Raw genomic sequence first — 44,417 nt, 5'->3', positions numbered from 1 at the left:
CGCGGTACCTCGTCCCACCGATGACCATCGGCACAGTCGGTACCTCCGCGCCAGTCGCGGCAGATCCGCGCACTGATCTTGGCGTGTGCCGGGTAGGCACAGATGCGCGACCTGTACGGAACGGTAGGCACCCCTGTTACTCGTTGACCCAGCCGCCGGGGTGCGAATGGCGGAACGCGTCGAGCGCTTCCGGCGTGCGGGCTGCGACGGCGATCCAGCCAGGGTCGTGGCGAAGGATGATGTCGGCGCTGACGTACCACTGACTGCCGAACTCGTCGGGATAGCGGGGGAACGGCACCGCGGTCAGGTCATCGGCGAGCGCGGCCTGGTCGTCGTTGGTCTCATCGCGTGCGTCGCTGTGCGGCCCGGCCTCCACCATCTCCCACAGCACCATGTCGACGCAGGCCAGCGAAAACCGGTCCAAGAACGGCTGCCAAGACTCCTGCGTCTTGTCCTGATACGTGGTGTACAGCAAGACCTGCGGGTCCGGAGCCGCCTTGTCAGCGAGGGATACGCCGAAGAACGCGACTGCTTGGTGCGCCGCTCGGAAGACCAGCACGTCGGCAGCCGCGTCATAGCGCAGTTGATCGGGTGAGTACAGGTCACCGTTGCCGCTCGTCAGATCCCGACGCCGCCCGAACAGCCGATAGGCGTCCCGAACGGCCGCTGGCATGCACACCCCGAGGGCCGCCTCGGCCACGTCGAGCGCCTCGTCAGCGAACCCGTCCGCATCGGTGACCGGCGCGGCCCAATCGGCCGCGAACGCCCGAACGAACCGCCAGGCATCGACCCGGGTCTCCAACCCGCCGAGAACGCGCGCCATGTCCAGCCCCTGATCCACCCTCGGACTGTACGGCACGAGTCGCCATCAGCTGCGGCGCTTCGAGGCAGCAGCAAAATCGGCAGAGCGGGCCCCGGCGAGCGCTCATCGGCTACGAGCGGATGCCTGGAACGCAAGCTGGCCGAGAGGCTCGTCACGGAACGTAGCGAGCGCTATGCGGCATGAGCGGACGTGGAATCGGCCGTCGATCAGGAGGTACCCCGGTTGCCGTCAGCAACCCACATCCGGAACTGGTGGATGGCTTCGCTGAGATTGAGCGGACCGCAGAGGACCTCGAAATGGTTGTCGACCAGGCGAGCGATGAACCAGTCGTGCTTGCTTCGGTGAACTTCCTGCTTGGGGAACGCAAGGCCGTCCATCGCGGTTGCCTGCAGGTCCACCCTCAGAGACCAACCGGGGTTGTCGAGCGTTTCGATGGACACGCCGTACTCGTGTTCCCAATCCCCATCGCACTGGGTGGCGTACCAGCCCTGAAGCCACGTCAACGCGTCAGGCCCATCAACGTAGGAAACAAGATCTTGCCCGCTCATATGGTCATCATGCCGTAGGTACCTGAGCCTGACATCCGCTCATCGGCAGTTGCGGGAACTGGGCGACCGGCAGGCGCGTGACGTTCCGCAGCGAGCCTCATCGCGGCATGACCGTGCACCTGATCAAGCGGCCTGTTCGATCGCTCGCGCACCTGGTCGATCACGACGGCTGCGACGATTTCATTCGAGAAGGTTCCACCCCATCGGCGGATCGTGTCCTCTTGAGCCACGCGGCTCCGGTGATCACAAGCGCAGTTGTCGATTGCGGTGCTACGGGCCTATGCGAGTTCCCGTGCTATCTGTTGAAGGAACCGATCGACCTGGTGCCGCGCGTATCCACGGAACTTGACCGCGAAGACTGCTTGTCGCACGGCGATCGCCGCCTCGGCGCGGGCAGTGGCGCTCTCGGATGTCAGTGCTCGGCCGACCTGCTCGACCAGCCGGTCCACGGCAGCCACGTCGTAGCCACGCAGTGCCACGTCGAACTCCGCCACGTGCACCGACCGACCGTCCGGCAAGTCTGGGTCCGGATCTGATCTGGGTGCACCCTCAAGCTGAGCGGTCAGACTCGCGATCGCGCTGTCGACCTGCGCCCGGTCGAACCCGCGCATTACCACGGGCGGGTTCGCGCGGCGCAATGCGGCGACCGCGTCTGCCCGCGCACTCTCGTCAGCGGTCGTGAGGGCGGCGACGGCCGAGGCCAGGAGCGCATCCACAGCTCGCGGGTCGTATCCGCGCAGCACCACGGAGAACTCGTACGAGGGCATCAACCCAGTGTGGTGACCCCTGTCAAACTCGACACAGCTATCTGGCGCGGAGTGCGCCGCGCACAATGCGGCAGATCCGCGCACGTGATCAAGCGGTCGACGGGCCGGAACGAGTCAGAGCGGGGGCGGCGAGAGCTCGGCAATGGCGCCGTTGCCGCTCGATCCGGTCTGATCGGCCACTCGGTCTCGGGACCGGGCCCTCGCCCAACATCATCGATATGAAACGGCGTCAGGACCAGCTCAGCGCATAGTGGAAGGAGGGGCAACAGCCGTGATGGCGCTCGGCACCAGTTGGAAGTGCCAGATGATCTGACTCGGTGTTCCGTCCCAGGCAGCGCCGAATGCCGCCGGGACGATGCCCAGCAGCGACCAAGGCCATACGTCCCACGGTCCCGTCACGATTTCCCCGGGCATGTCCCCGCTGGCATCGCCGAACATCCGAGGTTCCTCGCAACGCCGTACCTGCAGGCCCAACGGCAAGGCGACGCGGAGATAGTCACTGGCCCGATGGCGGAACGCCGGGAGCAGGCCAGGATCACCGTCGGCAGCACGAACGCGCGGCACGGAGCCCAATGCCACGAGCTCCTGGTGGACGTCCGTGATCACCAGATGGCCGCCAGGACGCAGGACTCGGGCAAACTCGGTGATCGCCGGCCCGACATCAGGAAGGTGCGTCAGCGCCAGAGCACATACGACGACGTCTACGTGGTCGTTGGGCAGGGGAAGATTGCGCAGGTCGCCCTGCCGCAATTCCGCGTTCGGAACGCGCGTACGAGCGTGAGCGAGCATGTCCGGGGAACTGTCGACGCCGATGACGTGGTGGCCCTGCTCGGCCAGGTACCCGGTGTATCTGCCGGTGCCGCAAGCCGCGTCCAAGGCCACGCCCGGAGGCAGGGCGCCGAGGATCTCGTGCACGATGGGTTCTTCGACAGCGAACAGCCCGTTACCTGGCTGATCATAGGTCGCGGACCACACCTCGTAGCCGTTTAGGGTGTCGACCTGCGCCGCGGTGACTCCGGCACCGTTCAGTGCAGGGCTGTCCAGAAGGCGCCGGACCTCGCTGATCCGCGCTTCGATGAAGTCCTGGTCGTAGTCGCCGGCGAAGGCACGCAGCAACGACACGCCCTCGAGCCCCAAGGTGTAAGCGAGCGGATGCTGGTAGGCCACCACGCGACCGTAGCGACGACGTGCGGATCGGACTACCCAATTCCGACACGGCTCAGCTCTGCCTGGTTTACGCCGGCACGTGACTGATCACCGCACGGTGACGAACGATGACCGATTCACCGCACAGGTGGAAGCCGTGTCGATCATCGGCCCTGCCATCAAGATCACGTGAACCCTCATCGGCATGACCGCGCGCCGCTGCTGCGGTTCGACGCGCCGGTGTCGCCACGAAGCGTAATGATTTCCGAGTCGGCAGCCGCGCGAGACCAGCCTGGCTGCTGCGCTGGTGGCACGCAAACCAAGCTGTCGCTCCCCCCGCCTCCGAGCCTGCGGCGTGGACCGCACGGACGGCGTGGGCGGTCATCGTGTTCGCTGGCATCGCGGGTGGACTTGTCGCCGCGCTGCCCGCACCCGCTGGTGAAGGACTACTCCGGATTGTCTTCCTCGCCGGCACGGGCGCCGCCGGGGGCGGCCTGATCGCCGCGATGCTGTACGCAGGTTGTTGGACCGTCCTGTCCAGGCAACGCTGAAAGACCGAACCCGATTAGCCCCGGGACTACTGCATCGGTTGGCGCCCAACGTCCGCACATCGGCTTCGAGAGCGCGCCAGAAGCTCAGACACGCAGGGCGCAGCGGCGTACACAGCGTGACGACCGCTCGGCGAGCCACAGCGCGCGAGGTCTGCGGCAGATGCGGGCGGCTGGTTGACGGCTCAGCTACAGGTCACGACGGCCAACTCGAGGTTAGGCCGTTCTCGATGAGACGGTCCGCGCGGTGGACGTCGAGGGTGACCTCGTTGTGCAGTTTCGCGGGCTCCAAGGTGGTGGCCAGGTGACGGCGCAGGCTTTGGAACTGGACACGCCAGAGGCCGAGCAGGGCGGCGCCGGCGGCTGCCGCCGGACGACGCTCGCGGGCGGCACCTCCCACCGCAACCGGGCGACGCCGACCGAGACGGCGACCAGCGCCAGTGGCAGCATCGCCCGCCAGCCAAGCTGGGAGTCGTCGGCCCGGTCGGCGACCGGCCACAGCACAGCGCACAGCACGGCTGCGCAGACGGCTGCCCACCGGTGCAGGTAGGACATCACCGCGGTCGCAGCGGCCACGCCCACCGCGACGGACGTGACCGGCTCCGGACCGCACCCGCCGGCCGTGCAGGGAACGTCGGGCACGGTGTAGACGGTCAGCAGCAGCATTGCTGCCGCGGTACCGGCGACGAAATGATTGGCCTTGGGATACGGACGCATCCGGTGATCATGCCCGATCACCGCTACGGCTCCGCGGTGTCCGCTGGCCGGGTTTCAGCGAGGCTACCCAGTGACGATGCCTGTCGCGTGCCCCTTGCCCAGCGCGATCTGGCTGAACTTGTGGCCTCCGGCGACAAGCTGCGGCAACGTCACCTCCGCCGACCCGCCCGCCGCGAGCGGGCCACCTGATCCGAGATTGCCGTCGTGGTCGATGCCGAGTTGTCGTAGAAGAACCGGCGCACCGACAACACGATCCGGATCGGCCGGCCAGCGACCGGAGCATCCGCCAACGTACGGCGATACCGCGAATGCACCCGAGACGACGGCACCGCACACGCCTGACAACCGGCCTGACGGCTGCGGACCCGAGCCGCAACGACCAGCTCGGCCCCGACGTCTACCGCCTCATCGATCTCGACGCCGTCCAGATGAGGAAGCAACTGTCCGACGGCATCGCGCACCTGCGCAACGTTTCATCGTCCAACATCCATCACACAGTTCGCGCAGAGCCCCAACCTCGCGTACGAAGCCAGCCCGGTTCAGCAGCGTCGCGAGTTTGATCTCTTGGGCGCCGATCGTCTTGCCGACGGACGGAACCTGTGGGCTCGCAAACTCGGATCAAGGCTGTGACGTGTGACTTTGTCCGACGTCCACCCCGGCCGGCAACGCAACGATCGAGGTCATGACGGCTTCGCTGGTGTACCTGCTGCTACGCCAGGTCCTGCAGATACTCACTCAACTCGCCCGCGACGGCGGCCGCAAGGAACCGAGGCGGCCTTCCGCAGGTGCCAGAGCGGCCGCGGCGAAAGCCTGTCATGTGCCTGCGCTCACGACAGCGGGTTCGGGGTCGGACTTGCCCGCGGGCGGCCGGGGGTCGTGGTGCTTGAAGAGCTTGCTGGGCCACCACATCCATCGACCCACGTCCAGGGTGAGCGCGGTGACCAGCACCGAGCGGACGATCATGGTGTCAAGCAGCACGCCGAACGCCACCGCGAACCCTAGCTGCGCCGCGAACACCAACGGCAGCGATCCCAGCGCCGCGAAGGTGCCGGCCAGGACCAGACCCGCCGACGTGATCACGCCGCCGGTGGCGGACAGCCCGGTCCGCGCGCCGCGCCGGGTGCCGTGCAGCAGGGCCTCTTCCCGCACCCGGGTCACCAGGAAGATGTTGTAGTCGATGCCCAGGGCGACAAGGAACACGAACACCAGGAGCGGGAAGTTCGCGTCCGCCCCGGCGAAGTCGAACACGTGATTGAACATCAGCGCGCTCACGCCGAGGGCCGCTCCGAATGACAGCACCACCGTCGCCATGAGCAGCAGCGGGGCGACGATCGCCCGCAGCAGCAGCGCGAGGATGCAAAAGACCACGATCAGCACGACGGGGATGATCACCTTGGTGTCGCGGGCGGCTGACTGTTGCGTATCGAATGCGATCGCCGTGCTGCCGCCGAGCCGGGCATCCGCGCCCTCGATCTTGTGGATCGCGGTTCTGGCCTGCTCGACGGTGCGCATCGCGGCCTCGCTGCCGGGAGCGTCCTTGAGCGTCCCGAGAACGAGGGCCTCACCATCCTTGATCATCGGCGCCGCGACGTCGGCGATCCCTGGAACGCCTGACAGCACGCTCTTGACCTGCTCCGCCGAGGCGGCCTTGGCCACGACGTAGACAGGGTCGCCCGACCCGGCCGGGAAGTGCCTGGACTGGATCTCCTCGCCGACGACCGCCTGTGGCTCGCTGGTGAACTGGCCATTGCCCGGAATCCCATCGGCCTGGAGTCCCGTCACCCCGAGTGTCAGGACGCCGAGAGCGAGCGCGGTGCCGACCCACACGATCCGCGGCCGGCTGGCGATGACGGTGCCGACCCGCGTCCAGATGCTGTCCTTGACTGTGCCCACCGAGCCGTACGACGGCTTCGCGGGCCAGAAAATCCAGCGGCCGCAAATGACCAGCAGGGCCGGCATCAGCGTGACCATGGCGAGCAGCCCGACGAGAATGCCGATGGCACAGGCCGGCCCGAGCCCTTTGGTGGAGTTGAGCGTGGCCAGCAGCAGCACCAACAGGCTGACAGCGACGGTCGCGGCGCTGGCGATGATCGCTGGGCTGGAGCGGTACAAGGCCTCCGCCATCGCCTCGTGCCGGTCCTCGTGGCGCCGCAGCTCCTCCCGGTACCGCGAGATGAGCAGGAGTGCATAGTCGGTGGCGGCGCCGAACACCAGGACGGTCAGAACGAGGCTGGTCTGCGTGTTGACGGTGAGCCCGGCATGCTTCGCCAGCACGTAGATCACCGCTTCCGCCATGACCAGGGCGCCACCCGCGGACAGCAGCGGCAGTAACGGCAGCAGCGGGCTGCGGTAGGTGAACAGCAGGATGACGACCACCACCAATGCGGTGATCATCCCGAGGGCACCACCTCCTCCGAAGGCCGTGATCGAGTCGGATGCATAGCCGGCCGGTCCAGTGACGTGGAACCCGAGACCGTCGGCGTTCTGTTCGCCGATCTTGGTCATCGCGTCAACGACCTTGTGAGCCCCGGCCCAGCCCTCGTTACCGTCGTCGACCTGGACCACGGTCTGGATGGCCTTGCCGTCCTGGGCCTGCAACGGGCCCTGCGGCTGCCCCACGACGTTGTCGATGCCCTTGAAGGCTTCGACGTCAGCCTGCGCCTTGGCCATGTCGGCAGGTGTGACACCCTCTGGTCGGTCGTAGATCACGATCGCTGGCAGGGTCTCGGCGGGCTGGAACTTCTTGGCCTGGTCGATGACCTTGGTCGCCTCCGCGTTGCTGGGCAGCCAGGCCGAATTGTCGTTCTTCTCGACATCGCCCAGCTTGCCGGCCAGCATGAGAGCCGGCACCATCAGGATGATCCAGACGGCCAAGATGGCCCATTTCGCAATCCTGCCACTAGGCAAGGTCATGACTTTTCGCAACATGGAGATTCCTCTGTGTCCAGTCGACGTGGGAAAGCTTGCCGGGATTGATGACGGCGTAGATCCGCACACCTGGCTGCCACCCGAATTGCGGGCGAGAACGACGACGGATGCCGTCGACGGCGCCAGGACCTGCAGGCCCTTATCGGCTGATCTGACGCCGGACCGTCATCGCGACGAGTTTGTCTGGATTGCGGACGACGTAGAAGTTGGTGATCTTCCCGTCGATGATCTCGATCAGGAGGACACCTTCGGGACGATCGCCGATGTGCGCGACCATCGCGGGACCGTTGTTGCAGTTGACCATCTGGATCCGCATACCCGGCATCCGCCCGCCTGTGCGGAAGAGGTCAATGAGGAGGCCGGCCACCTTCTGCGCGCCCACCACCGGCGAACGCGCCGCAGTGGCCTTGCCACCGCTGTCGGCGGTCCAGGTGACGTTCGGCGCGAGCAGGGACAGCAGCCCGGCCATGTCCCCGGTGACCGACGCGGTCCTGAACTGCTCGGTGATCTGCATGGTCTCCGCGGCGTCGACGGGCTGGAACCGCCTGCGTCGCGCCTGCACGTGCTCGCGGGAGCGGTGCGCCACCTGATGCACCGTCGCCACGGATTTGCCCACCGCTGCGGCGATCTCGTCGTAGCCGAAGCCGAACACCTCGCGCAGCACGAACACCGCACGCTCATCGGGGGTGAGCGTTTCGAGCAGCACGAGCATCGCCATCGACACCGACTCGGCGAGCACCACATCGGCCGAGGGGTCGGTGTCATCGAGCAGCAGCGGTTCGGGCAGCCACGGGCCTACGTAGTCCTCGCGACGGCGCGCACTTGCCCGCAATGCGTTGAGCGTCTGACGGGTCACCAGCCGTGCCAGATACGATCTGGTGTCCCGCACCGTCGCAAGGTCCACCTCGGCCCACCGCAGATAGCTGTCCTGCAGCACGTCGTCGGATTCGGTGGCCGAGCCGAGTATCTCGTAGACGATCGTGAACAGTAACGGCCGCAACAGGGTGAATCGCTCGGCATGCTCGTCCGTGGTCATTGCGACGTGCCCACCGACGCAACGGAGGCCGGCTGCTGCAGCCGGCGACCGCCCTTGACCCAGCCGATGGAACCCGGCTTGCGGGCCTCGCGACGGATCCTCGACACCGCGACCTTGCAGGTCAGCTCCTTGATCGCGGCACCCAGGCGGCCGCCGATGTAGATGTTCACCGCGGTGTCGTCCCTGCGGGCGAGCTGGCGCATGGCGGTGTGCCGGCCGAGGCTGACGCACGATCCCGTGAGCGCCTGGTTGATCACCGCCGGTTCGGTCCCCGCAATGCGGCTCAGCACAGTGTTGGCGGCCTGAGCCCCCAACGGCCCTGCGGCCTGACAGCTCATCCGCAGCGGCTGGCCGGACGGCGCTGCGGCGTCCCCGGCAGCGACCACCCGGTCATCGTCGATGCTGGTCAACGTCTCATCCGTGAGCAGCCGCCCGAGCGTGTCAGTCCGCAGCCCGCTCGCGGCCGCCAACTCCGGCACACCGAAACCGGTCGCCCAGACGGTCACTGCGCTCGAACGCGTCGTACCGTCGGCAAGAACGATCGCATCCGGCCGAACCTCGGTTACCACGTCAGTTTCGAGCACGGTGACACCGTGCCGCGACAGCCACTTGACGGCGTATCGGCGACCCGACGCACTCCATGACGACACCAGGGTGCCGCCACACACCAGGGTGACCGTCCGTCCTTGCTCGGCCAGTTCGGCGGCCGTCTCGACGCCGGTCAGCCCGCCGCCGACCACGGTGACCGGAGCCCCGACGGGCAACTCCTCCAGCCTGGCGCGCAGCCGCCGCGCGGACTCGAACTCGGCGATGGGGTGCGCGAACTCGGCCGCGCCACGCACCGATGACGGTATCGCCGCGGTGCTACCGACCGCGTAGAGGACATAGTCATACTCCAGCGTCCGGCCCGACGCTAGCAGCACTACGCGCGCGGCGGTATCGATGCGCGTGGCGCTGTCCACAACCAGCTGGATGCCGTCGCCGAGCAGCCCGCCGTAGCCGACCGTGGCGTCGGCGGTGCCTGCCACAAACTGGTGTAGCCGCACTCGTTCGACGAAGTCCGGCCGGGGATTGACCAGGGTGACGCCGACGCCGGCCCGCATCCGCAGATGATTGGCCGCGAGCGTTCCGGCGTAACCACCGCCGATGACGACGACCCTGTGGCGTGTGTCGTTGTGCTCAGTCATGCCCCCAAGACACCGGGGAGCGCCGAGACCTGACACGACGTGACGCGCATCACCCCGCAGTGGTACGCCGGACACGCCGACCGGGCGAGCGGCACTTGATTGGAATGTGCCCGCTCCGGTCGCCGCCCCTCAGCTGGTGGCCCGGGCTACCGCGCCGGCTGATACGTGAGCACGGTAACGCCCGGCGCGATGACGGTGTTGTCGACGAGGTCGAGGCGGACCGCCGGCGCACCGTCAGGCAGCAGGGTCCGACCCTTCCCGAGCAGGACCGGGTGCACCAGGAACCGGTACTCGTCGATGAGATCATGCTGCTGCAGCGTCTGCATGAGGTCGCGGCAGCCGTACACGACGAGGTTCTGCCCGGGTTGGCGCTTGAGCTTGTCGACACCTTCGGCGACGTCGCCCTCGATCAGGTGGGAGTTCTGCCACCCGACCGCGGCGAGCGTCCTCGAGGCGACGTGCTTGGCCATGCTGTTGATCTTGTCGACGTAGGCCAGCTCCCCCGCTCTCGGCGGCCAGATGGCGGCGAAGATCTCATACGTGCTGCGCCCCAGGAGCAGCCCGTCGGCGTCCTTCAGCAGGTCGGAGTGGTACGCGACGGCCGCGTCGCTGTTGTACGGGATCGTCCAGTCCTGCAGCTCCTCGACCCTGCCGTCGAGCGTCACGTAGGTCGAAACGATGACTCTTCGCATCTCAAACTCCCTCTCGTAGGACGTACCGACGATGCAGACGCCGCGACGTGCGCCAACTGGGCGTCCGGTGACCGCCCAGTTCGGACCGCCCCGGGCGTCAACACTGGGTGGGGCCGTGGGTGGCGCGGCGCGCACGGGACGGAGGGAACAGGTTTGGCAACCGATCTGATGGCGAAGGCACGGGCCGGCGACGGTGACGCGTTCCGGGATCTGACCGAGCCGTACCGCCGGGAGCTGCACGTGCACTGCTACCGGATGCTCGGTTCCTTCCAGGACGCCGAGGACGCCCTGCAGGACACGCTGCTGGCGGCGTGGCAGGCGCTCGGCGGGTTCCAGCGGCGCGCATCGGTGCGCACGTGGCTCTACCGGATCGCCACGAACCGCTGCCTGAGCGCGTTGCGCACCGCCGGCCGGCGGGCCGCGAAGGAATGGAGCGTCCCCGGCACGACCGCACCCGAGCCGACGCGGCTCGGCGAGGTCGTCTGGCTCCAGCCGTACCCGGACGTTCTGCTCGACGGCGCCGTCAGCGCGCCGGGCCCCGAGGCCCGCTACGAGCAGACCGAAGCCATCTCCCTGGCCTTCGTGACCGCGTTGCAGCTGCTGCCACCCCGCCAGCTCGCCGTCCTCGTCCTGCGCGACGTGCTTGGATTCCACGCCGACGAGGTCGCCGAGATGCTCGACGCGACCCTCGACTCGGTCAACAGCGCCCTCAAACGGGCCCGCGCCGGCCTCCAGCAGCGCGTGCCGGCACGCGCCGAACGCGAACAGGCACCGGTCGCGGGGTCACCCGCGGAACAGGCGATCGTGGCGGGGTTCGTCCGCGCCTACGAATCCGCCGACCTCGACGCGCTGATCGCCCTGCTCACCGACGACGTCTTCGTCACGATGCCGCCGATGCCGTTCGAATACCACGGCCGCGAGGACGCCGCCAGGTTCTACGCCAGCATCGTCCGCCCGGGCAGGGCGGTCGACCTGGTGCCGACGCGGGCCAACGGGCAGCCGGCGTTCGGCATCTACCCGAACACCTCGACCGGCGCCCGCCACGCCGCCGGCCTGCTCGTGCTCACCCTCGCCGGCGATCAGATCCGCGGTTACACCCGCTTCGAGAACACCGTCCTGCCGGCGTTCGGGCTCCCCCGGTCGCTGCCGGCCTGACCACCGGCGGCGAGCCGCGCGCCGCCGCTGGTCATCACTTCCGTTCGTCGGCGAGGAGGGCGTAGGTGAGGGTGTTCAGCCACTCGCCGTCGCGGTGGAGGCACAGGTCGTCCTCATGCGGCCGGCGCCGGTCCCGCACGGCGGGACGGGCGGCGCCGGATGAGGCATTCGGCGACGGCAAGGTTGATGACCCAGCCGGCGCCTTTGGCGAGATCGCCGACAAGCTCGCCGTCGCCGAAGGCAGCTACCGCGATCCCCTCGGTGAATGCCTGCGTGCCGGCGGCCAGGCCGATGGCGTAGGCGCGGATCATCCAGGCGCGATGGCGGGCGATGTCGCGGCGGCGGACGGCGGCGAAGCCGAGCACCAGGCTGCCGGCCATCGCGGCGGCGAACACCAGCCGCAGGACGTAGAGCAGGTCGCCGGTGCCGGGTTTCTGGCTGTACAGCAGCGTCATCCACAACGCCGATCCGGCGACGAGCAGCCCGGCGACGGCCACGACGCGCCCCGCCCGGCGGTGCCAGTTCGGGTGGTTCCGCCGGATCCGGGGGACGAACTGGAAGGCGCCGACGAGTGCGTACAGGGCGGCGCCGGCGATGTGCACGACCAGCGGTGCCGGGAAGGTGAACCGGTCGTCGGCCGGTATCGTCGCCGGCCCGCCGGCGAGCTGGACCAGGCGGAACGCTCCGGCAATGAGCGGGATGGCGCTCAAGGCGATCAGCGTGGCCGGGACCGGCCAGCCGGAGCCGCGACCGGTGGCGCGGCTGGGGACACCGGCGGGCCGGCGCGCGGCAGGGGCAGGGTTGTTCATGCCACCGCGACCACAGACGCCGCGCTCTGGCCTTCCCGGGTCGCCATGCGGTCCATTGCAGCGCCGATTGCCGGAAATGGCAACAACCGTTGTCACCACGCCGATACCCGGCGGACGCTTCGGGCATTGCACGAGGTCACTACCCTGCGCACGTGAGCGACCTCTTCATCGCGGCTGTGATCGAAGCAGGCTGGATCGCCGCGTATGCGGCAACGCTGTTGCCCTGACCCGCGCCGGTGCGGCAGCCGCCGGGCCGGCCGGCCAGGTGCACGACAGCCCGCTGACCGCCCTGCGGGACAACAGCACCGGCTGGGTCCACGACGACCGGGGTGGCTGGCGGCAGTGGCGGATCCAGGAGCCGCCGATCATCCGGTTCAGCGCCTGGCCGGCCTGGATCGTCTACGGCGCCGCGATCCTGTGGACGGCCGGCCTGCTCAGCCTCGTGTCCACCTCCGACAGGTGGGATCTGGGCGACCTCGCCATGCCCCTGCTCTCCGTGTACTTCGGCGCCCTCGCGCTGCGGCTGCTCGTGGGAGTCTCCCGCGCCGTGCTGATGCGGCGACGGCGGCGCGACTTCGAGCGGGCTCGCACGCACATCGAAGGGGTCGCCGTGCGCAAGTTCACCCACACCTACTCGGTCCCCGACGCCGACGGCAGCCACCAGCAGACGGACCATCACGTCGTCGTCTACAGCGGTTCCGGTGACGTGGCCCGGGATTTCATCGTCGGCGAGCGCGTCTACGACACCGTCGAAGAGGGGCGGACCCGGGTCCGGGCACTGCCCGGGTGGCAGACACGCACCCCGGACCAGTTCGCGGTGCTGCCCCAACTCCTGCACCCCTGAGACATGACCGTGGTCAGCCCGCCCGGTCGGCGTCGCTGTGCCAGGCCGTTGCTCGTGCGTCGCCTGGATCCAGGGCTGGTACAACACCCGGCGCCGACACTCCACATTCAAACCGGGTCAACCCCAGTTCCGGGGGTCCGGTCTGCGCGGTTCGGTGGGTTCAGCAGCCCAGCTGCGAGCGCCGCCGCCGCGATCCGGCGGTACAGCTCGTCGTCCGGCGCGCCGCCGGCCCGCAAGCGAGCGGCCAGCGACCGGAACGCGTCGTCCAGTTCCCACAGTGCCGGGTCGGCGTCGTCCGCGGCGACGGCGTCGATCAGGACTCGGGCGCTGCGGTCCAGTTCTCGCCGGTACACCTCGACGATGCCGGGCCAGCCCCTCAGCACCCAGTCCGGCCAGGCGTCACGCAACTGCTCGGTGTCGACGCACATCCGCAACCGGTAGAACATCACGCCAAGGTCGTAGTAGCGGCGGCGCTCCGGGCGCACATGGCTGCCGGCGACCTGCAGCAGCAGCTCGAACGTGTCCCGGATCGACCGGCGGCGGCGGTTGAGCGACGGATCGGCGACGATCCGTCGCTGGGTCCACGTGGTCAGGTCCCGGACGGCGTAGTCCGCGGCGTCGATCAGCATGCCGGAAACGCGCAGTTGTCGCAGCTGATACACGGTCCATCGGCGGACCGTCCCGAGTTCCTCGACCGTCTCGGGCGGCAGGGTGAAGGCCACGAAGTACAGCTCACCGAAGATCTCGTAGAACTGCTCCAGGTCGTACCCCAGCCACAGCTCCCATGGCAGCTCCGGCGACACGGCGGTGGGCGGGTTCAGGTCCCGCTCGACGGACTCGGTCACGGTGCACCGAACAGCTGAAACGCGGTCACGGTGGCTGTGGTGCCCATCGCCGTGCCGGCGTGCCGCAGCGACTCGGCCGGCCGGCCGGTCTCGGCATAGTGGCGGTGGAAGTGGCCCATCAGGTCCGTGGTGAGCGCATCGTCAACCTGCCACAGTGGTGCGATGACTGTGCGCGCCCCGGCGGCGAGCAGAGCGCCGGGCAGCCCGACGTACTCGGCGCCGGCGAGGATCTCACCGGTCCCGGCGTGGCAGGCGCCGAGCACGACCAGCGCGGCCGACAGCGGGGTTCGACGGACGTCTGCATACCAGAGCAGCGCGCCATCGGCCAGCCGCAGGCCGGAGTAGTCGGGGTTCTCCGGCAGGTAGAAGCCGTGGCACGCCAGATGCACGACGTCCGCCCCGCCGGCCTCCGCACGGTAGCGGTCCGGGGTGGCATCGGCGCCGGTGTACACCGTGGACTCGGCGTAGTGGCGAGCGACCGCCATGCCCTCGCGGCGCGCGTACGGCAGTGAGCCGTCCGGGTCGGCGAAGGCAAGGAGCATGGATGCCGGCCGGGCCGGGGTCTGCAGGATCCGCGCCAGGATGCTCAGATTCGGCACCCGGCCGACCCGGTAGCGTGCGGTCAGGTCGGCCTCGACGGGCGCCGCCCATGCCTCGGCCTCCGGGACCACGAACAGCCGCGCGCCCGGCGCCACCCGCCCGTCTACCTCGCCCTCGGTGATCCCGTCCCGATCGATCAGCCACCTGCCCCGGACCAGCACCGCGTCGCTTTCGTCGAGCAACGCACGCAGACGGGCGACGGTCACCGGCGACGGAACCTCCCCGGTCGCCCGGATCCGCTGCGCCGCCATGCGTTCCCGGTCACGCTGCCGCCGCAGGCCGACGGTCAGCAGGTGCCGGCTCGCGTCGGTCGGCCGCGCCACGTAGTTGCGGACGAGGTCGTCGAGCGTGTCGTCGCCCGCCGCAGCGGTGGCGGCCAGCAGGGACCGGCTGGCATTGCGCTCCAGGACGTCGACGGCATCCGCACCGCTCACGCAGCGCACCAGCGCCTCGTAGACCGGCGTATACACAGTGGACAGTCCACGGTGGATCGCCCCGGACCGGGTCGTCGCCCGTATTCGCTCCGCTCGCGCGGCCAGCACCTCCAGGCGCTCGCGCAGGGCCGGGGACGGCGGCTCCGCGGCGAGGGCGGCTGGCAGGGCGGACAGCTCACCGGCGAAGCCGGTGGCGACCGCCAGCCGGTGCTCGCACAGCGGGATCCAGGTCACGGCGTCGGAGCCGAGTTTGGCCGTGTTCTCCAGGCACCACTCCAGCTGGGCGCGGGTGTACTGCGCATCATCGCTCTGCACCGCCCGCACGTAGGTGAACCACCATGGCATGCCGCGCGGATCCACCACGCCCAGCCGGCCGATGGTCTCCGTCAGCAGCGGTTCGTCGCCGAGCCCGAGCGCGGCCACCAGCAGCCGGCGCAGCGCCGCAGCCAGGCTGGTGTCGTCCCGGGCGCGGGAGAACGCGTGGACGGCGCGGTCCGCGTGGTGGGCCAGCCGTTCGAGGGAACCCGGCGCGGGCCACACCGTGCGGAGGATCAGGTCGCAGAGCATGCCCTCGGCGTGCCCCTCCGACCGCAGGTCACCGGCCTCCCGGCTGGCCTCGGCGGTGCGGACCAGCACCGATTCGGCCTCCTCGACCCGGTCCTGGCCGAGCAGCTCCCGCGCCTGCAGTAGGCCGTCGGCGCCTGCATGCCCAGCCGGTGCGGCGCGCTGCTCGGGTTCCTCCAGCGGCGGCAGCCGGCTCAGCATGTTCCGCAACGCTTCCAGATAGCCGAGCGAAAGGCCTGACGCTGCGGCGTCTCCGATCAGTTCGCCGACGAAGGCCAGCGCAGCGGGAGTGCGCAACGCGGGCTCGATCCGCACCACCTCCGCCGCCTCCGCCGGGCCGGATGCGTGCATGAGGGCGCACACCGCGTACACGGCCTCGTGCTGCGCTTCCAGACTCTCCTCCAGGAATGTGATCCGCACCGGTCACATCCCGCACGCGCAGGCCGTGCCACCCGGGCACAGCACGAACGTCACCTGTCGTATCGCAAACCGCGCCGTTTCCGTCCCGGTGCGGAATTCGCGGGTGCCGGAGCGCAGCAGCGCAGCGAGCGTGCCGCCGGCGCCCGGACCGCCGCGCTCGCTGGCCCTCTCTTGAGCGAGTCTGCGCAGGTCCTGTGGCGCGTCGGAGAAGACCGCCACGAGTGTCTCGCAGCGGGCGGCATCCGCCGGGACTGTCGCCGGCCAGACCAGCGGCAGGCCCGGGCCCCGCCCGCCGGGTCGCTCGCCGATGGCCCGGCTGCTGCCGGGGGCGAGCGCCATCCCTGCGGGTTCGGCGTCGTTCAGGATCGTGACCCGGCCCGCGAGACCCACGTCGAGCACACTCGCATAGACGGCGGCCGACGCGTCCGGGCTGCTGGTGACCGCGATCCGGATCCGGTCACCCGGGTGCAGGACCGCGCCGTCCGTGACCGGCCCGGCGGCACCGTCGAGGCGCAACTCCACGGGTGCGTCCAGGTCGCCGGGCTCGTCGCCGAGGCTGCGCAGCCGGGCCGAGGTCACGAGGCCGTCGACGAAGCGGCGCAGCCGGTCCAGCCCGAGCAGCGGGTCGCGGTGCAGGAGGAGACCGGCGCCGTCGTGGAGCAGGTATCCGGCGGAGACCGTCACAATCGCCGCCTCGTCGCCCTCCGTCACGACGCGGACGCCCGGAATCGAGGTCAGGGTTGCGACGGCCGCGTCGTCCACTGTGGCGACCCGCACGCACATGTCCTGCCCGGTGCTCCGCCAGGGGTGCGCGACCCCCTCGATCGTGACCCCGCTGGGAGCGGTCAGCGCAGCCGCCGCCCCCTCCAGGCGGCTGACCCGCACGATGTGCGCGGCCTCGTCCGGGAGCCGTCCGGCGGCGGAGAGCAGCAGTTCGTCGCCGGTGCGAATGCCGTGCACGCGGGCACCGTCGATCCACGCCTGGCCCGTCACCATGTCCACCCGGACGGGATGCGGACGCTCGGCCATGCGCACGGTCGTCGTGAACGCCAACCGGTCTGCAGGGCCCGCTGCCTCCGGGCGCTGCAGCGGGTTGCGGGTCATGATCGGCGGACGGGCCCGGTCGATCGCTTCCGCCCAAGTCACGTACGGGTCGTCGCGCAGGATCGGCATCAGCGCAGCGGTGAGGTAGCCATGGCTCCGGCGGAGCTCCCGGGACCAGCCCTCCATCGCGAGCTCCAGGGAGCCGCATGCCACGATCCGTACCGCATCAGGGTTGGCGTCGTTCCACGGCGCGTCCGGAGACGCGGCCGCCAGCCGGCCGAATGCGTCCGCCGCGTCCTGCCACCGCCGTGTCACGGCCGCGACCGGCCAGTCCTCCTCCCAGCCGCGCGCCCGCGGGCCCTCCTCACCGCGCGCCATCCGCGACGAGTAGCAGCAGTCCAGGATCGCGGTCACGTTCGGGCTCTGAAGCGTCAGCCGCCACAGCAGCACGCTCAGCTCGTCCGCCAGGATCCCCCGGAAGTCCTCCGGCCCGGACTCCGCCACGTCGGTCGGCAACAGGAACCGCAGTTCCGAGGGTGCGCCAGGCAGGTCCGTCGTCGCGCGGCCACCGTGCCCGGAGTAGTAGACGACGACGCCGTCCCCTGGCTGGGTCTCCCGGATCAACGCTTCGAACGCTTCCAGCACCCCGGCCCGGGTTGCCGTGTCCTCCCGCAGTGAGGTGACCTCGAAGCCGCGCGACTTCAGCACGTCGACGGCCAGATCGGCGTCATTGTGGCATCCGAACAGCCCAAGGATCTGGCTCGCGATGACCAGGGCGCGATCCGTCACGTCGCTCCACAATCCTCACCGTCGGCGGCATCGTGCGTCGCAAGAATATGAATCGCGCCGGGCCGCACGGAGTCTGCGCGACGTTGTCGGGCCGATCGGTTTCCGGTTCGGCACGAACGGGCGGCCCGTTCCGGGCAGCCAGGTCACGGCGACCTGCCGGTCCGCGGCTCGTACCCGTACGCCGGCGCAGCTCAAGCGTGTGGCTCCAGGAGTTCGAGGTGTACTGACCCGTCCGGCCGGCCCTGTGCGCTCGCCCGGCGCCGGCCAGCGAAGCGTTGACGTGCTCGCCCGGCGCTCGCGCGCCTGCCCGGCTGTCGTCGAACCGGGTCAGAAGCTGCCGCCGCCGAAACCGCCGCCGCCGTGGCCGCCACCGCCGTCGTGGCCGCCGTAGCCGCCGGCATCGTGGCCGCCGCCGTAGCCGCCGGCGTCGTGGCCGGTGTAGCTGCTCGGTCCGGAGGTGCCGTGGTTGGTCGACGACCGGCTACTGCGCCGCGGCGGCTCCTCGGGCGGCCAGGGGTCCGGGCGCCCCGCCCGCTCCGCGACGGTCCGGAAATGCCGATGTTTGTACCGGTGTCGTTTGGCGGCGAGCAGAGTGCGCAGCCTCGTGCCGTCCGGGTCTTCGCGGTCGTACCGCTCGAACTGCCCGGTGAGGAAGAGCAGCGGGAGCAGTTCCTCATCGTCGCGGTGCTCGGGGACGTAGCCCGCCTCGACCACGGCAGCGACCGCCTCCGGTTCGAGCTCGAGCGCGCGGGCCAGGACCGCCCGTCGCATCGACCCGCGCCTGAAGCTCTCGATCGAGACGCCGGCCGTCGGGCCCAGGTCGCGCAGGGACCGCCGCACGGCCGCGACCACATCGGCGGGCGGATCACGGTCCAGGACTGCCAGGACCCGGCCGAGGATGACGTCCTCGCTGAGGCTCGTTCCGCTGGCGGTGCACGCCAGCTGCAGGAGCCGCCCGTCCGGATCGCTCGCGCGATAGGCCTCGAACTGCCCGGTGAGCAGCAGGAAGACCGGCGTGAAGGCAGCATCGGCCGGACGGTACCTGGCGTCGCGGGCCGCGGCGACCGCCTCGGCGACGCCGAGGACGGCCTGGTCACACACCACCGCGACGCCAGCCCGGTCCGACAGCTCTCGTAAGGCGCGGCGGCACCGTGCATGGATGTCCTCGGGCAGCCAGGTGCCCAGGTACTGCAGCAGCCGCTCGGCGAGTGCGCCCTGGTCGTACAACGGCAGCAGCTCGGACCGGTCCTTCAGCAGCGCGAGCAGCGCCAGGTCGATGTCCCCGGGCTCGCCGGGCGGCCGGGGCAGATTCGGGTTGGCCAGGACGATCTGCAGGAACCTGCCCTGCACGCCGGCGAGCCACTGGCCGGGCTGGGGCACGAAGCCGCGCGTCGCGACGCCGAGGTACATGTAGTGATCCGGCCGCGCCCGCAGCCGGAACTCCACCTCCAGGGCGTCGAGCAGGCCGGGCTGGTCGGTGACGGACAGCAGGTCGGCCAGCCGTTGCCGCAGCACGGGATCGGGATACTCCAGCGCCGCGGCGACGAGCCGTCGGAGGTCCGGATCACCGAAGTACTCGCCGTGCGGCGGATCGGTGGCGACCTGCGGCAGGCACGTGGTCAGCCGGACGCGCGGCAGGTACGGCGACGTCGGCTCGGGCTCGAGCAGGAACTCCAGCACCGGCGCGACCCGCTTCGGCTGCTCGTGGTTGCCGAACCTGAAGAACGCGCCGCGCAGCAGGAACCACGCCCCGCGCCAGACCCTGTCACGGTCGTCGCCGCCGGCCGCCCACCATCGGTCGATCCGCTCCCGGTCCCGGCGGTCGTGCCGGTAGAGGGCATTGGCGAGCACGGCCTGGCCGCTTCTCGGGGTCCTCCATCGACGGAACAGCATGCCTCCCATCGTGCCCTACGCCGTCACGCGCGGCCGGCGATCGCATATCGTCGGCAGGATGGTGCGGTTGGACGAGGTGCGGGCGCAGGTCGACACGGACTACGCCGGCCTCGGCATGCCCACCTGGCCCGACCCGCACCCGGATGCGGCACCGGCGCGGGATGAGGAGTACTCCCGGCTCACCCGGCCCGACCGGTACGCCATCGTGCACGCCCGCGCCCGAGCGTGGACCGGCGCCCTGACCCGCCTGCCGGGTGTCGTGGCCGAGCCACTCGCACCAGCACGGATCAACGACGTGCACCCGTACCGATTCGACCGCGGCGTCCGGCTCAGCCCGCCGCGGCCCGGCACGCTGCCGCTCCTGCTGCTGGAGCGCGACACGCCGCTGCCGGTGCTGCACATCAGTGTCGTGCGGCCCGCGGCCCAGCTCCAGATGCTGCCCGACTGCGGCTGCGACGCCTGCGACCGCGGCTCGGACGACCTGCTCGAGGCGGTCGACCTGACCATCGGCACCGTCGTCGGTGGCCCATCCGTCGTGCTGCGGGGCCAGGGCTGGGACGCGCACTGGCATCCGGACGGCGGCAGCTCGCACGGCGGTGTACACCACCTGGACCACAGGCACGTGATGGACCTCTGCCGACGGCTCAGTGCCGGCGACACCCCGCCGCTGCCCGCCGGCACCGAGTCCTTCGTGGGCCGTTCCTGGCTCGACTGACGTGCAGCGGGAGGGGTTGGCGCGGCGGAGCCGGGGAAGTGTCTCCTGCGCCCACTCGTCGGGCCCTCATGGGGTGAGCGGGGTGAGCGGGGTGAGGAGTCAGCGTCACGAGATCCGGTCCGAGGTGGGTCATGAGCATGCGCACCATGATCGCGGGTACGGTGCTCATCGCGGTCGTCGCCTCGGTCATCCTCGTGGGGTGGTTGCACCATTCGGATCTCTTGGGGCGACCGGATCATTCCGCTGGGAGACAGCTACGAACCGGGTTCCACGTGGCCGACGGGCGTCTCTACGATGCCAACGACAATGAATTCGTCATGCGTGGCGTGGGCCACAGTTACGCCGTGTATCCGCAGCGAACGGCCCAGATGCTCAGTGATGTCAAGGCAATGGGTGCCAACACCGTGCGTGTCGAGGTGTCCACCGGGGTCACCGCGAAACGAGACGACGCCGCCGACGTCGCGCACCTGATCGGGCTGTGCCGGCGCAACCACCTCATCTGCGTCCTGGTGGTGCACGACACCACAGGGTGGGGTTACCGCAAGGAAGCCGTTCCGCAGGCGCGGGCGGTGGACTACTGGATCAGCATTCGCCAGGCGCTGGTCGGCCAGGAGAAGTACGCCATCATCAACGTCGCGAACGAACCCTACGTCCTCGACAACGTCCGCACCTGGCCCGGCGACACGACGGACTCGATCCGCCGGCTGCGCCAGGCGGGTATCCATCACACCCTCATGGTCGACGCGCCCGACTGGGGTCAGGACCTGTCATTCACCATGCGGGACCACGCCGCCGACGTCTTCGCCGGCGATCCGGATCGCAACACCGTCTTCTCCATTCACATGTACGGCGCCTTCTTCCGCGCCACGACCGTCCACGACTACTTCGGCCGGTACATCCAGGCGAGGCTTCCCATCACGGTGACCGAATTCGCGTACACCCATCACGACGGCGACGTCGACGAGGACGCGATCATGTCAGAGGCGCAGGCGGACCGCGTCGGCTATCTCGCCTGGTCCTGGAGCGGCAACAGCGGGGACGTCAGCAACCTCGACATGGTCGACCAGTTCAACGCCAAGTCGCTCACCTGGTGGGGCCGGCGGGTGTTCGACGGTCCCAACGGCATCCGGCAGACCGCCCATGAGGCAACCGTCTACCGGCCGTAGTACCGGCGCGCGCACCGCCGCACCGCTTGTGGCCAGGTCCGTGCAATGCGCGACCTCCCGGTCCTGGGCGGGCTTTCCGCCGCGTGCACTCGTGGATCGTCGCCTCCGTCTTAGCATTGTGAATGGTCACCTAGGCACAAAACGGGGTGATCACGGCGTGCGGTGTGCGTGGAGGTGCCGGATGGGAACGGGCGGGGTGCCGTCGGGCCGGGATCCGCCTGTTCGGGGCGAACTCGTGCACGAGACCGAACACACCCGCGTCACCCGGCTGTTTGTCGCTGGGCATACGGTCATCCGCAAGGACCCGCTGGGACCGGACGGGCAGCGGCGGGTGCAGCACGAGTCGGCGATGCTGGAGCGACTGCGCGGCGTTGCGGGCGTTGCGCAGCTGGTGGAGACGCCACGACAGCCCGGGTCGATCATGATGTCGGACGTCGGTGACACGAGCCTGGCCGGGCTGGCGAGGCCGCCGTCCGCCGGGGACCTGATCGCACTGGCAGTGCAGTTGGCACAGGCGGTGGCGGGGATGCACCGGCGCGGTGTCATGCACCGGGACATCACGCCGGCGAACATCGTGATCTCCCGCGACGGCGCGCCGTCTCTGGTGGATTTCGCGTTGGCGTCGTCGCTGGCTGAGCTTCGTCCCGAGTTCACGCATCACACCGAGATCGTCGGCACGTTGGCGTACCTGGCGCCGGAGCAGACCGGGCGCACCGCCCGGCCGGTGGATCAGCGGGCCGACCTGTACGCGCTGGGCGCGACGCTGTACGAGCTGGCGACGGGTGGCCCGCCGTTCGGTCTCGGTGACCCGTTGCGGCTCACGCATGATCATTTGGCTCGGGTACCGGTGGCGCCGGCGCAGGTGAACCGGGCCGTGCCCGGGCCGTTGTCCGACATCATCATGCATCTGCTGGAGAAGGAGCCGGACAACCGGTACCAGACGGCCGACGGTGTGGTCCACGACCTGCAGCGGGTGCGCGACGCAGATCCACGTGCGGCGGCCCAGCTGCGGGTCGGTGAATGTGATGTTCCGCTGCGGCTGCTGCCGCCGTCGCGACTGGTGGGCCGCGATGAGGAGCTGGCGGTGCTGGGGGCGGCGTTCGAGGATGCGCTGACGGGCCGGTGTCGTGGGGTGCTGGTCGGCGGGGCGCCCGGGGTGGGCAAGACAGCACTGGTCGACGAGCTGCGACCGGTGGTGACGGGCCGGGACGGCTGGTTCGTGGTGGGCAAGTTCGACCAGTACCGGCGGGATCTGGAGTTCGACGCGTCGCACCAGGCGTTTCGCGCGTTGGGTCGGCTGCTGCTGGCCGAGCCGGAGGACGAGCTGGCCGAGTTCCGCGGCCGGATGCTGACGGCACTCGGGCCGAACGCGGGGTTGCTGACGGCGGTGCTGCCGGAGTTCGCGGCGCTGCTCGGGGTGCCGCCCGAGGCCGGGAATCCACTGACCGCGCAGGCACGGCTGCAGAGCGCGGCCGTGCAGGTCCTGCGCGCAGTGGCGTCACGAGCTCGGCCGGTCCTGGTGTTCGTCGATGACCTGCAGTGGGCGGGGCGCGCGACACTGGGCTTCGTCGACCTGCTGCTGAGCGGGGAGCCGGTCGACGGCCTGTTGCTCGTGGGTGCGTACCGCGAAGACGACGTCGACGCGGCGCACCCGATGGCGACGCCCCTGGCCCGATGGCGCGAGCAACCCGGAGTGCGGCACCTGCGGCTGGTCAACCTGCCCGGTCCTGATCTCGTCACCATGGTCGCCGAGATGCTGCACGTGGATCCCGCAAGGGCGGCGGGACTGGCCGAGACCATCGGCCCGTACACCTCCGGAAACCCTCACGAGACGGTGGAGCTGCTCAACGCACTGCGCCGCGACGGCGTCATGACCGCGGCGGCGGACGGGTGGCGCTGGGACGAGGCGGAGGTGCGCCGTCGCCTGCGCCGGTCCGATGCGGCGGGCATGCTGGAGGCGGGCCTCGAGGCCATGCCGGCACGGTCCCGGCAGTTGGTGGAGACGATGGCGTGTCTCGGCGGGCGCGCCGAGCTGAGCCTGCTGCAGACCGCGACTGCCGTGGACACGGTGGAACCGTGGCTGGTTCCCGCTCTGGACGAAGGCCTTCTCGTGATGGAGGCCGGGGTCCACAGGGCGGTGCGGTTTCGGCACGACCAGACCCGCGCGGTGGTCCTGCGCGCGATGGACCCGCACCGGCGCCGCACCTTGCAGCTGTCCGTTGCGCGGCGGCTGGCTGAGGTACCGGAACTGTTCGCCGCCGCGGCGGAGCAGTACCTGCCGGTGATCGGCGCGGTCGGCGACCCGGCGGAACGGCACCGGGTCGTGGGTCTGCTGCGGCGCGCCGCCGGCCAGGCAGCGTTGACCGGTGACCACGCGCTGGTGGACGTGGTGCTGACGGCCGCCTTGCGGTTGATCGGCCCGGATGAGACCGCCACCCTCGTCGCAGTGCATACCGCCCGCCACGCAGCGTTGTACGGCCTGGGGCATCTGGACGACGCGGACGAGGAGTTCCGCACGATCGAGCGGCTGTGCGGCAACGTCGTGGACCGTGCGGACGCGACCGGTGTGCAGGTGAGCAGCCTCACCCACCGCAGTCGCTTCGCCGAGGCGACCAGGCTGGGCGTCGAGTCGCTGCGTGCACTCGGCGTCGCCGTCCCGACGGCGGACCGGCTCCCCGCCGAACTCGACCGCCAGTTCACTTTCCTGCACCGCTGGCTGGATCGCCCCGACAGCACCGAGGACCTGACCCGGCCGGAGATCACCGACCCCGCGCTCCTCGCCACGGCGCATCTGCTCAATGCGGTCATGGCCGCGTCCTACTTCGCCGCCGACTACGCCACGCACAGCTGGCTCGGCCTGGAGGCGCTCCGGATCTGGGTCGTGCACGGCCCGGACCCCACCCTGGTCGGGCCCGCCAGTGTCGCCTGCACCGCTACGGTGTTGCGCGGGGACTTCTCGGCCGGCTACCGCTCGGGTCGGCGGCTTGTGGCACAGGGCGAGGCCCGCGGCTACGAACCCGGCACCTCGCAGGCGCGCTGCCTGCTTGCCGGCCACAGCCATTGGTTCGAACCGGCCGAAGACGGTGTCCGAGCATGTCAACGCGCCAGGGAGGGGCTGATCGCCGGTGGTGACCTGGCGAACGCCGGCTACTCGTACTACCAGACCGTGTCCGGCCTGGTGGACTGCGCGCCGACGCTCGACGGCCTCGTCGCCGAGATCGACGCCGGGCTGACGTTCCTCTGGCGCACCGGCAACGAACAGACCGGCCGGTTGCTCGACACCTACCAGTGGCTGGTTGCAGTGCTGCGCGGTGAAAGCTTCGACACCGCGGGCGACGCGTACCCCATCGATACACCCACGCCGCTCCCGGCGCATCTCACCCACGGGATGGCGGCGGCCATCTTCGACGATCCGGCCAGCCTGATGCAGCACAGCGCGGCGGCGATGTCGTTGCTGCGCAGTGCCGTGGGACCGTATCCGACCGACGCGGCCTACCTGCTGCGCGGGCTCGCGCTCGCCCGGCAGATCCGCGACAGCCGCGATGGCGGGCGCGATGGCCATCTGTCCGAACTGGACGACGTGACGCAGTGGCTGGCCGCTCGCGCCGCGGACGCGCCGATGAACTTCCTGCACCTGCTGCGGCTGGTCGAGGCCGAGCGGGCCTGGGCGGTCGGCAACCTCCGAGCCGCCGCCCTCGGCTTCGACGCCGCCCTGCGTGCGGTCGCCCAGCGCCAGCGTCCATGGCATCGGGCCCTGATCACCGAACGCGCGGCCCGTTTCCACCTCGCCCATGGCCTCGAACACGCCGGCTGCAACCTTCTTGCCGAAGCCCGACGGGAGTACCTCGCCTGGGGCGCGACCGCGAAAGTCGACCAACTCGACCGGGCGTACCCAACCCTGCGACCGCCACCCGATCGGACTGCCGCACAGGGCACCGCCCAGCCCGATGATGCGCTCTACCAGCGGGCCGCCGTCACGGCCGGAACGCTCGATCTCCTCGGCATCCTGTCCGCGTCGCAGGCGCTGAGTTCGGAGACCAGCGTCGAACGGCTGCACTCGCGGGTAGCCGACGTGCTCGGTGCGATGACCGGTGCCACCGACGTGTTCCTGTTGTTGTGGAGCGACGACCGGCAGGACTGGCTGCTGCCTGCGCCGGGCGGCGACAGCGGCATGCTCCCGGTCAACGGCACCGGCCCCGAACACGCGGTGCCGATGTCCGTGGTGCGATATGTCCAGCGGACGCGTGAGCCGCTGGTCGTGGGCGACGCCACCCGCGACGACCGCTTCGCCCGCGACCCTTACTTCACCGACGTCACGTGCTGCTCGCTGCTGGCCGTGCCCATCCACAGCCGCGGCACGCTGCAGGCGGTGCTGCTGCTCGAGAATCGACTCATCCGCGGCGCCTTCACCACCGGACGGCTCGAGGCGGTCCAGCTCATCGCCGGCCAACTCGCCGTCTCCCTCGACAACGCCCAGCTGTACGCCGAATTCCGCCGGATCGCCGACGAGCAGGCGGCACTGCGGCGGGTGGCGACGCTGGTCGCCCGCGGCGCGGGGCCGGATCTCGTGTTCGCCACGGTGGCCGACGAGATCGGCGCGCTCTTCCGCGCCGACGTCACGGCGATCATCCGGTTCGAGCCGGACGGGGACGCGACGCTGATGGGAGGCTCCGGGTTCGAGCACACCCAACTGGGCTCGCACGGCAAACCCGACCCCCGCCTGGCCGTGGCGTCGGTCCAGGCCACCGGCCGCGCGGCTCGCCGCGATGTGGACGAGGCGGTGTCGGCGATCCTGTTCGAGACCACCCATGTCGGACTCCGTTCGATGGTCGCCAGCCCGATCGAGGTCGAGGGCCGGGTCTGGGGCGCCATGGGCGTCGGGTCGCGGCGCGAACGGCTACCTGAGGACACCGAGCAACGGCTGGCCGACTTCACCGAACTCGTCGCGACCGCCATCGCCAACACGGAAAGCCGGGCCGAGCTCACCACCTCACGGGCGCGGATCATCGCCACCGCCGACCACACGCGCCGACGCATCGAACGCGACCTGCACGACGGCGCCCAGCAGCGGCTGGTCGCCCTGGCGCTGCAACTGCGCGCCACGCAGGCGGCACTGCCACCCGAGCTCGACGCGTCCCGTGCACAGCTGGACTCCGCCGTCGCCGAGGCGACCGGCGCACTGGACGAACTCCGCGAGATCGCCCGCGGCATCCACCCGGCGATCCTGACCGAGGGCGGCCTCGGCCCGGCGCTGCGCACGCTCGCCCGCCGCTCGCCGATCCCGGTCGACCTCGAGATGCAGCCGGTGGGGCGGCTGCCCGAGCAGGTCGAGGTCAGCGCGTACTACCTCGTTGCCGAGGCGCTGACCAACGTGGCCAAGCACGCGCACGCCTCGACCGCCACGGTCACCGTCGAGGCGGGCACCGCCGACACCGTCCTGCGCGTCGCGGTCCGCGACGACGGCGTCGGCGGTGCCGACTTCGCCCGCGGCACCGGCCTGGTCGGCCTCAAGGACCGCGTCGAGGCACTCGGCGGCCGGCTCTCGCTCGACAGCTCCCGGGGGGCGGGAACCAGCCTGCGCGTGGAGTTCCCGCGCACCGCCGCCTCACCCGCAGCGCAGGACCCGGCGACGATCATCCGGAAAGGATGACAACACCTCGCGAAGGGTGAGACAACCTGGCCGTACCAGAGGAAATCGCGACGGGACGGACTTTCGATGAGGGGTGCAGTCGAGCCGCTGGACACCGCAGTGAGTGACCTGGCCCTGGTACAGGACCTGGAGCAGGGCCAGCAGATCATCCGTGGCACCGCCAGGCGTCTGGCGAACGCCCACGGGTCCACCGTGGTGTTGCTGGAAGACGGGTGTTGTTTCTACGCCGACGAGGACGCAGTGAGCCCGCTGTGGAAGGGCAAGCGATTCCCTGTGCAGCAGTGCATCAGCGGGTGGGCGATCCTCAATCGTCAGCCGGCCATCGTGCCGGACATCCGGGTCGACGAGCGGATCCCGCAGGAGGCGTACCGACCGACGTTCGTGAAGAGCCTCGTCATCGTCCCGATGCGCGTCGAGGATCCGCTCGGGGCAATCGGCGTCTACTGGATCCAGCCGCACCGTGCCACCGATGAGGAACTGGCCCGCCTGCAGACGTTGGCCGAGGCGGCCGGCGCGGCGCTGACCCGCCTGTTGACGCCGGCAGACACCGTGCGGCAGCCAAGCACACTGGTGTAGCAGGACTGCCCGCTCGCCGAGATCAATCCGTGCTGTTGCGGTAAGATCGACATGCCCTTGGGTGAGGGCGCGTCACACGCCTTGCACTGCACGGTTGGCTTCCCCGGGGGTGACGGGTCAGCGCCGGCGTCGCGTGCGACGCAAGGTGAAGGACGGTAGCCGGTGCGCGCAAGCCGAGTTCCGTCGCTGCTGAGGCCTCAGCCGCCGCCGCTCTGGCTCGGGCTGGTGGTCGCCGTGGCGTTCATCGCGGCAGAGACCATCGTGCTGTTTCCCCTCCGGGGAGACGCTCCGACGGGCCCGCCGGCCGTGGTCTACCTGTGCGGCATCCTGGCCGTCTCGATGGTGTGGGGAGCCAGGCTCGGTGTCGTGACGGCGGTGGCCAGCGCCGCCGCCTTGAACTATTTCCACGTCCCGCCCTTCTGGACGTTCCATTTCATCGCGCGGTGGGACCTGCAGACCGTCGTGGTGTTCATCGCCACCGGGCTGGTGACCAGCGGCCTTGCCGACGTGGTGCGCTCCCGGGCCGCCGAGGCGTCACGACACCGCCAGGACGCCGACCTCACCGCCGAGCTGGCCAAACGCATGTTGTGCGCGGACGACGTACGCACGGCGCTCGGCCCGGTGGCACAGCAGCTCGCGCACGTGCTCAAGCTGCGGTCCGCGGCGGTCGAGCTCCATGCGGTCCCCGGGGACGAGCGGCAGGCCGCGTTCCCGCTGTATGGCGGCACGACGCGCCTGGGCACCCTGCTGGTTCCGGCCGACCTCCCCGAACAGACCCGCGAGCGCCTGCAACGGATGGTGCCGTCGCTGGAGTCGCTGCTGTGCGCTGCGCTCGCCCGTGAGGCGATCACCGCATCGAGCCGCGAACGGTTTGTCGTGCTCATGGAGGAGCATGCCGCGTGGCGGCGCGTGGCCACGCTGGTTGCACGTGGGGCCTCACCGACCGAGGTGTTCGACGTGGCATCGGCAGAACTCTGCCGGACCCTCGGGCCCGCCCGCACAGCGCTGATGCGCTACGAGCCGGACTGCACCGCCACCCGCCTTGCGGGTCTCGGCGAGCCGAACGGCCCGATGTCCGTGCCGCTCGAAGAGGACCATCTCGTCAAGACGGTGTTGCGCACCAGGCGTCCGAGCCGGATCAGCAGCGGCGGGAACGCCACGGGTCCGGGTATGCGCTCAGCGGTGGGCGTTCCCGTCATGGCCCAGGGCCGGCTCTGGGGCGTGCTCGCTGTGGTGTCGCGCACGGCCGAGCCCGTGCCGCCCGCCACCGAGGCGTGCCTGGCGGACTTCGCCGACCTCATCGCGGCCGCGATCGCCAACGCCGGGAGTCGTGCGCAGCTCGCCGCCTCCCGTGCCCGCATCGTCACCGCAGCCGACCATGTTCGACGGCAGCTCGAACGAGAGCTGCACGATGGCGCATTGCAGGGTCTCGTCTCGGTCGGGCTCGAACTGGGCATGCTCGAGGCAACAATGCCGCCCGAGCTGGACAGGTACAAAGAGCAGCTGTCACGGGCGACGCAGCGCCTGAACGGCGTATTCGCGTGCGTGCAGGACGTCTTGCGGGGAATCCATCCGGCGATCATGTCCAAGGGCGGGCTCGGCCCCTCGATCAAGTCGCTCGCCCGCCGCAGCACGATTCCGGTGGAACTCCAACTGGACATCGACCGGCGGCTGCCCGAACTTGCCGAGGTCGCCGCGTACTACGTCGTGTCGGAAGCGCTCGCCAACGCCGCCAAACATGCCCACGCAACTGTGGTGCACGTCAACGCCGAAGCGGAGGATGCGGTCTTCCGGCTCTCGATCCAGGACGACGGTGTCGGCGGAGCCAGCCCTGGCGAGCAGTCCGGGCTGACCGGCCTGCAGGACCACATCGAGGCCCTCGGCGGCCACATGGAGGTCCTGAGCCCCGTCGGGCACGGCACAGCGCTCCTGGTCAAGATCCCGATCGACGAGGTATGACCGGTGCCGGGCTCAGGGTGGAGCGGGTCGCTCCACCCTGAGGTTGCGCCGGTCAGGCCGGGGCCGCTCGGCCAGCAGGCCGACGGCGGCCAGACGGGGCCATGACCACGCCGTAGGCGCCGTGTCCGGTCAGCTCGTTCTCGTAGGCGATGTACGCCGACTCCTGTTCGTGCAGGTCGTCGGCGCGGCCCCGGCGGCCGCGGTCGCCGATGACGACCCCGCCGAAGTCCGCAAGCAGCCACGGCGGCGCCACGTCGTGCCACAGCCCGTGGTGCGACCGCAACTCCGCAAGGCGTGCCGCGTCCTGGCTCGTGACCGAGTGATCGGCGGCGGTTCATGCGGGCTGGCGGGTGCGGCGCAGACGGTTGAGCAGCTGCTCGGCGGAGCCCTCCCACGGTTGCCGTTCGCGTTGCGACGCGTCGTACGCGGGCAGATTGGGGATCTCCGATCCGAGCTCGCGCAGCAGCGCTGCGGCCGCGTCCAACGCGCGGCGCACGACGAACGGCTCGCCATCGGCCCACGCCGCCCGGTAGGCGGTCATAGCATGCGTCGCGGCCGTGCGTTCGTCGCCCAATTCACGCCAGAGCCGGGCGAGCCAGATGGCGGAAGCGGCCGCCTCGGGGGCGGTGGACAGGCGCTCCGCCTCATCCTTGGTCATGGTCGCGTGCGCTCTGGCCTTCGCCAAGGCCAGGCACACCTCGGCGCGGTGAAACCGGATGCCGCACTCGTTCGACATCCGGACCGCCTCGTGGAAACTGTCAGCGGCCTGGGCGGGCTCCGACCGGGCGAGGTGCCAGTTGCCCTTCGCCGCGAGGTACCGACGGAGGCCTCCCCGGTTGGCTCCGGACCGCAACAGCCGCTCAGCGGCCTCCAGCGCCTCGATCGGCTGCTCCTCCAGCGGGACAGCGCCGTACAGGAGGTGCTCGAGTTCGGCGCCTCCAGGCCGGTACAGCCTGCGCGGCCAGTCTCTGCCCATGCCGTCCAGGGCCTCCCACAGCTGCTCGGCCTCCGCCCATCGGCCGACCGTTGCGAGCTGAACGAAGCGTTCGAGCCGCAGCACGAACCTCGCACCAGCATTGCCCGTCAGCTCCGCGGCTTCGAGGCCCTGCGCCGTCGCCAGGTCAGCGGCCGCGAGCTGCAGGCCACTCGAGTGCGTGACGGAGATGTTCACCAGCGTGATCGTGGACGTCACGTCCTGGCGGAGCTCGACGCACTCGTGCAGCACAGCGCAGTGGATTGCTCGGGCGCGCGCACCGTCACCGATGATGTTGTAGAGCATCGCCAGATAGGTGCGGAGCAGCACCTTGTCGTAGAACGCAAACGACTTCGGCCAGCTGAGCTCGTTCTCCGGCACGAGCGGTTTCAGCACCGCCAGGGTCTCCGCATATGCCTCCGCATTGAACACCAGCACTTCCAGCAGTCCCTGCTCCAGCCGCAGCCAGGCGTCGCGGGTACGACCGATGTGGATCAGCGTCTGCACGACTACGAGCGCGTTGAAGATGTCTTCCAGGGTCTCTGCGAGCAGATCGGGGCCGCTCGGCAGCTTCGAGAAGTGGTCGACGATCTGCATGCCAATGGTCTCGCGTGCCGCGCCGCCGACTGCCGTGGAGCCAATGGCGCGCACGATCGGGTGCAGGTCCCAGCGGGCGACCCGCCGGTCGAACTGCACAAGCCCGCGCCGTTCAAGGTCGTACAACGCCGCGTCCAACGGCTCGTCCGCGGCCGGGTCTTCCGGCCCCTGCGGCTGGCTGGCAAGCCAGGCGTCAAGAACCCGCTGATAGTCGCGCTGCGCCTTCTCCCGCCGTTTCGACCCGGGCGGCAGGACGGCGTAGTCCCGCGTGAAGTCGCGTGGTGGCTGCGACTGCGGCTGCACGGTCGCGACAGTCGCGAACGGGTTGAACGCGCGCAGCGTCGGATAGTCGACGGCGCCAGGGATCAGGCTCATCGTCCACAGCAGCTTGCGGCTGCCGCTGGAGAGCGCGTCGACCGCGGATCTGAGGATGTGATTGCGCTTCTGAACCAGGTCCAGGTCGCCGACGTCGAGGCTGCCTCCGTGGCCAGGGTCGGCGGCCCAGTCGTCGAACGTGCCCCGCGCCGGCATGTAGTTGTTGACGAGGCCGCCGACGACGCCGGTGACCAGCGGATGGAACGCGCAGTGCCGGCGCAGGTAGTCGGTCATCTGGTGGGAGCTGCCGTGCACGCCGCAGGCACGCAGCAGAGCCTCGGCGTCACCGGCCGTCAGGCCCGGCAGCAGATGCCGTCGTACGCCGGGGATCGGCTGACCGGAAGTGTTCAGCAGGACACGCGGGACGAGACGCGACGTCACGAGGATCCTGGACGGTTGCGCGGCGGCGAGCCGGCGCAGCAGCTCATCATCGGCGGGGCGGATCGCGGCACAGGGATCGCGGCTCGCGATCGCGTCCTGCCGTCCAGCCTCCTCGTCGGCGAGTTGCGCGGAGTCGAACCTGTTGTAGGCGACCAAGACGCGTTCGAGCCCGTCGAGCACCATCAGCCACGGCCTCGCCCGCAGGCACAGGAGCACCAGCCGGGTCAATTCCGCCTGGTTGAGCTCCGCGTAGTGCTCCGGCTTGTCCTCGTTCACGTATGCCAGGGCGTGCCGGCAGAAGTCGGCCATGGTGGAGCTTCGCTCGTAGAAGGAGTACCAGAAGAACCCGGCCCAGTCGTCCCGCACGTGCTTGGCTTGGCCGGCCGTCCAGTGCCAGGTCAGCATGCTCTTGCCGCTGCCGCCGATGGCTTCGAGCAGCATCACCGGCTCGGTGTCGTTGTCCTGTGCCGCCCACCGGGTCAGCTCATCCAGCTGGGCGCTGCGTCCGACGAACTCGTGCGACCCGATGTACGGCGGCTCGGCGTACAGCGCCGGCGGCGCGGGTATCCAGTCGTTCGGAGCGGGCGTGCCCGACGCCGTCTCGCGCAGGTGAACCGGGCGCCGGGCCGGCGGCGTGTATCGGAGATTCCTCAGCCACTGCAGCCTCTGCCCCCATGCCAGGTCGTTGTGCACCGGCAGGTGATCGTCCGGCAGCAGATCGGTGGCGATCCGCAGCACGTCGGTCGGGCTCAACGACTCCCCGTGGCCGACGTGCCCCTCCATCGCCCGTAGCAGCGCCGCCGTGAACAGCGTCGTCTCGCCGTCCCGCGGTGCGGAGGCCGCGCTGCCCCCGTCGGCCGCTCCCATGAAGTACCAGCCCGCGGTGTCCCCGAGCCGCGCTGAGACGCCGGGCAGACGTGCCGCGGCCCGGCCTGAGAAGCAGCAGTCCAGGACAAGCAGGTGCCGGTGCGACGACCTGGTGCCGGTGGCCTCCACGAGCGCTGTGACGGTGAGCATCGTGTCCCGCGGGTTCGACCGGTCCGCGTCGGTGAGCGCGAGGCACAGCTCGTCGCCAATGGGCTCGGCGTGCCCCACGAAGTACAGCAGCAGTAGCCCCTGCCGGCCCAGAAGTTTGCCGGCGTCGGCGACCGTACGCAGGACGGTCGAGCGGTCGGGGTCGACCAGCTCGATCAGCCGCATCGGCCGCCGCAGCCCCCACGCCTTTCCCGTGAGGGCACGCCCGAGCCGGATCAGGTTCTCGGTTGCGGCCGGGACCGGTGGGAAGTCGGAGGCCGTGGAATTGGCGACACCGATGAGGACCGCGACCGACTGACTGGGATCCACCCGTGCGGCGTCGTGGTCGGGTGACATGGTGCGCGGCCGCCGGGTCAGAGCTCGAGTGCGCGGCGCACGACCTCGACGGCCGCTTCCGAGGAACCGTCGAGGGTGATCTCGACGCGGCGTTCACCATCTGGCAGGTCGGTGCGGGTGACAACGATCTTGGCCGTTTCCGACCCGCGGCGCACGCGGGAGCTGAGGAAGTCATACAGCGCTTGGACGACCATCGGCAACAGCACGTCGGTCGCGATCAGCTCGACGACCTCCGCCGTGCCGAGCTCGTCCGATCGAACGGCGGTCTGCCCCCGTCGCGGCTCTGCGGCTTCCAGGCCCGGATCGGCCTGCAAGGCACCCAGCAGCTCGACAAGGCCGCCGTCGACATCATCTACCAGCTCGGCCTCAATCCGCATTGACCCTCCTGCATCATCGCATCTGCCCTAGTTCTACATCTTTCAATGCCGGCCCTGTACCGGGTAGACAGGCAGACCGCCGCATGCCACTCAGCCAACAGATCCATACGCTCGGTTGAACAAGACTCGCCGGAAGGTTCAGCGGTCGGCGCCGCCGCACGCGGATAGCGCCCCGACAACGACGACGGTCAGAACAATGAGCAGACCAGGCCAAATTGGGCGATGAGATACGTAGTGCTTGACGGTGGCCGCGAGCGCAAGTATCGCGACCGCCAACGAGACCCGCCAGGCGTAGCCGACCCATCTTGGACGCACCGCGGCATCGGCTCGTCGTCATCCATTCGAACCTCCTGCACCAAATGCTGCTTCGGCCATCACGCAGCGCTGGAGGCGACGACGGGCGAGCGCGCAAAGCATTGCCTGTCTTCGACCCGCGAAGCCATGTCCCGGCGGCCGCGGCGTGAAGGTCGTGCGCTCACAGGAGCACGCGGCGGGCGGCGCGGCGCAGGAGCGCATCGTCGGTCGCGGCGGCCAGGGCGTCGCCGGACGTCGTGGGCTCGACGAATGCGATGTCCAGGTGCAGACCGTGCAGTGCGTCCTCGGCGAGGGGGCCCGCATGGCTGCCGCTCGGCGTGCGCACGCCGCCGATGACCAGCAGGGTCGGGCCGCCGGCCCGGACCGCGCGGGCCACCGCCAGCATCGGTGTCACCACCGTCAGGTCCGGCACGTCCGCGATCAGGCCGGCCAGCGCGGCGGCCCGGCGCCACCCCGACAGACCGATCGCCATCCCGGCCTCGACGAGCGACGCGGCGGCCTGCAGATCGGCGGTGGACCGCCGGCCCGCCGGCGCCGAGGCCAGCGGAATGGCGCCGCCGTGGACCCGGCACAGCAGGCCCCGCGCGGCCAGGACCGCCAGGTCACGGCGGATCGTCGGGATCGAAACGCAGAAGCGGCTGCTCAGCTCCCGCAGACCGACCCCGCCGGAGCGGCGGGCGATGGCCAGGATCTCGGCCCGCCGCATCTCGACGACCATGTCAGGAGCTCCTTCCGTAGGGCGGGCGCGGCCGGTCCCTTACCGTTACGGCGCCGGTGTGAGGCGCCACCGCTGCGGGCGCGCCGAGTTGTCGTGGTACTGCTCGAGCGGGGTCGAGCTGGCCAGGCTGCCCCCGGTGACGTCGAGGTTCAGTCCGCTGCCGGCGTTGCGGATGCGGTACAGCCCGGCACCGACGTAGTCGAAGAACCACCGCTGGCAGGCGCAGCCCGTGTAGGACCACTGGTCAACCTCGGCCCCGTCGGTGCCGAGGTTGTTCTTGACCTCGAGGTACTTCCCGCTCTGCTGGTTGATGACGTAGTACGAGCCGTCCGGCTGCGCCGACAGCTGCCAGCTCTACGGCGGCAGCCCGTTGGGTGGGTACTGCTGCACCACCGCACCGTCGTCGCCCGACCCGGCCCGGACGTCGACGTTCTGCCCGCGCCCGCGACAGCCGGCACGGCGTGCAGGCCCGAGGCAAGCAGGCCACCTGGTTCCACAACACCGAGGCGGTCTACACCCGCACCACCGGCATCTGGCAGACCGTCTGGCTGGAGCCGGTCCCCTCCCGCCGCATCGCCGGGCTCCGCACCCTGCCCGACGTCGCGCGCGGCGAGGTCGCCAGCCACGTGACCCTGGCCGGGCGCCGGACCGGCACGCGGCTGCCGCCGACCTGGCGCAGGACATCCTGCTGGCCCAGCGCGCCGGGTTCAACGGGGCCCGCCTGCACCAGCGGGTGGTCGAGGAGCGGTACCTGTACCACACCGACCGCCTCGGGTTCCTGCTGTGGGCCGAGTACGGCGACTGGGGCTGCTCCGGCACCGGACCCGCCGGCGACAACCAGCATCCGACATCGTCGTACATCGCCGAGTGGCTCGAGGCACTCGCCCGCGACATCAGCCACCCCAGCATCATCGGCTGGTGCCCGCTCAACGAGACCCACCAGCGCCTGCACGACCGCACCACCACCCTGGACGACGTCACCAAGGCCCTCTACGACGCGACCAAGGCCGCCGACCCGACCCGCCCGGTCATCGACGCCTCCGGGTACTCCCACCGGGTCCCCTACACCGACATCTGGGACGCCCACCTGTACGAGCAGGACCCCAAGACCTTCGCCGGCCAGCTCCAGGGCCTCGCCGAGGCACCCCCTACGCCAACACCCGCGCCGGAGACGACGCCGCCTTCTCCCTGCCGTACCGCGGGCAGCCCTACATGATCAGCGAGTACGGCGGCATCTGGTGGGAGTCCGCCACCACCGGCGCCGTCTCCGGCTCCGACACCGCCAACTCCTGGGGATACGGACAACGACCGCACACCGAGGACGAGTGGCACGAACGCTTCCAGGGCCTCACCGACACCCTCCTCGACAACCCCCGCATGTTCGGCTACTGCTACACCCAGCTCACCGACGTCTTCCAGGAACGCAACGGCATCTACCGGTTCGACCGCTCCGAGAAGCTCGACGTACGCCGGATCCAGCAGGTGCAGCAACGACCGGCGGCCATCGAGCGCCCCTCGTCACAACCGGGCACCTGAACGCGGCCGGCGGGTGGACGGCGGCGCTGGACACTGACGTCAGCGTCGCCGTCGGACGACCTCCATCAGGACGCGGCCCGTGTGGTGGAGCGCAGCGTCACGGCGCCGCGGCCACCGACGGAGAGGATCTGCCGGCCCCGGCCCGTATGCGCCTCGCAGGTGACGCCGAGGACCTGCGCGGAGCGCATCAGCAGCCGCAGCGACCGGCCGTCCGGGGCGCGCAGCCGCAGGCCCGCCGGTGAGTGCCGGGGCGCCGCGGTCAGCAGCGCGCACCGCCAGACCGCCGCGGCCCGGCTCCGCAGCCGGGTCTCGTCCGCGGCGCCGTCGCCGAGGAGCAGGTCGGCGGCCCGGGTCCACTCGTCCTGCAGCCGGCCCAGGACGTCGCCGGGTTCGGCCGCGGCGACGTCCACGACGAAGGTCTCGTAGCGGCGCCGGATGCCCGCCTCGAGGCGGCCGGTCCAGCAGTCGGCGCCGGGCACGGCCCGCATCACCTCGGCGAACCTGACGGCCGCGTACTCCGCCTCGAACTCCACCCGCAGCGGCGGGCCGACCCACGCCGCGGCGATCACCTCCCATTCGGTGCGCCGCCGCACGGCCGTCGCGTGGCGCAGCGGCGCCGTCCCGGCCAGCAGCAGCAGGCTCGCCTCGAAGACGTCGGCGTCGTGCTCAGCGGGCACGGTCACCACCCCGGTTCCGGCCCGGAGGGACGATGCGGAACCAGTACGAGCCGTAGCCGGGCAGGGTCAGCAGGTACGGTCGCCGGCCGATGCTCGGGAACGTCGTGTCGCCGGTCAGCTCCACCGGCACGTGGCCGTGGAACAGGTCGCCGAGCGGCAGCTGCACCGGCTGGGGGTGCTTCGACAGGTTGTGGACGCACAAGAGCACCTCGTCCTGGTACCGGCGCAGAAACGCGAGCACAGCGCCGTTGGAACCGTTGAGGTCGGTGAAGTCGCCGAGGGCGAACGCGGTGTGCCGCTTGCGGATCGCCAGCATCTTGCGGGTCCAGTGCAGCAGCGACGCCGGCTCCTCCTTCTGCCGTTCGACGTTGACGGACTGGTAGCCGTACACCCAGCCGTTGTTCATCGGCAGGTACAGCCGGCTCGGGTCGCTGCGGGAGAAGCCGCCGTTGCGGTCGACGTTCCACTGCATCGGGGTGCGCACGCCGTCGCGGTCGCCGAGGTAGACGTTGTCGCCCATGCCGATCTCGTCGCCGTAGTAGATGACCGGCGAGCCCGGCAGCGACAGCAGCAGCGAGGTGAACAGCTCGATCTGGTCCCGGTCGTTGCCGAGCATCGGGGCGAGCCGCCGCCGGATGCCGAGGTTGAGCCGCATCCGGGGGTCGTGGGCGTATTCGCTGTACAGGTAGTCGCGTTCCTCGTCGGTGACCATCTCCAGGGTCAGCTCGTCGTGGTTGCGCAGGAACGTGCCCCACTGGCAGTTCTCGGGGATCGCCGGGGTCTGGGCGAGGATCTCCGAGATCGGCACCCGCGACTCGCGGCGCACGGCCATGAAGATGCGGGGCATCAGCGGGAAGTGGAACGCCATGTGGCACTCGTCGCCGACGGTGGCGTCGCCGAAGTACTCCACGAGGTCAGCCGGCCACAGGTTCGCCTCGGCGAGCAGGACCGTGCCGGGGTATTCGTCGTCGACGATCTTCCGGATGCGTTTGAGGTACTCGTGTGTCTCGGGCAGGCCGGCGCACTCGGTGCCCTCGCGGGCGAACAGGTAGGGCGCGGCGTCGAGGCGGAACCCGTCGATGCCGAGGTCGAGCCAGAAGCGCACGACGTCGAGCATGGTGTCGGCGACGACGGGGTTGTCGTAGTTGAGGTCCGGCTGGTGGTGGAAGAACCGGTGGAAGTAGAACTGCTGCCGCACGGGGTCGAACGTCCAGTTCGACGTCTCGGTGTCGGCGAAGATGATCCGGGCCTCGGGGTAGCCGAGGTCGTCGTCGCGCCAGACGTAGAAGTCGCCGTAGGGGCCGGACGGGTCGCGCCGGGACTCCTGGAACCACTGGTGGGCGTCGGAGGTGTGGTTGAGGACGAGGTCGGTGATGACCCGGATGCCGCGGGTGTGCGCCTCGTCGAGCAGGGTCACGAAGTCGTCGATGGTGCCGTACTCGGGGCTGATCGCGGTGTAGTCGCTGATGTCGTACCCGCCGTCGCGTCGCGGCGAGTCGTAGAACGGCGGCAGCCAGATGCAGTCGATGCCGAGCCACTGCAGGTAGTCCAGTTTGGACACCAGGCCGAGCAGGTCGCCGCAGCCGTCGTCGTTGGAGTCGAAGCAGGCCTGGGTGAGGACCTCGTAGAACACGGCCCGCCGGAACCAGTCGGGCTGGACCGGCAGGCGCCGGGCGGTGCGGGTGGGTTGGTGCATCGTCGTTCCCGTCAATGGTGGGGTGTGGGCGCGCCGCACGGCCGGCGGGTCGTCATCGACCGGCCGCCGCGGGCGGGGGAACAGGTGGTGTCGTTACCGGGGCGAGCCGGCCAGTGCGCTCTGGGTGAAGGACCGTTGGAACACGAAGAAGACCAGCAGCGGCACGGCCATCGAGACGAACGCGCCGGGAGCGATGACGTCCACATTGGACGGGAACGAGCGCATCTGTTCCTGCAGTGCCAGGGTGATCGGCGCGTTGTCGGGGCGGGCGAAGACCAGGGCGACGATGAGGTCGTTCCACACCCACACGAACTCGAACACCGCCAGCGACGCCAGCGCCGGCTTTGCCAGCGGCAGCACGATCCGGCGGAGGATCGTGAGCTCGCCGCCACCGTCGATGCGGGCGGCCTCGATGAGGTCCGGCGGGATGGCGAGGTAGAAGTTGCGCAGGAGGAGCACCGCGAACGGGAGCCCGAACGCGACGTGGAACGCGACGACCGCGGGGATGGTGCCGGCAACGCCGAACGCCGCGAACAGCCGCGCGTCGGGGATGAGCGCCGTCTGGACGGGGACGGCGACGAACCCGGCGAGGGTCAGCATGACGGCGTGCCGCCCCCGGAACGCCAGCCACGCGAGCGGGTACGCGGCGACGGCGCCGATCGCCACGACGAGCACCGTCGCCGGCACCGAGATGAGTACGGTGTTCCACAGGGCGTGGGTCAGCCGCCCGTCGGCGACGAGGCCACGGTAGTTGCGCAAGGTGAGCTGAGTGGGCTCGGTCAGCACCGTCCACCAGCCGGCGCCGCTGTTGGCGGCGGGGCCGCGCAGGCTGACGACGGCGAGGCCGACGGTGGGGACCAGCCACCACAGCCCGACGATGAACAGGGCGGCCTGCGCGGCCGTCCGGGCGAACCGGCGCGCGGCCCGGACGCCGCGGCTCGGGGCGGGCGGGGGCGGTTCGGTCCCGGCGGGCAGCAGTTCGGGCGCCTCGACCGCGGCGAACAGGCTCATGGTTCGCTCCTTCGCAGCCGGTGCACGTTGTACAGCACCCCGGGCAGGACCAGGACGAGCAGCAGCACGCCGAGGGCGCTGCCGCGGCCGATGTGGTCGAACGAGGACCGCCACATCTCCAGCGCGACGACCGACGCCGATCCCTGTGCGGACTCGGGCGCGAGGACCAGCACCAGGTCGAACACCTTGAGGACGTTGACGGTCAGGGTCACGAGGATGACCACCACGACGGGCCGCATCATGGGGACGGTGACGCGGCGCAGGACCTGCCACTCCCCCGCGCCGTCGACCCGGGCGGCCTCGAGGGTCTCCTTCGGGATGCCGGCGAAGCCCGCGGTGATCAGGACCATTGCGAACCCGGCCCAGATCCAGACGTACGCGCCGATGAGCGCCGGAGTGACCAGTGCCGGGCCGAGCCAGGTCAGGCCCGCGAACGGGGCGGTGAAGTTGTCCGCGGCGAGCCGCACGACGTACCCGTCGCCGCGCAGCTGCGGCACGCTGAAGGTGCCGTCGGCGGCGGTGCGGGTCCGGGCGACGACGGCGCCGTCACGGACCACGTCCACCGCCACGTCCGGCAGGCCGCGCTCACCGTAGTCGACGCTGCCGGGCCGGCCGCCGACGGCGGTGAAGTCGGACCACACCACGCCGTGCACCCCGGCGCCGCCGGCTCCCCCGGTGCCGGCCTGCACGGCCTGCGACGGCAGTTGCTGCGGCGCCAGCCCGACCAGCGGCAGCAGGACGCTCTCGCCGGCGGCGACCGTACCGGCGGTCTGCAGCGCCCCGGCCGACGGCACCAGCGCCCGTTCGTCGCGTGGGCGCGCGCCGTGGTACAGCGACGGTGGCCGGACGGCGTCGTGGGCGGTGACGACGGCGGCGTTGAGGGCACCGCGGTCGGGGCTCTCGTCGTACACGAGGCGGAACGCCACCCCCGCGGAGACCAGTGAGATCGCCATCGGCATAAGCAGGACGACCCGGATCACGGTGGTCCGGCCGACCCGCTGGGCGAGGAACGCGACCAGCAGCCCGACCGCCAGGACCAGGTTCGGCGCCACGACGATCCAGATGGCGTTGTTGAGCAGTGCCCGGCGGATCTGCGGGGTGGTGAGGATGTCGGCGTAGTTGGCCGCGCCGACGGCGGTGCGGCCTCCGGCGTCGTGGAAGCTCAGCCACAGCGTCTGCCCGATCGGGTAGACGAGCAGCACGGCGACGATCAGCACGGCCGGCGCCAGGAACCAGGCGGCGGTGGAGAACTTGGCGGTGCGGCCCATCACGCCGCCCCGTATGCCTTCGCCGCGGCGTCCTCGAGCCTGGCCGCGACCACGGCCGGGTCGGTCGCGGGTGCCGCGAGGTACGCCTGCAGCAGCCGCCACATGGCCGCGCCGTTGCCGCCGCCGAAGCTGCGGGGGGTCATGTCGGACAGGTCGAAGCGCAGCGTCTCCGCGTGCAGGAGGGTCTCCGCGAGCGCCCGGGTGGTCGCGTCCGGGTAGACGGCCGTGTCCAGGTTCTGGTTCACCGACAGGAACCCGCCCCGCCCGGCCATGATCGCGGCCGCCTCCGGGGATGCCAGGTAGGCCATGAGGTCCATGGTCACCGGCCGGTCCCTGAACGCCACGGCGGCGTCCCCGCCGGCCACGACCATGCGACCGGTGCCGGCGACCGACGGCCACGCGAAGTGCCGGGCGTCGCTGCCGATCCGGTAGACGCCGAGCTTGGCGATCTCGGTGGTGACGAAGTCCGCCTCGTACAGCATCGCCGAGCTCGGTTTCGCGCCGAAGACATCCGCGACCGACCGGGTGAACGTCGTCTGCAGCGCGCCCCTGGGGCCACCCTGCAGGAACTGCGGAGCAGCCCAGTAGCGGCCCATGGTGCGCAGCGCCTCGACCACGGTCGGGTCCGTCCATGGGATCTCGTGGGCGGCCAGCTGGTCGTACCGCTGCGGACCGGCCGACTGCAGGTAGACGTTCTCGAACCAGTCGGTGAGCGGCCAGCCGTCGGCGCCCGGGACCGTCATCGCCGCGGTGCCGGAGTCCACGAGCGTCTGCGAGACCTCGGTGAGTTCGTCGAGCGTCGAGGGCGGGGTGACCCCGGCGGCGGCGAACGCGTCGGCGCGGTACCAGATGACGGACTTGTTCGCGGCCTTGAACGGGACGCCGTAGAGCTGCCCGCCGACAGTGCCGAACTGCTGCCACTGCGGGGAGAAGTTGGCCCGGACCGCGGCGGCGACCGCGCCCGTGACGGGTTTCGCCGCGCCGGTCCCGGCGTACTGGGCGAGCACTCCCGGCTGCGGGATCATCACGACGTCCGGTGGGCTGCCGCCGGCGACCCGGGACGACACCAGCACGCTGAGGTCGCTGCCGCCGGAGGTGTACCGCACCCGCGCGCCGGTCTGGTCGCCGAAGGCCCGCAGGACCCGTTCGAAGTTCGCCTGCTCGGCGCCGGTCCAGCTGCCCGCGACCTCGACCGACTGGCCACTGTAACGGCCCGGCGCGGCGACGGCGGCCGTGCAGCCGGCCGCGAGCAGCAGGGTGCAGCACAGCCCGACGACGGTGCCGTGCCACGACCCCGGCAGGCTCACAGCGGATCGCCGGTGGCGGCGAACACCCGCAGGTGCCGCAGGTCGACGGCGAGCATGACCGGGTCGCCGGCCTCGGCGGTGCAGCGCAGGTCCACGCGCGCCGCCAGTCTCGGGGCCGGCTGCCAGCCGGTCGCGTCGGCCACCTCGACGTCCAGGAGCCGGTCCGCGCCGTCGACCTGGACGCCTCGGACCGTGCCGTGCAGCACCGACGCCGTCGCTGTCGGTGGCAGGCCGACCGACGCGTCGTACAGGTGCTCGGGCCGGATCGCGACGAGCACCCGCTGGGTGACGTGCTGCGGGTCGAGGCGCCGGCGCAGCCCCGGGACCGGCATCTGCTGGCCGCAGACGTCCAGGATGAGGCGGCCGCCCTGGTCGATGAGCACGGCGGCGATCAGGTTCGGCGGCTGCTGCGCGGAGGAGCCTGGGTCGGCCTCCCGGATCAGCAGCGTGTTGTGGGCCAATCCGCACCCCCTCAGTCGACGTGCCCGGCGTGTCCCTGCGAGTGTTCGCCCTCAGCGGCGGCGCGCACCAGGGTTGGCGGCGGCGTGTAACCCTTCTGCAAGGCGCCTCACAAGATCACTATCGACCGATCCGGGGACCGCCCGGCCACGCTCACCTGCACCGGCGACGCGGGCCGATGATCGATACCCGACCCGATGTTGCCAAACAGTGACCGACCCCGGGGGGTAGGCATACGATCCGGTCCCGGAAAGGAGGTGGCGGTGCAGCACCCGGCGGATCAGTCGCTGCTGGCCGGCTTCACCATTGCCGTGATCAGTCACCGGCGCCGGCACCGCCTCGCTGACCTCCTCGAACACCACGGCGCCCGGATCGTCTCCGTCCAGGGGGTCCGGGCGGTCCCGCAGCCGGACCGCGACGCCATGGCCCAGGCCACGGCGGAGGGCCTCGCCGGGCCGGTCGACGACGTCCTCGCTGTCTCCGCCGGCGGGCTCCGCGCGTGGCTGCAGGCGGTGCCGGACCCGGAGCGCCTGCTGGGGGTGCTGCGCACCGCCCGCCTGCTCGCCGCCGACGCCCGCACGGCCGACGCCCTGCGCGGCTTCGGGCTGCGCGACATCCTGTCGACCGCGGCCGGCTCCGCCGACGAACTGTTCCGCCACCTGCTGACCCACTCCCCTGCCGGGCGGCACGTCCTGGTGCAGCTCGACGCCCCGTTGCAGGCCGAGGCGTGCGAGGTGCTGCGGGAGGCGGGCGCCGACGTGGTGCCGGTGCCCGCGTACCGGACCGAACCGCCGAACGACGTGGTCGGGCTGCGCCGGGTGGTGGAGCTGATCAGCCGCCGCCAGCTCGACGCGGTCGCGTGGCTGGACCCCCTCTCGGCGGAGCACGTGCTGCGGTTCGCCGCCGACCACGGGCGGCTGCCGGCGCTCACCGAGCAGCTCGGCGCCCACGTCACCACCGTCAGCCGGGGACCCCTCGCCGCCGGGGTGCTCCGCCGGCACGGCGTGACGGCGGCGGTGCCCCCGCTGCCGTTCGACGAGGAGATGGCGGCGGTGCTGGCCAGGTCGGTGCTCGACCGGGCGGTGCACGCCACCGTCGGCCACCTGACCCTGGAGGTGCGCGGGCACGCGGCCCTGCTCGACGGCCGGCTGTACCCGATCCAGCAGGGGCCCGTCGACGTGCTGCGGGCGCTCGCGCGGGCGCCCGGCACCGTGCTGTCCAGCGCCGACCTGCGTCAGCAGGTCCCCGGCCTGACCAACGTCGACGACCACGCGATCGAGATGGCGGTGTCCCGACTACGCCGAGCGGTCCCCGGCGTCGAACTCGTCCATACCGTGATCAAACGCGGATACCGCCTCGCCGTCTGATCCGCCAGCAGGCGGGGCGGATGTGGCGGGCCCTGGGCCTGACCGTCTTCCAGGTCGCCGAGGGCAACTTCTAGCGCTTTCCATGATCCGGAAGACCTTGAGCACCCCTGGGTGGTCAGAGTCTTCCGGATCAT

The 44,417-nt window shown here is 70.6% G+C and carries 37 protein-coding genes; 10 read left to right on the top strand and 27 right to left on the bottom strand.

Annotated features, from left to right (window positions below):
• Positions 1-136: 136 nt before the first annotated feature.
• From ACFPIJ_RS33760 to ACFPIJ_RS33715, 10 genes are all read right to left on the bottom strand, one after another.
• Positions 137-841, bottom strand: a complete 705-nt coding sequence (locus tag ACFPIJ_RS33760; RefSeq protein ID WP_380121191.1) for a hypothetical protein — start codon at positions 839-841, stop codon at positions 137-139.
• A gap of 188 nt (positions 842-1,029) precedes the next feature.
• On the bottom strand, positions 1,030-1,371 hold the full coding sequence (locus tag ACFPIJ_RS33755) for an immunity 53 family protein (protein ID WP_380121189.1): 342 nt from the start codon (positions 1,369-1,371) through the stop codon (positions 1,030-1,032).
• Positions 1,372-1,649: 278 nt separating this feature from the next.
• Positions 1,650-2,138 (bottom strand): DivIVA domain-containing protein, encoded by a 489-nt coding sequence (locus ACFPIJ_RS33750; protein WP_380121187.1) that lies wholly within the window; start codon positions 2,136-2,138, stop codon positions 1,650-1,652.
• Between the two features lie 240 nt (positions 2,139-2,378).
• Entirely contained in the window at positions 2,379-3,305 is a 927-nt protein-coding gene (locus ACFPIJ_RS33745; protein WP_380121185.1) for a class I SAM-dependent methyltransferase, read from the bottom strand.
• 743 nt (positions 3,306-4,048) lie between these two features.
• Entirely contained in the window at positions 4,049-4,549 is a 501-nt protein-coding gene (locus ACFPIJ_RS33740) for a hypothetical protein (protein ID WP_380121183.1), read from the bottom strand.
• A gap of 149 nt (positions 4,550-4,698) precedes the next feature.
• Positions 4,699-5,010, bottom strand: a complete 312-nt coding sequence (locus ACFPIJ_RS33735) for a transposase family protein (RefSeq protein WP_380121181.1) — start codon at positions 5,008-5,010, stop codon at positions 4,699-4,701.
• Between the two features lie 352 nt (positions 5,011-5,362).
• The gene (locus ACFPIJ_RS33730; RefSeq protein ID WP_380121178.1) at positions 5,363-7,477 is read right to left on the bottom strand and encodes an MMPL family transporter; all 2,115 of its coding nucleotides are present in this window, start codon (positions 7,475-7,477) and stop codon (positions 5,363-5,365) included.
• Between the two features lie 139 nt (positions 7,478-7,616).
• Entirely contained in the window at positions 7,617-8,513 is an 897-nt protein-coding gene (gene sigJ / locus ACFPIJ_RS33725; protein WP_380121176.1) for an RNA polymerase sigma factor SigJ, read from the bottom strand.
• Positions 8,510-9,700 carry an NAD(P)/FAD-dependent oxidoreductase gene (locus ACFPIJ_RS33720; protein ID WP_380121174.1) on the bottom strand — a complete coding sequence of 397 codons (1,191 nt, stop codon included), beginning with the start codon at positions 9,698-9,700 and terminating at the stop codon, positions 8,510-8,512. The genes sigJ and ACFPIJ_RS33720 overlap by 4 nt, the downstream gene beginning before the upstream one ends.
• Before the next feature lie 146 nt (positions 9,701-9,846).
• Positions 9,847-10,392 carry a dihydrofolate reductase family protein gene (locus ACFPIJ_RS33715; RefSeq protein ID WP_380121172.1) on the bottom strand — a complete coding sequence of 182 codons (546 nt, stop codon included), beginning with the start codon at positions 10,390-10,392 and terminating at the stop codon, positions 9,847-9,849.
• 153 nt (positions 10,393-10,545) lie between these two features.
• Here ACFPIJ_RS33715 and ACFPIJ_RS33710 point away from each other — a divergent pair, with 153 nt between their 5' ends.
• Complete coding sequence (locus ACFPIJ_RS33710) at positions 10,546-11,547, top strand: sigma-70 family RNA polymerase sigma factor (protein ID WP_380121170.1); 1,002 nt, start codon at positions 10,546-10,548, stop codon at positions 11,545-11,547.
• A 113-nt stretch (positions 11,548-11,660) separates the two neighbouring features.
• Here the strand turns inward: ACFPIJ_RS33710 and ACFPIJ_RS33705 are convergent, their stop codons facing one another.
• On the bottom strand, positions 11,661-12,356 hold the full coding sequence (locus ACFPIJ_RS33705) for a DUF2306 domain-containing protein (protein WP_380121168.1): 696 nt from the start codon (positions 12,354-12,356) through the stop codon (positions 11,661-11,663).
• A 265-nt stretch (positions 12,357-12,621) separates the two neighbouring features.
• On the opposite strand from ACFPIJ_RS33705, the gene ACFPIJ_RS33700 reads away from it, so the two are divergent.
• Entirely contained in the window at positions 12,622-13,200 is a 579-nt protein-coding gene (locus ACFPIJ_RS33700) for a hypothetical protein (RefSeq protein ID WP_380121166.1), read from the top strand.
• A 107-nt stretch (positions 13,201-13,307) separates the two neighbouring features.
• Here ACFPIJ_RS33700 and ACFPIJ_RS33695 read toward each other — a convergent pair whose 3' ends face one another.
• The 4 genes from ACFPIJ_RS33695 to ACFPIJ_RS33680 all read right to left on the bottom strand — a co-directional run bounded on the left by ACFPIJ_RS33695 (position 13,308) and on the right by ACFPIJ_RS33680 (position 19,789).
• Entirely contained in the window at positions 13,308-14,045 is a 738-nt protein-coding gene (locus ACFPIJ_RS33695; protein WP_380121164.1) for a hypothetical protein, read from the bottom strand.
• On the bottom strand, positions 14,042-16,063 hold the full coding sequence (locus ACFPIJ_RS33690; protein WP_380121162.1) for a CHAT domain-containing protein: 2,022 nt from the start codon (positions 16,061-16,063) through the stop codon (positions 14,042-14,044). The genes ACFPIJ_RS33695 and ACFPIJ_RS33690 overlap by 4 nt, the downstream gene beginning before the upstream one ends.
• Positions 16,064-16,066: 3 nt before the next feature.
• On the bottom strand, positions 16,067-17,896 hold the full coding sequence (locus tag ACFPIJ_RS33685) for a caspase family protein (protein ID WP_380121160.1): 1,830 nt from the start codon (positions 17,894-17,896) through the stop codon (positions 16,067-16,069).
• Between the two features lie 327 nt (positions 17,897-18,223).
• Entirely contained in the window at positions 18,224-19,789 is a 1,566-nt protein-coding gene (locus tag ACFPIJ_RS33680) for a hypothetical protein (RefSeq protein WP_380121158.1), read from the bottom strand.
• 58 nt (positions 19,790-19,847) lie between these two features.
• Between ACFPIJ_RS33680 and ACFPIJ_RS33675 the strand changes: the two genes are divergently transcribed.
• The 5 genes from ACFPIJ_RS33675 (at position 19,848) to ACFPIJ_RS33655 (ending at position 29,855) form a co-directional block, all read left to right on the top strand.
• Positions 19,848-20,504: a DUF6226 family protein gene (locus ACFPIJ_RS33675; protein WP_380121156.1), complete on the top strand. Its 657-nt coding sequence runs from the start codon at positions 19,848-19,850 to the stop codon at positions 20,502-20,504.
• Positions 20,505-20,635: 131 nt separating this feature from the next.
• Entirely contained in the window at positions 20,636-21,670 is a 1,035-nt protein-coding gene (locus ACFPIJ_RS33670; RefSeq protein WP_380121154.1) for a cellulase family glycosylhydrolase, read from the top strand.
• 181 nt (positions 21,671-21,851) lie between these two features.
• The gene (locus ACFPIJ_RS33665) at positions 21,852-27,320 is read left to right on the top strand and encodes an AAA family ATPase (RefSeq protein WP_380121152.1); all 5,469 of its coding nucleotides are present in this window, start codon (positions 21,852-21,854) and stop codon (positions 27,318-27,320) included.
• A 99-nt stretch (positions 27,321-27,419) separates the two neighbouring features.
• On the top strand, positions 27,420-27,896 hold the full coding sequence (locus ACFPIJ_RS33660; RefSeq protein WP_380121151.1) for a GAF domain-containing protein: 477 nt from the start codon (positions 27,420-27,422) through the stop codon (positions 27,894-27,896).
• 234 nt (positions 27,897-28,130) lie between these two features.
• Positions 28,131-29,855 (top strand): sensor histidine kinase, encoded by a 1,725-nt coding sequence (locus ACFPIJ_RS33655; RefSeq protein WP_380121149.1) that lies wholly within the window; start codon positions 28,131-28,133, stop codon positions 29,853-29,855.
• Between the two features lie 52 nt (positions 29,856-29,907).
• Here ACFPIJ_RS33655 and ACFPIJ_RS33650 read toward each other — a convergent pair whose 3' ends face one another.
• The 6 genes from ACFPIJ_RS33650 to ACFPIJ_RS33625 form a co-directional block, all read right to left on the bottom strand.
• Positions 29,908-30,138, bottom strand: a complete 231-nt coding sequence (locus ACFPIJ_RS33650) for a hypothetical protein (RefSeq protein ID WP_380121147.1) — start codon at positions 30,136-30,138, stop codon at positions 29,908-29,910.
• A 51-nt stretch (positions 30,139-30,189) separates the two neighbouring features.
• Positions 30,190-33,525, bottom strand: a complete 3,336-nt coding sequence (locus ACFPIJ_RS33645; protein ID WP_380121145.1) for a hypothetical protein — start codon at positions 33,523-33,525, stop codon at positions 30,190-30,192.
• Between the two features lie 44 nt (positions 33,526-33,569).
• Entirely contained in the window at positions 33,570-33,929 is a 360-nt protein-coding gene (locus ACFPIJ_RS33640; protein WP_380121144.1) for a hypothetical protein, read from the bottom strand.
• 475 nt (positions 33,930-34,404) lie between these two features.
• The gene (locus ACFPIJ_RS33635; protein WP_380121142.1) at positions 34,405-34,962 is read right to left on the bottom strand and encodes a DeoR family transcriptional regulator; all 558 of its coding nucleotides are present in this window, start codon (positions 34,960-34,962) and stop codon (positions 34,405-34,407) included.
• 45 nt (positions 34,963-35,007) lie between these two features.
• On the bottom strand, positions 35,008-35,307 hold the full coding sequence (locus tag ACFPIJ_RS33630; protein WP_380121194.1) for an RICIN domain-containing protein: 300 nt from the start codon (positions 35,305-35,307) through the stop codon (positions 35,008-35,010).
• Between the two features lie 166 nt (positions 35,308-35,473).
• The gene (locus ACFPIJ_RS33625) at positions 35,474-35,722 is read right to left on the bottom strand and encodes a hypothetical protein (protein ID WP_380121196.1); all 249 of its coding nucleotides are present in this window, start codon (positions 35,720-35,722) and stop codon (positions 35,474-35,476) included.
• Between ACFPIJ_RS33625 and ACFPIJ_RS33620 the strand changes: the two genes are divergently transcribed.
• Both ACFPIJ_RS33620 and ACFPIJ_RS33615 read left to right on the top strand, forming a co-directional pair.
• Entirely contained in the window at positions 35,633-36,178 is a 546-nt protein-coding gene (locus tag ACFPIJ_RS33620) for a glycoside hydrolase family 2 TIM barrel-domain containing protein (RefSeq protein ID WP_380121192.1), read from the top strand. The two genes, ACFPIJ_RS33625 and ACFPIJ_RS33620, sit on opposite strands and share 90 nt — an antisense overlap.
• On the top strand, positions 36,175-36,498 hold the full coding sequence (locus tag ACFPIJ_RS33615; RefSeq protein ID WP_380121140.1) for a hypothetical protein: 324 nt from the start codon (positions 36,175-36,177) through the stop codon (positions 36,496-36,498). Before ACFPIJ_RS33620 ends, ACFPIJ_RS33615 begins: the two co-directional genes overlap by 4 nt.
• A gap of 65 nt (positions 36,499-36,563) precedes the next feature.
• Here the strand turns inward: ACFPIJ_RS33615 and ACFPIJ_RS33610 are convergent, their stop codons facing one another.
• From ACFPIJ_RS33610 to ACFPIJ_RS33585, 6 genes are all read right to left on the bottom strand, one after another.
• Positions 36,564-37,175 carry a hypothetical protein gene (locus ACFPIJ_RS33610; protein WP_380121138.1) on the bottom strand — a complete coding sequence of 204 codons (612 nt, stop codon included), beginning with the start codon at positions 37,173-37,175 and terminating at the stop codon, positions 36,564-36,566.
• On the bottom strand, positions 37,165-38,871 hold the full coding sequence (gene treS, locus ACFPIJ_RS33605; RefSeq protein ID WP_380121135.1) for a maltose alpha-D-glucosyltransferase: 1,707 nt from the start codon (positions 38,869-38,871) through the stop codon (positions 37,165-37,167). Before treS ends, ACFPIJ_RS33610 begins: the two co-directional genes overlap by 11 nt.
• Before the next feature lie 93 nt (positions 38,872-38,964).
• Positions 38,965-39,882, bottom strand: coding sequence for a carbohydrate ABC transporter permease (locus ACFPIJ_RS33600; RefSeq protein ID WP_380121133.1), 918 nt, complete (start codon positions 39,880-39,882; stop codon positions 38,965-38,967).
• A complete protein-coding gene (locus tag ACFPIJ_RS33595; RefSeq protein ID WP_380121130.1) occupies positions 39,879-41,150 on the bottom strand; it encodes a carbohydrate ABC transporter permease in 1,272 nt (423 codons plus the stop codon). The genes ACFPIJ_RS33600 and ACFPIJ_RS33595 overlap by 4 nt, the downstream gene beginning before the upstream one ends.
• The gene (locus ACFPIJ_RS33590) at positions 41,150-42,457 is read right to left on the bottom strand and encodes an ABC transporter substrate-binding protein (protein ID WP_380121128.1); all 1,308 of its coding nucleotides are present in this window, start codon (positions 42,455-42,457) and stop codon (positions 41,150-41,152) included. Before ACFPIJ_RS33590 ends, ACFPIJ_RS33595 begins: the two co-directional genes overlap by 1 nt.
• Positions 42,454-42,918 (bottom strand): TOBE domain-containing protein, encoded by a 465-nt coding sequence (locus ACFPIJ_RS33585; RefSeq protein ID WP_380121126.1) that lies wholly within the window; start codon positions 42,916-42,918, stop codon positions 42,454-42,456. The genes ACFPIJ_RS33590 and ACFPIJ_RS33585 overlap by 4 nt, the downstream gene beginning before the upstream one ends.
• Before the next feature lie 261 nt (positions 42,919-43,179).
• Here ACFPIJ_RS33585 and ACFPIJ_RS33580 point away from each other — a divergent pair, with 261 nt between their 5' ends.
• Positions 43,180-44,283 (top strand): uroporphyrinogen-III synthase, encoded by a 1,104-nt coding sequence (locus ACFPIJ_RS33580; RefSeq protein WP_380121124.1) that lies wholly within the window; start codon positions 43,180-43,182, stop codon positions 44,281-44,283.
• Positions 44,284-44,417: the final 134 nt, after the last annotated feature.

Source organism: Dactylosporangium cerinum (assembly GCF_042653625.1).
In the GTDB taxonomy this organism is placed as follows: Bacteria; Actinomycetota; Actinomycetes; order Mycobacteriales; family Micromonosporaceae; genus Dactylosporangium; species Dactylosporangium cerinum.
Note: the sequence above shows the minus strand (reverse complement) of the source record. Positions and strands in the feature narration are given on the sequence as shown.

Coding starts and splice junctions, on each gene's coding strand:
- ACFPIJ_RS33665 (WP_380121152.1), top strand. CDS start 21,852: ATGGGAACGGGCGGGGTGCCGTCGGGCCGGGATCCGCCTGTTCGGGGC.
- ACFPIJ_RS33675 (WP_380121156.1), top strand. CDS start 19,848: ATGGTGCGGTTGGACGAGGTGCGGGCGCAGGTCGACACGGACTACGCC.
- ACFPIJ_RS33715 (WP_380121172.1), bottom strand. CDS start 10,392: ATGCGAAGAGTCATCGTTTCGACCTACGTGACGCTCGACGGCAGGGTC.
- ACFPIJ_RS33740 (WP_380121183.1), bottom strand. CDS start 4,549: ATGCGTCCGTATCCCAAGGCCAATCATTTCGTCGCCGGTACCGCGGCA.
- ACFPIJ_RS33750 (WP_380121187.1), bottom strand. CDS start 2,138: ATGCCCTCGTACGAGTTCTCCGTGGTGCTGCGCGGATACGACCCGCGA.
- ACFPIJ_RS33730 (WP_380121178.1), bottom strand. CDS start 7,477: ATGTTGCGAAAAGTCATGACCTTGCCTAGTGGCAGGATTGCGAAATGG.
- ACFPIJ_RS33680 (WP_380121158.1), bottom strand. CDS start 19,789: ATGCTGTTCCGTCGATGGAGGACCCCGAGAAGCGGCCAGGCCGTGCTC.
- ACFPIJ_RS33595 (WP_380121130.1), bottom strand. CDS start 41,150: ATGGGCCGCACCGCCAAGTTCTCCACCGCCGCCTGGTTCCTGGCGCCG.
- ACFPIJ_RS33640 (WP_380121144.1), bottom strand. CDS start 33,929: ATGCGGATTGAGGCCGAGCTGGTAGATGATGTCGACGGCGGCCTTGTC.
- ACFPIJ_RS33705 (WP_380121168.1), bottom strand. CDS start 12,356: ATGAACAACCCTGCCCCTGCCGCGCGCCGGCCCGCCGGTGTCCCCAGC.
- ACFPIJ_RS33600 (WP_380121133.1), bottom strand. CDS start 39,882: ATGAGCCTGTTCGCCGCGGTCGAGGCGCCCGAACTGCTGCCCGCCGGG.
- treS (WP_380121135.1), bottom strand. CDS start 38,871: ATGCACCAACCCACCCGCACCGCCCGGCGCCTGCCGGTCCAGCCCGAC.
- ACFPIJ_RS33755 (WP_380121189.1), bottom strand. CDS start 1,371: ATGAGCGGGCAAGATCTTGTTTCCTACGTTGATGGGCCTGACGCGTTG.
- ACFPIJ_RS33635 (WP_380121142.1), bottom strand. CDS start 34,962: ATGGTCGTCGAGATGCGGCGGGCCGAGATCCTGGCCATCGCCCGCCGC.
- ACFPIJ_RS33615 (WP_380121140.1), top strand. CDS start 36,175: ATGATCAGCGAGTACGGCGGCATCTGGTGGGAGTCCGCCACCACCGGC.
- sigJ (WP_380121176.1), bottom strand. CDS start 8,513: ATGACCACGGACGAGCATGCCGAGCGATTCACCCTGTTGCGGCCGTTA.
- ACFPIJ_RS33720 (WP_380121174.1), bottom strand. CDS start 9,700: ATGACTGAGCACAACGACACACGCCACAGGGTCGTCGTCATCGGCGGT.
- ACFPIJ_RS33670 (WP_380121154.1), top strand. CDS start 20,636: ATGAGCATGCGCACCATGATCGCGGGTACGGTGCTCATCGCGGTCGTC.